52 protein-coding genes (2 of these 52 cut by a window edge) are annotated in these 56,819 nt (G+C 71.8%); 21 read left to right on the forward strand and 31 right to left on the reverse strand.

Going from position 1 to position 56,819, the window contains the following annotated elements:
- The 7 genes from ACIBZJ_RS03375 to ACIBZJ_RS03405 form a co-directional block, all read right to left on the reverse strand.
- Positions 1-1,355, reverse strand: the 5' portion of a protein-coding gene (locus ACIBZJ_RS03375) for an AMP-binding protein (protein WP_395924974.1). Its footprint begins 187 nt before the window's first position; only the first 1,355 of its 1,542 coding nucleotides appear in the window; its start codon is at positions 1,353-1,355; the stop codon falls past the left edge of the window.
- Positions 1,356-1,383: 28 nt separating this feature from the next.
- Positions 1,384-2,244: a mycofactocin-coupled SDR family oxidoreductase gene (locus ACIBZJ_RS03380; protein ID WP_395924975.1), complete on the reverse strand. Its 861-nt coding sequence runs from the start codon at positions 2,242-2,244 to the stop codon at positions 1,384-1,386.
- Between the two features lie 5 nt (positions 2,245-2,249).
- Positions 2,250-4,847 (reverse strand): ATP-binding cassette domain-containing protein, encoded by a 2,598-nt coding sequence (locus tag ACIBZJ_RS03385; protein ID WP_395924976.1) that lies wholly within the window; start codon positions 4,845-4,847, stop codon positions 2,250-2,252.
- Positions 4,848-4,890: 43 nt separating this feature from the next.
- Entirely contained in the window at positions 4,891-6,180 is a 1,290-nt protein-coding gene (locus ACIBZJ_RS03390) for a substrate-binding domain-containing protein (RefSeq protein WP_395924977.1), read from the reverse strand.
- An 86-nt stretch (positions 6,181-6,266) separates the two neighbouring features.
- Entirely contained in the window at positions 6,267-7,283 is a 1,017-nt protein-coding gene (locus tag ACIBZJ_RS03395; protein ID WP_395924978.1) for an ABC transporter permease, read from the reverse strand.
- A 28-nt stretch (positions 7,284-7,311) separates the two neighbouring features.
- The gene (locus ACIBZJ_RS03400) at positions 7,312-8,268 is read right to left on the reverse strand and encodes an alpha/beta hydrolase (protein ID WP_395924979.1); all 957 of its coding nucleotides are present in this window, start codon (positions 8,266-8,268) and stop codon (positions 7,312-7,314) included.
- 369 nt (positions 8,269-8,637) lie between these two features.
- Complete coding sequence (locus tag ACIBZJ_RS03405) at positions 8,638-8,937, reverse strand: helix-turn-helix domain-containing protein (RefSeq protein ID WP_395924980.1); 300 nt, start codon at positions 8,935-8,937, stop codon at positions 8,638-8,640.
- Positions 8,938-9,782: 845 nt separating this feature from the next.
- On the opposite strand from ACIBZJ_RS03405, the gene ACIBZJ_RS03410 reads away from it, so the two are divergent.
- Positions 9,783-10,319 (forward strand): RICIN domain-containing protein, encoded by a 537-nt coding sequence (locus tag ACIBZJ_RS03410; protein ID WP_395924981.1) that lies wholly within the window; start codon positions 9,783-9,785, stop codon positions 10,317-10,319.
- Here the strand turns inward: ACIBZJ_RS03410 and ACIBZJ_RS03415 are convergent, their stop codons facing one another.
- Entirely contained in the window at positions 10,320-11,309 is a 990-nt protein-coding gene (locus ACIBZJ_RS03415) for an LLM class flavin-dependent oxidoreductase (protein WP_395924983.1), read from the reverse strand.
- A gap of 99 nt (positions 11,310-11,408) precedes the next feature.
- On the opposite strand from ACIBZJ_RS03415, the gene ACIBZJ_RS03420 reads away from it, so the two are divergent.
- The 5 genes from ACIBZJ_RS03420 to ACIBZJ_RS03440 are packed head-to-tail and all read left to right on the forward strand — an operon-like array spanning position 11,409 to position 17,696.
- Positions 11,409-13,310, forward strand: a complete 1,902-nt coding sequence (locus ACIBZJ_RS03420) for an acetoacetate--CoA ligase (protein ID WP_395924985.1) — start codon at positions 11,409-11,411, stop codon at positions 13,308-13,310.
- A 30-nt stretch (positions 13,311-13,340) separates the two neighbouring features.
- Entirely contained in the window at positions 13,341-14,033 is a 693-nt protein-coding gene (locus ACIBZJ_RS03425; RefSeq protein WP_395924987.1) for an LLM class flavin-dependent oxidoreductase, read from the forward strand.
- Positions 14,034-14,086: 53 nt separating this feature from the next.
- Positions 14,087-14,755: a response regulator transcription factor gene (locus ACIBZJ_RS03430; RefSeq protein WP_395924989.1), complete on the forward strand. Its 669-nt coding sequence runs from the start codon at positions 14,087-14,089 to the stop codon at positions 14,753-14,755.
- Entirely contained in the window at positions 14,752-16,323 is a 1,572-nt protein-coding gene (locus tag ACIBZJ_RS03435) for an ATP-binding protein (protein ID WP_395924991.1), read from the forward strand. Before ACIBZJ_RS03430 ends, ACIBZJ_RS03435 begins: the two co-directional genes overlap by 4 nt.
- A 53-nt stretch (positions 16,324-16,376) precedes the next feature.
- A complete protein-coding gene (locus tag ACIBZJ_RS03440) occupies positions 16,377-17,696 on the forward strand; it encodes a PQQ-binding-like beta-propeller repeat protein (protein ID WP_395924993.1) in 1,320 nt (439 codons plus the stop codon).
- A 148-nt stretch (positions 17,697-17,844) separates the two neighbouring features.
- Here ACIBZJ_RS03440 and ACIBZJ_RS03445 read toward each other — a convergent pair whose 3' ends face one another.
- A complete protein-coding gene (locus ACIBZJ_RS03445) occupies positions 17,845-18,222 on the reverse strand; it encodes a hypothetical protein (RefSeq protein WP_395924995.1) in 378 nt (125 codons plus the stop codon).
- Between the two features lie 104 nt (positions 18,223-18,326).
- Between ACIBZJ_RS03445 and ACIBZJ_RS03450 the strand changes: the two genes are divergently transcribed.
- Entirely contained in the window at positions 18,327-18,953 is a 627-nt protein-coding gene (locus tag ACIBZJ_RS03450; protein ID WP_395924997.1) for a TetR/AcrR family transcriptional regulator, read from the forward strand.
- Between the two features lie 19 nt (positions 18,954-18,972).
- Here ACIBZJ_RS03450 and ACIBZJ_RS03455 read toward each other — a convergent pair whose 3' ends face one another.
- Together ACIBZJ_RS03455 and ACIBZJ_RS03460 are read right to left on the reverse strand one after the other, a co-directional pair.
- On the reverse strand, positions 18,973-20,571 hold the full coding sequence (locus tag ACIBZJ_RS03455; protein WP_395924999.1) for a phosphatidylserine/phosphatidylglycerophosphate/cardiolipin synthase family protein: 1,599 nt from the start codon (positions 20,569-20,571) through the stop codon (positions 18,973-18,975).
- 25 nt (positions 20,572-20,596) lie between these two features.
- On the reverse strand, positions 20,597-20,992 hold the full coding sequence (locus tag ACIBZJ_RS03460) for a hypothetical protein (RefSeq protein WP_395925001.1): 396 nt from the start codon (positions 20,990-20,992) through the stop codon (positions 20,597-20,599).
- Positions 20,993-21,028: 36 nt separating this feature from the next.
- Here ACIBZJ_RS03460 and ACIBZJ_RS03465 point away from each other — a divergent pair, with 36 nt between their 5' ends.
- Positions 21,029-21,439, forward strand: coding sequence for a YchJ family protein (locus ACIBZJ_RS03465; RefSeq protein WP_395925998.1), 411 nt, complete (start codon positions 21,029-21,031; stop codon positions 21,437-21,439).
- Here the strand turns inward: ACIBZJ_RS03465 and ACIBZJ_RS03470 are convergent.
- Genes ACIBZJ_RS03470 through ACIBZJ_RS03480 form a run of 3 tightly spaced genes read right to left on the reverse strand, consistent with a single transcriptional unit; the run spans position 21,378 to position 23,595 of the window.
- Complete coding sequence (locus tag ACIBZJ_RS03470; protein WP_395925003.1) at positions 21,378-22,487, reverse strand: hypothetical protein; 1,110 nt, start codon at positions 22,485-22,487, stop codon at positions 21,378-21,380. The genes ACIBZJ_RS03465 and ACIBZJ_RS03470 overlap by 62 nt on opposite strands.
- Positions 22,484-22,840: a PadR family transcriptional regulator gene (locus tag ACIBZJ_RS03475; protein ID WP_395925005.1), complete on the reverse strand. Its 357-nt coding sequence runs from the start codon at positions 22,838-22,840 to the stop codon at positions 22,484-22,486. Before ACIBZJ_RS03475 ends, ACIBZJ_RS03470 begins: the two co-directional genes overlap by 4 nt.
- A gap of 32 nt (positions 22,841-22,872) precedes the next feature.
- Positions 22,873-23,595, reverse strand: coding sequence for a DUF2306 domain-containing protein (locus ACIBZJ_RS03480; RefSeq protein WP_395925007.1), 723 nt, complete (start codon positions 23,593-23,595; stop codon positions 22,873-22,875).
- A 108-nt stretch (positions 23,596-23,703) separates the two neighbouring features.
- On the opposite strand from ACIBZJ_RS03480, the gene ACIBZJ_RS03485 reads away from it, so the two are divergent.
- From ACIBZJ_RS03485 to ACIBZJ_RS03520, 8 genes are all read left to right on the forward strand, one after another.
- On the forward strand, positions 23,704-24,882 hold the full coding sequence (locus tag ACIBZJ_RS03485; protein WP_395925009.1) for a sensor histidine kinase: 1,179 nt from the start codon (positions 23,704-23,706) through the stop codon (positions 24,880-24,882).
- The gene (locus ACIBZJ_RS03490) at positions 24,879-25,541 is read left to right on the forward strand and encodes a response regulator (protein ID WP_395925011.1); all 663 of its coding nucleotides are present in this window, start codon (positions 24,879-24,881) and stop codon (positions 25,539-25,541) included. Before ACIBZJ_RS03485 ends, ACIBZJ_RS03490 begins: the two co-directional genes overlap by 4 nt.
- Positions 25,542-25,674: 133 nt before the next feature.
- The gene (locus ACIBZJ_RS03495; protein WP_395925013.1) at positions 25,675-26,925 is read left to right on the forward strand and encodes an ROK family protein; all 1,251 of its coding nucleotides are present in this window, start codon (positions 25,675-25,677) and stop codon (positions 26,923-26,925) included.
- Positions 26,926-26,950: 25 nt separating this feature from the next.
- On the forward strand, positions 26,951-28,276 hold the full coding sequence (locus tag ACIBZJ_RS03500; protein ID WP_395925015.1) for an ABC transporter substrate-binding protein: 1,326 nt from the start codon (positions 26,951-26,953) through the stop codon (positions 28,274-28,276).
- A complete protein-coding gene (locus tag ACIBZJ_RS03505) occupies positions 28,273-29,250 on the forward strand; it encodes a carbohydrate ABC transporter permease (protein ID WP_395925017.1) in 978 nt (325 codons plus the stop codon). Before ACIBZJ_RS03500 ends, ACIBZJ_RS03505 begins: the two co-directional genes overlap by 4 nt.
- Complete coding sequence (locus ACIBZJ_RS03510) at positions 29,250-30,083, forward strand: carbohydrate ABC transporter permease (RefSeq protein ID WP_395925019.1); 834 nt, start codon at positions 29,250-29,252, stop codon at positions 30,081-30,083. Before ACIBZJ_RS03505 ends, ACIBZJ_RS03510 begins: the two co-directional genes overlap by 1 nt.
- The gene (locus ACIBZJ_RS03515; RefSeq protein ID WP_395925021.1) at positions 30,080-31,318 is read left to right on the forward strand and encodes a 6-phospho-beta-glucosidase; all 1,239 of its coding nucleotides are present in this window, start codon (positions 30,080-30,082) and stop codon (positions 31,316-31,318) included. Before ACIBZJ_RS03510 ends, ACIBZJ_RS03515 begins: the two co-directional genes overlap by 4 nt.
- Positions 31,315-32,310: an N-acetylglucosamine kinase gene (locus ACIBZJ_RS03520; RefSeq protein WP_395925024.1), complete on the forward strand. Its 996-nt coding sequence runs from the start codon at positions 31,315-31,317 to the stop codon at positions 32,308-32,310. The genes ACIBZJ_RS03515 and ACIBZJ_RS03520 overlap by 4 nt, the downstream gene beginning before the upstream one ends.
- Positions 32,311-32,344: 34 nt before the next feature.
- Here the strand turns inward: ACIBZJ_RS03520 and ACIBZJ_RS03525 are convergent, their stop codons facing one another.
- The gene (locus ACIBZJ_RS03525) at positions 32,345-34,129 is read right to left on the reverse strand and encodes a flavin-containing monooxygenase (protein ID WP_395925026.1); all 1,785 of its coding nucleotides are present in this window, start codon (positions 34,127-34,129) and stop codon (positions 32,345-32,347) included.
- 68 nt (positions 34,130-34,197) lie between these two features.
- Here ACIBZJ_RS03525 and ACIBZJ_RS03530 point away from each other — a divergent pair, with 68 nt between their 5' ends.
- Positions 34,198-34,857, forward strand: coding sequence for a phosphatase PAP2 family protein (locus tag ACIBZJ_RS03530; protein WP_395925028.1), 660 nt, complete (start codon positions 34,198-34,200; stop codon positions 34,855-34,857).
- On the opposite strand, the gene ACIBZJ_RS03535 is transcribed toward ACIBZJ_RS03530, so the two are convergent.
- Positions 34,817-35,353: a hypothetical protein gene (locus ACIBZJ_RS03535; RefSeq protein ID WP_395925030.1), complete on the reverse strand. Its 537-nt coding sequence runs from the start codon at positions 35,351-35,353 to the stop codon at positions 34,817-34,819. The two genes, ACIBZJ_RS03530 and ACIBZJ_RS03535, sit on opposite strands and share 41 nt — an antisense overlap.
- A gap of 121 nt (positions 35,354-35,474) precedes the next feature.
- Complete coding sequence (locus ACIBZJ_RS03540; protein ID WP_395925032.1) at positions 35,475-37,115, reverse strand: CocE/NonD family hydrolase; 1,641 nt, start codon at positions 37,113-37,115, stop codon at positions 35,475-35,477.
- Positions 37,116-37,135: 20 nt separating this feature from the next.
- Here ACIBZJ_RS03540 and ACIBZJ_RS03545 point away from each other — a divergent pair, with 20 nt between their 5' ends.
- The gene (locus tag ACIBZJ_RS03545; RefSeq protein ID WP_395925034.1) at positions 37,136-38,566 is read left to right on the forward strand and encodes a Gfo/Idh/MocA family oxidoreductase; all 1,431 of its coding nucleotides are present in this window, start codon (positions 37,136-37,138) and stop codon (positions 38,564-38,566) included.
- Positions 38,563-39,138, forward strand: coding sequence for a heme-degrading domain-containing protein (locus ACIBZJ_RS03550; protein WP_395925036.1), 576 nt, complete (start codon positions 38,563-38,565; stop codon positions 39,136-39,138). Before ACIBZJ_RS03545 ends, ACIBZJ_RS03550 begins: the two co-directional genes overlap by 4 nt.
- Here ACIBZJ_RS03550 and ACIBZJ_RS03555 read toward each other — a convergent pair.
- Entirely contained in the window at positions 39,100-40,635 is a 1,536-nt protein-coding gene (locus ACIBZJ_RS03555; RefSeq protein ID WP_395925038.1) for a B12-binding domain-containing radical SAM protein, read from the reverse strand. The genes ACIBZJ_RS03550 and ACIBZJ_RS03555 overlap by 39 nt on opposite strands.
- An 87-nt stretch (positions 40,636-40,722) precedes the next feature.
- Between ACIBZJ_RS03555 and ACIBZJ_RS03560 the strand changes: the two genes are divergently transcribed.
- Positions 40,723-41,490 (forward strand): glucose 1-dehydrogenase, encoded by a 768-nt coding sequence (locus tag ACIBZJ_RS03560; protein ID WP_395925040.1) that lies wholly within the window; start codon positions 40,723-40,725, stop codon positions 41,488-41,490.
- A gap of 156 nt (positions 41,491-41,646) precedes the next feature.
- Here the strand turns inward: ACIBZJ_RS03560 and ACIBZJ_RS03565 are convergent, their stop codons facing one another.
- The 4 genes from ACIBZJ_RS03565 to ACIBZJ_RS03580 form a co-directional block, all read right to left on the reverse strand.
- Positions 41,647-42,663: a molybdopterin-dependent oxidoreductase gene (locus ACIBZJ_RS03565; RefSeq protein ID WP_395925042.1), complete on the reverse strand. Its 1,017-nt coding sequence runs from the start codon at positions 42,661-42,663 to the stop codon at positions 41,647-41,649.
- A 33-nt stretch (positions 42,664-42,696) separates the two neighbouring features.
- On the reverse strand, positions 42,697-43,536 hold the full coding sequence (locus tag ACIBZJ_RS03570; RefSeq protein WP_395925044.1) for a carbohydrate ABC transporter permease: 840 nt from the start codon (positions 43,534-43,536) through the stop codon (positions 42,697-42,699).
- Positions 43,529-44,497 carry a carbohydrate ABC transporter permease gene (locus ACIBZJ_RS03575; RefSeq protein WP_395925046.1) on the reverse strand — a complete coding sequence of 323 codons (969 nt, stop codon included), beginning with the start codon at positions 44,495-44,497 and terminating at the stop codon, positions 43,529-43,531. The genes ACIBZJ_RS03570 and ACIBZJ_RS03575 overlap by 8 nt, the downstream gene beginning before the upstream one ends.
- Positions 44,498-44,575: 78 nt before the next feature.
- Entirely contained in the window at positions 44,576-45,826 is a 1,251-nt protein-coding gene (locus tag ACIBZJ_RS03580) for an ABC transporter substrate-binding protein (RefSeq protein ID WP_395926001.1), read from the reverse strand.
- A 546-nt stretch (positions 45,827-46,372) separates the two neighbouring features.
- Between ACIBZJ_RS03580 and ACIBZJ_RS03585 the strand changes: the two genes are divergently transcribed.
- On the forward strand, positions 46,373-48,472 hold the full coding sequence (locus tag ACIBZJ_RS03585) for a DEAD/DEAH box helicase (protein ID WP_395925048.1): 2,100 nt from the start codon (positions 46,373-46,375) through the stop codon (positions 48,470-48,472).
- Here ACIBZJ_RS03585 and ACIBZJ_RS03590 read toward each other — a convergent pair.
- The 9 genes from ACIBZJ_RS03590 to ACIBZJ_RS03630 form a co-directional block, all read right to left on the reverse strand.
- On the reverse strand, positions 48,469-49,482 hold the full coding sequence (locus ACIBZJ_RS03590) for a P1 family peptidase (protein WP_395926003.1): 1,014 nt from the start codon (positions 49,480-49,482) through the stop codon (positions 48,469-48,471). The two genes, ACIBZJ_RS03585 and ACIBZJ_RS03590, sit on opposite strands and share 4 nt — an antisense overlap.
- 89 nt (positions 49,483-49,571) lie before the next feature.
- Positions 49,572-50,747 carry a M20 family metallopeptidase gene (locus ACIBZJ_RS03595; protein ID WP_395925050.1) on the reverse strand — a complete coding sequence of 392 codons (1,176 nt, stop codon included), beginning with the start codon at positions 50,745-50,747 and terminating at the stop codon, positions 49,572-49,574.
- A gap of 19 nt (positions 50,748-50,766) precedes the next feature.
- Positions 50,767-51,498 carry an SDR family NAD(P)-dependent oxidoreductase gene (locus ACIBZJ_RS03600; protein WP_395925052.1) on the reverse strand — a complete coding sequence of 244 codons (732 nt, stop codon included), beginning with the start codon at positions 51,496-51,498 and terminating at the stop codon, positions 50,767-50,769.
- Positions 51,495-52,922: an aldehyde dehydrogenase family protein gene (locus tag ACIBZJ_RS03605; protein WP_395925054.1), complete on the reverse strand. Its 1,428-nt coding sequence runs from the start codon at positions 52,920-52,922 to the stop codon at positions 51,495-51,497. Before ACIBZJ_RS03605 ends, ACIBZJ_RS03600 begins: the two co-directional genes overlap by 4 nt.
- Positions 52,922-53,773 carry an ABC transporter ATP-binding protein gene (locus ACIBZJ_RS03610; RefSeq protein WP_395926005.1) on the reverse strand — a complete coding sequence of 284 codons (852 nt, stop codon included), beginning with the start codon at positions 53,771-53,773 and terminating at the stop codon, positions 52,922-52,924. The genes ACIBZJ_RS03605 and ACIBZJ_RS03610 overlap by 1 nt, the downstream gene beginning before the upstream one ends.
- Positions 53,774-53,775: 2 nt before the next feature.
- Positions 53,776-54,735, reverse strand: a complete 960-nt coding sequence (locus ACIBZJ_RS03615) for an ABC transporter ATP-binding protein (protein WP_395925056.1) — start codon at positions 54,733-54,735, stop codon at positions 53,776-53,778.
- Positions 54,732-55,529 (reverse strand): ABC transporter permease, encoded by a 798-nt coding sequence (locus tag ACIBZJ_RS03620; protein WP_395926007.1) that lies wholly within the window; start codon positions 55,527-55,529, stop codon positions 54,732-54,734. The genes ACIBZJ_RS03615 and ACIBZJ_RS03620 overlap by 4 nt, the downstream gene beginning before the upstream one ends.
- A gap of 62 nt (positions 55,530-55,591) precedes the next feature.
- The gene (locus ACIBZJ_RS03625; protein ID WP_395925058.1) at positions 55,592-56,539 is read right to left on the reverse strand and encodes an ABC transporter permease; all 948 of its coding nucleotides are present in this window, start codon (positions 56,537-56,539) and stop codon (positions 55,592-55,594) included.
- On the reverse strand, positions 56,536-56,819 hold the 3' portion of the coding sequence (locus ACIBZJ_RS03630; RefSeq protein ID WP_395925060.1) for an ABC transporter substrate-binding protein. 1,240 nt of this gene lie beyond the right edge of the window; only the last 284 of its 1,524 coding nucleotides appear in the window; its start codon lies off the right edge, out of view; it ends in the stop codon at positions 56,536-56,538. Before ACIBZJ_RS03630 ends, ACIBZJ_RS03625 begins: the two co-directional genes overlap by 4 nt.

Raw genomic sequence — 56,819 nt, forward strand, 5'->3', positions numbered from 1 at the left:
CCCTTCGCGACGACGAACGCGCAGGCCCGTTCGCCCAGCACGTCGTCGGGCACGCCGACCACCGCGACGTCGCTCACCGCCGGGTGGTCGAGCAGGTAGTCCTCGATCTCCTTGACGCCGATGTTCTCGCCGCCCCGGACGATGATGTCCTTGGCCCGGCCGGAGATCGTCACCGCACCGTCCGCGCCGAGCGTGGCCAGGTCGCCGGTGCGGAACCAGCCGTCGGGGGTGATCGCGCCGGCCGTGTGCGCCGGGTCCAGGTAGCCGAGGAACAGCTCCGGTCCGCGCACCTCCAAGCCGCCGAGGTCGTCGACCCGGGCCTGCGACGAACCGGTGAGCCGCCCGTCGGTCTCGAACCGCACGTGTTCCGGATCGTCCGGCCCGCCGCAGGTGACGGTCGGCATCTCGGTCAGCCCGTAGGCCCGGGTGACGACCGCGTCCAGCACGGACGTCGCCCGCCGCACCAGCGCGGACGGGATGTCGGCGCCGCCGCAGGCGAAGCTCGCCAGCGCCGACGTGGTGCCGCGCCGCTCGTACTCGTCGGTCAGGCCGCGCAGGAACGGCGTCGCGCCGACGCAGAACGTGCAGCCGTGCCGTTCGATCAGGTCGGCCCCGGCCGCCGCGTCCCACTCGGCCTGCAGCACGACCGACCCGTCGATCAGCAGCGGCATCATGACGCCGTAGACCAGGCCGGTGACGTGCCCGACCGGCGACGGCATGTACACGGCGTCACCGGCCAGCGCGAACAGCCGGGCGATCGACCAGGCGTCGGCCAGCAGCGTCCGGTGGCTGTGCAGGACGCCCTTGGGAGTGCCGGTGGTGCCCGAGGTGAACATCAGCACGCACACGTCGTCCAGCCCGGCGTCCAGCTCGGGTTCCTCGTCGACCGGAGGCGTGGTGACGGATCCCCGGACGGTGAGGACCGGGACGTCGGAGGAGGCCCTCCGGACCAGGGCCGGGTGGTCGGTCCCCCGGTAGGACTCCGGGACCACGAACGCTGCCACCTCGACGGCCGCGACGATCCTGGTCAGCTCGGCCGAGCGGTAGTTCACCGGCACCGGGCAGAGCACCGCGCCCATCCCCCACACGGCGTGGGCCAGCGCGACCGCCTCCCACCAGTTCGGCAGCTGGACGCACACCACGTCACCGCGGCGCACGCCGGCGTGGCGCAGGCGGGCCTGCTCGGCCGCGACGACGGCCAGCAGACCGGCGCCGTCCAGCGTGTGTTCACCGTCGATCACCTGCACGCGGCCGGGATCGACGGCCGCGAGTGCGGCGAGCACAGCCGGTGTGGACGCCGGGATCGTCTCGGCTTCCGGGAACCGGACCGGTGAAACCCAGGTGGGCGTGATCATCGGCGTCCTCCTCTCGGGCGATCGGGGGTCAGAGCGAGCGAACCGGGTTGGGGTTCGAGCCCGGCAGCACCGCGTGGCCGCCGTCGACCGGCAGCGCGACGCCGGTGATGTCGCGGGCGTCGTCGGAGGCGAGGAACACCACCGAGCGGCTGATCGAGCTCGGGGACAGCAGGCCGCGACCGGCCAGGCTCGACCAGTGGTAGGCGTTGTCCGCGCGCTCCTGCGGCGTGCCGCCTTCGTGACCGGCGATGAAGTCGTACGACCCCGGCCAGTCGTTCATCTTCGTGTCGACGATGCCGGGGCAGACCGCGTTGCAGCGGATGTTGAACTCGCCCAGCTCGACCGCGGCGTTGCGCATCAGGCCCAGCACGCCGTGCTTGGCCGCGACGTAGTGGGTCATGCCCGCGCCGGCCTCGAAGCCGTTGACCGAGGAGGTCAGCACGATCGCACCGCTCTTCTGGGCGATCATCTGGGGCACCACGGCCTTCACCGTGCGCCAGGCCCCGGTCAGGTTGACCGCGAGCATCTCCTCCCACTGGGCGTCGGTGATCTCCCAGAGCTTGCCCAGCGCCCAGATGCCGGCGTTCGCGGCCAGGATGTCGATCCGGCCGAACTCGGCGACGCCCCGGGCCACGGCGTCGTCCAGGCCGGCGCTGTCGCGGACGTCGCACTCGATGGCCAGCACCCGGCGGTCCAGCGCCTCGACGTCCTTGGCGGTGGCCGCCAGCTCGTCCGGGGTGCCGAGCGGGTAGGGAGCGGTGTCGATGTCGGCGCAGACGTCCAGCGCGATGACGTCGGCTCCGGCCTCGGCCAGCGCGAGCGCGTGCGAGCGGCCCTGGCCGCGGGCGGCACCGGTGACGAGGGCGACTTTGCCGGTGAGGTCAGCCATTTTTCCTACTTTCCGGATCGGAGGAACTTCGGGGACGGCAGCAGCGCGGAGAGCCGGGACGACCCGACGATCAGCGCGAGCACCGTGAGGACGCCGACCGCGATGAGGTAGCCACCGGTCGGGAGGTTGACGAACGGGATGAAGTCCTGGACCTCGGCGACGAACAGTGCCCCGAGCACGCAGCCGATGGCCGAGCCGCGGCCCCCGGCGAGCAGCGCGCCGCCGATCACCGGCACCGCGATCGAGAGCAGCGTGTAGCCGGAGCCGGAGTTCGGGTCACCGACGCCGGTCTGCGAGGCCAGCGCGACCGAGCCGAGGCCGGCGATCGCGCCGCCGACGACGTACATCGTGGCGCGGAACCGGCCGGACCGGACGCCGAGCTGCGAGGCCCGCACCGCCGAGTAGCCGACCGCCCGCGACCGCAGGCCACCCCGGGTGGAGTTGACGTAGACGTCGATCACGACCGCCAGCACCACGACCACCAGGAACATGATCGGGATGTAGGCGACGCCCTGGTCGAAGACCGTGGCCAGGTCGACGTTGATCAGCCCGCCGGGCTCCGGCCGCAGCATCCGGCCGACGCCGAGGAACACGCCGAGCGTCGCGATCGTGGCGATCACCGCGGTGATGCGCAGTGCGACGACGAGGATCGCGTTGATCGCGCCCAAGGCCGCGCCGGCGACGATCGCGACGACGAACAGCAGCCCGGGCGACGTGTGGGGCAGGAACGAGAGCAGCACGACGATCAGCCCCATCATCGAGCCGATCGACGCGTCGATCTCCCCCACCAGCAGCACCGGTAACTGGGCCAGCGCGGCGAGCGCGAGCGGAATGCACAGCGTCAGGACCGCGGTCATGTTGCCGACGGTGCCGAACTGCGGATCCTTCGCCGTCCCGTAGATCCAGACCGCGACCAGCAGGACCGCGAGCAGCACGAACGTCGCCGGGGTGAACGTCAGCTGGCGGCGGGGCCGGGGACCGCGACGGCGGCGAATCTCCTCGACCGGCTCGGCCTCGGCCTGGGCCTGCGCCTCTTCCCGGGCTTCCTCTTCGTCCTTCGCGGTGGTGAACGCGTGGACGATCGCCTCTTCGGTCACTTCCTCGTCGGCGAGCTCGGCGACCCGGCGGCCCCGGGCCATCACGATCACCCGGTCGGCCAGCAGCCGCAGCTCGCTGGCGTCGCTCGAGGTGAACACGACCGACGTGCCGCGGTCGGCGACCTCGACCAGCGAGCGGTAGATGTCGAACCGGGACCGGACGTCGACGCCCTCGGTCGGTTCCTCGATCAGCAGCACCTTGGGGTCGCGGGCCACGGCCCGGCCGATCGCGACCTTCTGCTGGTTGCCGCCGGACAGCGTGGCCACCGGCTGTTCGATCGAGCCGCGAGCCAGGCCGTAGCGGTCGGCGAGCTCGGTCGCCCGTGCGGTCTCGCGGCGCCGGCCGATCCAGCTCCACCAGTGGCCCGAGCTCGCGGATCCGGCCAGCGTGTAGTTCTCCCGGATCGAGAGCAGGCTCGAGAGCGACTCCTCGCGACGGTCGGAGGAGACGAACACCGCCTCGACGCCGACCGCGGCCTCGGCCTTGCGCAGCGGCGTCCCGTCGATCGTCACGTCTCCGCCGGTGAGGCCGTCGCCGGCCAGCGCGCGGATCAGTTCGGCCTGGCCGTTGCCGGCCGCGCCGCCGATGCCGACGATCTCGCCGCGGCGGACCGTGAGGTCGACCGGTCCGCAGGCGTCCGCACGGACCTTCACCGCGTCGAGCAGCACCGGCCGGTCGCCGCCCTGGGCGCTGACCCGCCGGGTGAACGCGGTGACCTCGCGCCCGGCCATCTGCCGGACCAGTTCCTCGGTGGTGGCGCCGGCGGTGGGCGGCTCGGCGACCAGGACGCCGTCCCGCAGGACCGTGATGTCGCTGGTCACCGCCAGTACTTCGTGCAGGCGGTGGGTCACGAAGATGACGCAGGCCCCGTCGGCCGCCGCCTCGCGCATCCGGCCGAGGACGAACTCGACGCCCCGCTCGTCCAGCGAGGACGTCGACTCGTCGAACAGGATGACGTCGGGCTTGCGGGCGAGCACGGCGGCGATCTCGACGAGCCGCTTCTCGTTGTTGGGCAGGTCGCCGGTGCGGGTGTGCACGTCGACGTCGGCCAGCCGGGCCTCGTCGAGCAGCGTGCGGTGCCAGGCTTTGTCGCCGTCCGGGCGCCGGTCGGTCTCGACGATCAGGTCGAGGTTCTGGGCGACGGTCAGCTCGTCGATGAGCGAGCCGTCCTGGTAGACGCAGGCGATCCGGACGTCGGGGCGGACCGTGCGCCCGGTTCCGGACGTGTCGGCGACCGTGGTGCCGTCGAACGTCACCCGGCCCTCGTCGGCCCGGTGGATGCCCGCGACGATCTTGACGAACGTCGACTTGCCGGAGCCGTTCTCGCCGATCAGGCCGTGCACGGTGCCGCGGCGGAACGTGGTGGACATACCGCTCAGCGCCACCGTCGATCCGAAGATCTTGGTGAGCCCGTCGGCGGTCAGGCCTTCGGAGGGCGAGGGTGAGGTCACCGGATCGCCGGTGAGTGTGGACTGACTACCTTCGGACGGCCCGGTGGACCTCATCCCTCGCTCCTCCTCTGCACTGTGGGTGGGTGGACGTCGCGGCTCAGCCGGCGCTGAGGACCTGGGTGAGCAGCGCGTCCGGCATCAGCGTCGGGCCGGGGGCGTTCGCCGGCTGGTCGGCGAGGTAGTCGCCCTTCTTGGCCGGCACGAACGGCAGCGGGAACGCGAGGACCGGCTTGACGTCCTTGCCCTGCAGGTGGTTCATCACCGCGGCGAGCGCGATCGCGCCCTCGAAGTTGATGCTGCTGGAGTAGGCCAGCTGCCACTCCTGCGGAGTGCCCTGGTCCTTCTCCCACATCTGCAGGAGCGAGTTGTCCGACGTCCAGGTCACCTGGGCCGGGATCTTGACCTTGGCCTTCTGGTAGGTCTGGACGATGTTGACGGTCTGCTTCGCGTAGTCGTAGAGCACCGCGTCGACCTGCTTGCCGGTCGAGATCAGGGCCGTGGTGGCCGAGACCGCGCCGCCCTCGGTCCAGCTGGTGTTCGACTTGTTGACGACCTTGACCGCCGGCGCGTTCTTCGCGAACCACGACTCGGCGCACTTCTGCCAGCCGGCGCCCTGCGGGTTACCGGGGGTGCCGGTGAAGAACGCGACGTTGCCCTTGTTGCCGAGCATCTTCGCGGTGGTTTCCGCCATCTGGTTGCCGTCGTCGCAGAAGTCCGAGGCGACCTGGGTCACGACCGCTTCGGTGGCGTCCGGGCCGGGCACACCGCCGTAGGCGGCGACCGGGATGCCCTTGGCCGTGGCCTGCTGGTAGGACGCCGTCATGGCCGGGCCGAAGTCGTCGTAGGTGACGATCGCGGTGACCTTGCGGGTGATCAGCGTCTGCAGGTTGGCCTGCATCGTCTGCAGGTTGCCGTCGGCCTGCAGGTAGATGACCGTGCCGATGTTCGGGTACGACGTGGCCTGCAGCGTGATCTGCGCGCGGGTGATGTGCCGCCAGAGGTCGGAGCCGGCGCCGTCGAGGATCGCCAGCGTCTGGTTGCCCTTGCCGATCTTGCAGGTCGGTTGGTCGAAGCAGGCGGCCGCGGCCTTGATCTGCGCGTCCGAGTACTCCCGGCCGGCTTCCTCGAGCCCCTGGACGATCGTGGGGTCGAGCTGGTCGGCGGTCACCGTGTCGGTGAGGAACGCCTTCTTCAGGATCGCGGTCCGCTCCGCGTCGGTGGTGGTGAGCGGCGTCGAGGCGAACTTCGACGCGTCCCCGCCACTACTGCTGGTCGTGCTGGACGAGGACGACGTGCAGCCGGACAGTGCGGCGGCGGCGACGACCGCCGTGCCGGTGATCGCTACCAACGCCTTCAATCGGCGGCGGGAGATCAGGAACGGGACCACGGTGACCCTCTTCTCTCATCGAAGTGACGTACGTGCTTCGCCGACGAGGTGGGGCGTCGGCCGTGGCGTGCGGGTGGTGGGTGCGGTTACGGGGTGGGGGCGGCGCGGCGCCGGCGCAGCGCGCGGACGGCTCCGAGGCCGGTGGCGAGCATCGCCAGGACCAGCACGGCACCCTGGATCACGCCCTGGGTACCGGCCGCGGCGCCGGTGGCGGCGACGTCCTGGTTGATGAACGACAGGAACACGGCGCCGGCCAGCGTCGCGCCGGGGTGGAGGCGTCCGCCGGACAGCGCGGCGCCGCCGAGGACCACCACGACGATCGTGGAGAGCTGGTAGACGTCGCCCAGCGACAGCGTCGGGGTGCCGATGCTGCCGACGAGCAGGACGCCGCCGATGCTGTACAGCAGCGACGCCACGACGTAGGTGGCCGCCCGGTACCGGCGTACGCCGACGCCCTGGTACCGGCTGGCCCGCGGGCTGGTGCTGGCGGCGGTGAGCCGCCGTCCGACCGCGGTGTAGCTGAGGATCACGCTGGTGAGCAGCACCAGGACCACCGACGCGAGCAGGATGTAGCTGATCCCGCGCCCGAACGTGGCCCCGGTGACGTCCTTCCAGCCGTTCGGTACCGCGAGGCGGTTGGCGCCGCCCGAGTACCAGATGCTCGCGAGCCCGGCCATGACCTGGCCGGTCGCGAGCGTCGAGACGAGCGGCGACAGACCGAGGTACTCGATCAGGAATCCGTTGACGACCCCGCAGAGCAGACCGGCCGCCAGCGAGTAGACCAGCGCGCGGCCGATCGACCCGTCGGCCTCCCCGGCCTGCTGGACGAAGATCACGCCCACGACCGTGACGACCGACGAGACGCTCAGGTCGATGCCGCCGGTGCCGATGACCAGCGACTGTCCCAGTGAGGCGATGACCAGCACACCGAGCAGCGGCGTCATCGTGGCCAGCCCGCCGAACGCGATGCTGCTGGGCCAGATGATCACGCTGACGACGAGCATCAGCAGGGCCACCACCCACGGCACCGCGACCGGTCCGCCGCGCCAGCGCAGGTCCGTCCACTTCGACCCGGCCGGCCGCTCCACCGTCTGACTAGTCATCGCCGCTCTCCCTCCGGTGAACCGCGGATCAGCTCTTGTACTTGCTGATCTGGTTCTCGACGGTCGGGAGCTCACGCAGGTGGCGGTCGAACCAGGAACCGGCGGCCGCTGCGGCGTAGTCCAGCGCGGTGACGTTGCTGTACAGCGTCATGTGGTCGGTGGCGGGGAGGACGACGAGCTCCTTCTTCGAGCTCGGGATCGCCTTGAACGCGGCGATCTCCTGGTCCCACATCGTGATGTCGTCGGCGTCGGCGACGATCATCATCACCGGCTTGTCGATCAGCCGCGGCGCGAACGTCGAGGCGTCGTACTCCATCAGCATCTCGAGCGACGCGACCGTGTTGCGGTGCTCGTGCCGGGGCGCCTGGGTGGCCTTGAGCTCGTTGAACACGGCCAGCACGTCGTTGTCGGGCCAGACCGAGAACGAGTCGTCGGGGTTGGCCGGCACGCCGGACATGGCCATGTAGCCGTACTCGCCGGTCTCGGTGCGCTTGGCCCGGTCTTCGGCGACGAACGCGTTGAGTTTGCGGAACCGGTCGGTCCCGTGCATCCGCCACATCGTCTCGTGACCGTCGATGACCGGGACGTTCGAGACGACGGCCTTCACCCGCGGGTCGGTGGCGCCGACGATCAGCACGTGGCCGCCGCTGTACGAGATGCCCCAGATGCCGATCCGGTCGGCGTCGAGCTCGGGCTGGTTGGACGCGAACGTGATCGCGTTCTTGTAGTCCTCGATCTGGTCCCACGGGTCGATGTGCTGGCGGGGCTCACCGGCGCTGGCGCCCATCCGGCGGTAGTCGAAGATCAGCGCCGCGAACCCCCGCTGAACGAACTCGGCGGCGTACTGCGGCTGCCGTAATTCCTTCACGTAGCACCAGCCGCCGGCCATCACGACGACTGGGAACGGGCCTTCGCCCTCGGGCAGGAGCAGGTCGCCGCGGACGGTTTCCCCGCCGCTGATGAACTCGATCTCACGCTGCGCCACAGCGGACCTCCAGTCAGTGGATGCGCGAAACAGACGTCCGGGAACGCGGATGTCTCGACGCCTCGGTACGGACCGCAGCGGGACGACGAATACGTGAAGCCGCTTCGGTGGGCGAAAAAGTAGCCTGGCTCACACGGGGTGTCAATCGCTGCTTCACAGTGAATCCCCGGTACCGGCATCCTTATCCGGTGAAAGCGCGCCATCCGCGCGTATGCCGAGGAGTGCCTACGGGTCGGCGCGAATCGACCAGCCACTCAGCGTGTAGGTGGACAGTGCCAACTACGTGCGGATTTACCGTGCGGAAACACGGCTGAAGCTTGATTTCCCTGGACGGACCGGGTCTTTTCGGGCGATCGTTGTGAGTCAGGATTAGTGATCTGAAGTCGAGCGCAGCCCGCGGCGGATCCTCGAGGCCGTGGACTGGGAGACGCCTAATTCGGCGGCGAGGGCGCGGGTGGAGAGGTCGGCGCGGTGGGAACCTGCTTCGACCTGGGCGTTCGTGATCGTGCGGGGGCCGCCGGGGCGAGGGAGGTCGGCGAGGGCGGCCAGCCGGCCGGCCGTGAAGCGGGCCCGCCAGCGGCCAACCAGCTGGGGCGTGACCCCGAGCTCGTCGGCGACCTGCCGGTTCGTCGCCCCGACGAGGCCGGCAACGGCGGCGGTCCGGCCCACGCCGCTGGGGCCGCCGCCGCCGGAACCGGCAGAACCCCCGGCACCGGCAGAACCACCAGAAGCGGCCACACCGCCGGAAGCCGCAGCACCACCGGAAGCCGCAGCACCACCGGAAGCCGCAGCACCACCGGAAGCCGCAGCACCGCCAGAAGGACCAGGAGCGGCATGACCCGCAGGACCTGCGGGAACGGCCGGGCCGCCAGAAGCCGCAGGACCGGCAGCGCCGCCGGGAGCAGGACCGGCAGGAGCCGCAGGAGCGGCCGAGCCGCCAGGACCGGCAGAACCATCGGGAGCAGGACCACCGGAGGCGGCGGGAGCCGCAGAACCGGGGGGAGCTGCGGGAGCCGCAGAACCGCCAGAACCGGCGGGAGTGGCGGGAACGCCAGAACCGGCAGGAGCGGCAGGAGCGGCAGGAGCGGCGCAGGCGAGCACGATTCGGCACCGTAAGGCGAGGCCCTGCGGAGTCGAGCGACGTCGCACCAAGCCTTCGAGCGCGGCCCGCTCGGCCGGGGTCAGCACGAGCGGAACCGTCGGGCGTCCGGTGCGAGCCATGCCCCGACGCTAGTCCTTCCTCCTGACTCACGAATCGGTTCAGACGAAACTACCGGGTGTGTACTCGCACTGTGCACTTCTGGTTTACATGCTATCAATCCAATCACTCAGCGCCATACCGAACTGACCCAAAGTAGTGGCACTCGGCGGCAAAAATACTTCGCGTCCACCGGGGCTTTCGTCCGCACGTCGACCGATCCCGGCCGCGCTCTCGTCACCGCGATCAGCGGCGTCACACGCCTCGGCACACGGAGCCGCCGCAGGCTGACCGCACCCCTCCGAGAGGCATACATATGACGACGCTGCTCGCACGCCTCACCGCCACGGTGGCGGTCCTGGTGGCCGCCGCGGTGACGCTGACCGCGACGCCGGCCCAGGCCGCCACACTGCCCGAATTCAGCACGTTCTACCTGATCAACAACGTGACCCACCAGTGCGCCGCTCGCCACCCCGGCGCCGGAGCACCCCGCCTCGAAATGCACGGGTGCACGTACACCCCCAACGAGGTGTTCCAGGTGCAGTCCGTCCGGGACGGCTTCTCCTGGCTCGTCTACGAGCCGAACGGCTACTGCCTGGCCTACGACGCTGACGCGTTCGGCGCCTTTGCCCTGCACGTCTGCAAGGACATCGTCTTCCGGGGATTCTCGTTCCCCGACGGGAACCTCAGCTGGCGGGTCGAGCCGGCCGGGCCCGGTCTCTACCAGATCTTCAACGCGGGCGGCCCCAAGCTCTCGCTGTACACGCCCGCCCTCACCGCCTTGCTGATGCAGTACCCGAACGTCAACGACCCGAACGCGGTCTGGCAGCTGCTACCGACGGACGCGATCTGATCAGGCCGCGTTGACCTTCGGCATGATCTCCTCGGTCAGCCGCTTGAGATCGTCCAGCGTCTTCGACGTCGGCACGTCCCGGAACGGAGGCCAGAGCAGCGGCATCGTCATGCCCGCGTCCCGGTAGCGCTTCAGCCTGTCCTCGATCTGCTGGGCGTTCCCGGCCAGCAGATTCGTGCCCTTGCCGGCCGGGCTCTGGTCCATCGGCTCGTCGGTGATGACGAACCAGATCATCGAGCACACGTCGAACCCCTCGGGCAGGCCCCGGCCCAGCTCCCCCAGCTCACGCTCGATCTCCCCCCGCCAGCGGGTGATCTCCTCGGGCGTGTCCTGGATACCGATCCAGCCGGCCAGGCCGTACTTCGCGATCCGCTTGGCCGCCCGCTGCGCGTCTTTCAGCCCGGAGAAGTAGATCGGCGGGCCGGGCTGCTGGATCGGCTTGTGGCCGAAGCCGGAGAGCGGGAAGTCCGCGAACTCGCCGTGGTACTCGAACAGCTCGTTCTGCCAGATGCCCTGCATGATCTCGATCGTCTCGCGCACGTGGCCGTGCCGGCGCGGGAACAGATGGGGCACCGAAGCCGCCGCGAACTCCTCGGGCATCCATCCCGAGCCGACCCCGACGTTGAGCCGGCCGTTCGACAGGTGGTCCTGGGTGGCGAGCTCGGCCGCGAGCACGCCCGGAGCGCGATACGGCGTGTCGATGATGCTCATGCCGATCCGGACCTTCTCGGTCTTCGCGGCCAGCCACGGGATCAGCGTCATGCCCTGGAACCACTTGCCGCGCGAGACGACCGGCATGCCCTTCGGGAACTCGGTCATCATGCCGAACGGGAACTGGAGCTCGGCCCGGTCCGAGGCCTCCGGGACGACGATCCGGTCGAGCGTCCACACGGAATCGAAGTCGAGGTCCTCGGCGAGCGCCGTCAGATCCTCGAGCTCCTTGACGGTCACGTTGTCGCGGAAGTTCGGAAGATACAGAGCGAGCTTCATGCGCTTACGGTGCTAGCTCTTCCTCAACCCGTTCACACCTGAATCTCAACGGATGCTCAACCCTCGCCCGGGCCGGGACCCCGGCCGTAGGTTGGGGCCATGAGGTCAGAGCGCATCGACGCCTCCGCGCTCCGCGCCTACCTCGATTGGCTGGAGCGGCGCGAGGGCCGCCCGTTCGCCGACCACGACGCGCTCTGGGCCTGGTCGGTGGAGGACCTCGACCGGTTCTGGCTCTCGATCGTCGACTACTACGCCGTCGCGTTCTCGGAGCCCTGGACCCAGGTGCGCACCGCCGACCCGATGCCGCACACCCGCTGGTTCACCGGGGCCCGCCTCAACTGGGCCGAACACGCGCTGCGACGGGGGGCCGACGAGAGTCCCGCGCTGCTCTGCGTCCGCGAAGGAAGTCCGGACGCGCGGGAGATCACCTACGCGAGCCTGCGGCGGTCGGTGGCGGCGGCGGCCGGCTGGCTGCGCCGCAACGGCGTGCGCCCGGGCGACCGGGTCTGTGCCTACCTGCCGAACACCGAGCACGCGGTGATCGCCTGCCTCGCCACCGCGGCGGTGGGCGCGACCTGGTCGTGCTGTACTCCGGACTTCGGTGCCGAAGGCACGATCGGACGCCTCGCGCAGCTCGAACCGAGCGTGCTGATCGCGGCGGACGGCTACCACTGGAACACGAAGGAGATCGACCGCACCGAGGTCGTCGCGCAACTGCGGGAGAACCTCCCGACCGTGCGGCAGTTCGTGAACGTCCCGTACCTGAACCGTCCGCACCCCGAGGGCGCGACACCGTGGGACGAACTCCTCGCCGAGGACGCGCCGCCGGAGTTCGCGCCGGTCGAGTTCTCCCATCCGCTCTGGGTGCTGTTCACGTCCGGCACCACCGGGTTGCCGAAGGGCCTCGTGCACGGCCACGGCGGAATCACGCTCGAAGGCCTGAAGTGGGCCGGGCTGTACTGCGGGCTGCGCCCCGGCGAGCGGATGTTCACCTACACCTCGACCGGCTGGGCGCTCTGGAACATGCAGCTCGGCGCGCTGACCCAGGGCGCCGCGATCGTGCTGTACGAGGGCAGTCCGGCCGGGGTGATCTGGGAGGTGGCGGACCGCACCCGGGCCGACGTGATGATGCTCGGCGCCGCCGTGATCGGCGCTTCCGTCCCACCGCGGGAGAAGCTGAGCCGGCTCCGCCACCTGCTCGTCAGCGGCTCGGCGCTGCCGCCGGCCGGCTACGACTGGGTGGCCGAGCACGTCGGCCCGGACGTGCGGGTCGATTCGACCAGCGGCGGCACGGACGTCTCCGGCGCGTTCGTCGGCTCCAACGAGTACGCCCCGGTCCGGCCGGGCCGGATCGGCGGACGCCTCGCCGGAGTCGACTGCGCCGCCTGGGACGACGACGGGGTTCCCGTCGTCGAGAGCGTCGGTGATCTGGTCGTGCTCCAGCCGATGCCGTCGATGCCGGTGCACCTGTGGAACGATCCGGACGGGCGGCGCTACACCGAGTCGTACTTCGAGACCTGGCCCGGCGTCTGGCGGCACGGCGATTGGGTGACGCTGCACGCCGACGGCAGCCTCACGATCCACGGCCGGTCGGACTCGACGCTCAACCGGCACGGCGTACGCCTGGGCAGCGGCGACTTCTACGACGTCCTCGAGACGATGCCGGAGATCGCGGAGACGCTGGTGATCGGCGTCGAGCAACCCGACGACGGGTACTGGCTGGGCCTGTTCGTGGTGCCGGCGCCCGGCTTCGGGCTGGACGACGCACTGAAGCGGAAGATCGTCTCCACGCTGCGCACCCGGCTGACCGCCCGGCACGTCCCGGACGAGATCGTCGAGGCGCCGGCCGTGCCGCACACGCTGACCGGCAAACGGCTCGAGGTCCCGATCAAGAAACTGCTGCGCGGCACCCCGCTGGAGAAGGCGGCGAACCCCGCGTCGGTCGATGACCCCGGGGTCCTGCGCTGGTACGCACGCTTCGCGTCGGATCGGCTGGGCTGACCGGTGCGGCTGGGTGCCACGCTGGTTCACTTGTCGGACGCTCCGCCGCCCGCCACCGCGCGCTGGGCCCGGCGGCTGGTGGACGCCGGTTTCGAAAGCTTGTGGACGCCCGAGATCATCGGGCGCGGGACGCTGGTGCCGGATCCGTTCGTGACGCTCGCCGTGGCGGCGACCGCGACCGAGGGCGTCGAACTCGCCACCGCGACCGTGCAGGTCCCGCTGCACCACCCGGCGGAGCTGGCGCACCGGGTCCTGTCGCTGCTGGCGGTGTGCGGAGACCGGCTGTCCCTGGGCCTCAGCCCGGGGTCGACGGCGACCGACTTCGGCCTGCTGGATCGCGACTATTCCACCCGCTTCGCTACTTTCCGGGAGAACGTTCCCCGGCTTCGCGCGCTGATCGAGGGCGGCTCCCTCGGCCCGCCGGTCTCCGCGCCGCCGCTGCTGCTGGGCTCGTGGGGCGCGAACGTCGACCGGGCGGCGCGGGAGTTCGACGGCTGGCTCGCGTCCGCGTACCGGCGGACGACCGACCAGCTCCTCGAGGCGCACGAGCGGTACCGGGCGGCCGGTGGGCGGCGGGCGATCGTGTGCGCGCTCCCGGTGACCGACCTCGGGTCCACCGCGGTGGCCCTCCGTCGCTACGCCGAGGCCGGTTTCGACGACGCGGTGGTGCTGATCGAGCCCGGCGGACCGGAGCCTGCTGAGGTCAGAGCGCTTTTCCCGTAGGTGGGTTACGGTCGGCGGACGCGGCAATGAGGCCGCATCGGGTGGGAGCGGCCATGGCACCGGGGACCTTGCTCGTGGTGGACGACGACAGCCGCGTCCGTACCGTGGTCTCCTGGCAGCTCGAGTCCGAGGGCTACGACGTGCGCGTGGCCGCCGACGGCAACACCGCCTGGCGCAGCATCGTCGACGAGCGGCCCGATCTCGTCGTCCTCGATCTGTCGTTACCCGGGCTGGCCGGGCTGGACCTGCTCCGCCGGCTCCGGGAGAGCGGTGACCGGACGCCGGTCGTCGTCCTGTCGGGCCGCAGCGGTGAGGGCGACCGGATCCTCGGGCTCGACCTCGGCGCCGACGACTACCTGGTGAAGCCGTTCTCCCCCGGTGAGCTGGCGGCGCGGGTCCGGTCGGTGCTGCGGCGCACCGGCGGGATCCCACCGGTCGCGGTGGCACGGTCGGGGCTGCGGATCGACCCGGCCAGCCGCGAGGTGGAGCTCGACGGAGAGCCGGTGCCGCTCACCGCCCGCGAGTTCGACCTGCTCGCGTTCCTCGCCGGACACCCCCGGCACGTGTTCACGAGGGCGCAGCTGCTCGAGCAGGTGTGGTCCAGCTCGACCGGCTGGCAGAGCGAGGCCACGGTGACCGAGCACGTCCACCGCTTACGGCACAAGCTCGGCCACCGCTTCCTGGTCACGGTTCGCGGCGTGGGCTACCGGCTCGAACCATGACGTCGCTCGACCACGCGGACGCGGTCGGCCTGCTGGCCCGGCAGACCGAGATCCTCGAGCAGATCGCGGCCGGGGGTGCGCTGAGCGGTGTGCTCACCGGGATCGCGACCACGTTCGAGGACCTCGTGCCGGGCTGCTGCTGCTCGGTGCTGCTGCTGGACGGCGGCACGCTCCGCCACGGCGCGGCTCCGTCGCTGCCGGCCGCGTACTCGTCGGCGATCGACGGCCTCTCGATCGGTGAGTACGCCGGTTCCTGCGGAACCGCCGCCTACACCGGACGGCCGGTCGTCGCGGTCGACGTCCGCCTCGACGTGCGCTGGGAGAGCTACCGCTCGCTGGCCGACCAGTTCGGCCTGCGGGCCTGCTGGTCGACGCCGATCAGCGGACGCGACGGCATCACCGGCACGTTCGCGGTCTATCACCCCAGCCCGCACCGCCCGACGCCGCGCGAGACGCATCTCGTCGAACGTCTGACGCACCTGGCGTCGGTCGCGATCGACCACGACCGGCTGCTGGGCGCGCTGACCGAGAGCGAGGAGCGGTTCCGGCGGGCGTTCGAGGACAACGCGGTCGGCATGGCGCTGGCGACGCGGGACGGTCGCGTCACGCGGGTGAACCGGGCGATGCGCGCGCTGCTGGGCCGGTCGCTGATCGGCGCCGGTCTCGACGAGCTGTTCACCCGCCGCGGTGGCACCGACCGGCAGGACCAGTACGAGGCCACGGCACGGGCCGCGGACGGCCGGATCCTCGATCTCGCGATCGCGGTCTCCCCGATCCAGGATCACGCGCTGTCGGTGAACGTCCTCGACGTCACCGGCAAACGCGCCGCCGAACGGGAACGCCGCCGGCGGGTGGAGGCCGAGCTGGCCCAGCACGCCGCGGAGGCCGCCAACCGGGCCAAGACCGACTTCGTGTCCGCGCTCGGCCACGAGCTGCGCACGCCGCTGCAGGCGATCACCGGGTTCACCGAACTGCTCGGCACGCTCGACCTGGACCGCGACCGGCGGACGGCCGCGCTGGACCACATCTCCGCGGCCGCCGGGCACATCCTCGCGATGGTCAACGACGTGCTCGACGTCGCCCGGATCGAGGCGAACGTGCTACCGCTCACCGTCACCGCCGTGCCGCTGGAGCCGGTGGTGGCAGACGTGCTGGCCATGCTCGAACCGCTCGCCGCGGCCGAGCGGGTCGGCCTCCGCGTCTCCGCCGGTGCGCCCGCCGATCTGCTCGGGGACAAGCGGCGGATCCGGCAGGTGCTGCTCAACCTGGCCGCGAACGCGGTCCGCTACAACCGGGCGGACGGCACCGTCGTCCTCGGCTGGACCGTCCACGACGGACAGGCCCGGATCACGGTGCGCGACACCGGGCCGGGCATGGCGGACGAATACCTGGACCGGTTGTTCGTCCCGTTCGACCGGCTCGGTGCGGACTCCGAAGAGGGCGTCGGTCTCGGGCTGCCGCTCGCGCGGGGGCTGACCGAGGCGATGGGGGGCAGCCTCGACGTGTACAGCGAACTCGGGCAGGGCACTACGGTCACTGTCCGACTGCCGTTGGCGCAGCCGCGGTAGCCGCGCGCCGACGCAGTTCCCGAGCCAGTCGCTGAGTCACCAGGGAGTACCCGTTGCTTCGCCGCTACGCCGCCATTGGCGCGGTCTCCCTGCTCGTGCTCGCCGGCTGCAGCGACGGGGGTGAGTCCGAACCCCGGCGCTCCCCGGCACCGTCCACACCGAAGTCGGCCGCCCCGAGCCCGTCGCCGCGGGCCGCCTTCGATCCCCCGACGCGCTTCGGTCCGCAGGGCGCCGCGCTGCCGGCCGAGGCGAGCGAGAACACGATCGGCGGGGGCGACGCCCCGGTGCGGCCGCTTCCGGTCACGCTGCACCGCACCACCGCGTTCATCGCGTCGACGACGGCGTTGCTGGCCGTCGACACGATCACCGGCCGCACGCTGGCGACGATCGCGCCGACGGCCGGCACGACCCAGGCCCCCACCGGCACGACCCCGGGCGGCACCGACCCCGCCCGGACCGACGCCGCCCGGGCGCCGCTCGTCTGGACGGACAACGGGCGTGCCACCGTGCTGGCCACGTTCGTCGTCGACCGGCCGGCCAAGGGAACGCAGAAGGCCGGGCGCGCGATCGAGATCGTGGCGGTCGACGCCGAGACCGTCAAGTCGCTGTGGACCGCGCAGGTGGAGGCACCCGCCGGGCTCGACCAGGGCTACGCCGGGCTGGCCGCCGACCCGATCGGCGTCGACGCCGGCACGCTGGCCGTCGGCGTCACGTACCAGACCGCTCAGGGCGTGGTCGCCGTCGACCTGGCGACCAAGCAGGCCCGCTGGTCGCGTGCCGACTTCCGGCCCGGCGTGGTGACCTCGGGCGTCGTCGTCGGTGCGACCGGTGACCCGCTCTCCGACCCCTCGTCGGTGCTGGCCCTGGATCTCGCCGACGGCAAGCAGAAGTGGTCGGCGCTGCCCGGCTCCCAGCAGCTGATCGTGTCGTCCGTGGGACCGGCCCTGCTGATCGCCACCGGCAAGAACTACGGCAGCGGCGACACCCTGGTGGCCTCTCTCGACGTCGCCACCGGGAAGGTCAGGGACCGGTCCGCGGCCGACTACAGCAGCGTGCGGTGCCAGTTCGACGGCAAGGACGTGACCGTCTGCGGGCGGTCCGGGTGGGCGGTGGGACTCGACTCCACCACCGGGAAGACGCTGTGGGAACTGCCGGACCGGGCCGGCACCCGGGTGGCGCCGCGGATCGCCGCGGCCTGGCACGGCGCGGTCTACGGCACCACCGACAACGGCCCGGTCGTGCTGGACGCCCGCTCCGGGAAGGACCGTGAGATCGCCCCCGGCCTGGCGCCGCTCGTCGTCAACGAGTACGTCGGGATCGGACTGCCGCCGAACGGCGGCGAGGGCGTCCGCGCCTACCCGGCCGCCCAGTAGCGACGGGGAATGAACGCCCTCACAACGGGTAGTCCGCTGATGACAGGCCGCAACCGGGGCGTCCCAGTCGGACGTGAGGCGGCGCCCCGCAGCGGCGGGGCGCCCTGCGAGAGGAGCACACCATGTCGCAGTCACCCCCACCGATCGGTCACCCCGAGGTCGTGGACGTCACGGACGTCCCGGCCGGCGAGTCCACTGAGGTCACCGGCGCCCGGACGGGCCGGCGCAAGGGCCGGGCGGGCGTCGCCGGCCTGGCCGGAGCCGCGGCCGTCGCCGCGGTGACCGCGGTGGTCCGGCGGAAGCGCCGAAAGGCTACCCCGCCGCCGCGCTGGTACCGCCGCTGACCGGAGCGGCCGGCCCACGGAAACAGGGCGACCAGCGCTCCGAATGCGAAGCCCTCGGCGCTCACCAGGCCGTGCCCGTTGGCCTGGAGGAACCAGAGCGCCAGCCCGGCGACCGGAACCGCCAGCGCGAGCAGGCGCAGCCGGATCGCCGGGGCGACGCCGCGCGGCGGGTGGAGCAGCACGTCATCGGGCCCTCTTTTCGAACACTGTTTGAATCGTGCCGGCCGAGCGTAGCAACCGGCGTCCCCCTTTTCAAACGGTGTTTGAAATCGGCTACGCTGACGGCGTGAAGCTGAGCCGGGAGCTGATCGTCGACGCCGGGATGCGGGCGTTCGCCGAGCGCGGGTACGCCGGGATGTCCATGCGGCAGATCGCCGACGCCCTGGACGTCCACGCCGGATCGCTCTACTACCACGTCAAGAACAAGGAACAGTTGCTGGCGATGCTGGCCGACCGGGTGGCCGGCGAGGCCTACGACGCCGGAGCGGCGGCGCTGGCCTCGCTCCCGCCAGAGGCGTCCTGGGAGGAGCGGGTCGGAGCGCAACTCGCGGCGCTGCGGACGAGCCTGCGGGCGCGGGCCGGGGCCCCGGCGCTGCTGGCCGCCAGCCCGGCGCTGCTCACCCCGGCCGCGCTCGCGCTGATGGAACGGCTGCAGCAGACCCTCGACGCAGCCGGGGTTCCGGCGGCGGACCGCGGGGTGGCCGCCGACACGCTGCTGAGTTACGTCACGGGGTTCGTGCTCCAGGAACAGAGCGATACGGCGTCCCCGCCCGACGCCCGGGCCGCGGCCGGCCTCGCGGCGGCGTATCCGCTGACCGTGGCCGGCAGTGGCTCCGATCCGGACACGATGTTCCGGAGCAGCGTCCGGGTGCTCTGCGCGGGCATCGCGACGCTGATCGGGCCGGCGAGGTAGACCGCCGGGCGGCCGATGGTCAGTGGCGGGACCAGCGGGAGTAGCGGGCCGGCAGCAGGACGTGTTCGACCGGGGCGAAGCCGGCCGGTGCGCCGGTCGTACGCCAGGTGCCGGGCGGCCGGTCGGCCGGAAGCCACTCGGAGCGCCAGATGCCCAGCGCGGTGTCGAGCTCGGCGAGGTGGCGCTGCAGGTCGTCGGTGACCGGCGTGCGCAGGTGCTCGGCCCACAGGTGCACGCGCAGGTCCGTCACCGCGGGCCCGGTCGTGACCAGCGCGCAGGTCAACTCGCTGTCGGTGCCGACCATGGACCGGCTGAAGAAGTTGGCGGAACCGATGCTGGCGAAGACGTCGTCGATCAGCATCAGCTTGGTGTGCACGGTCAGGTCACGGACGCGGTACATGACGACGTTCTGCCGCGCGGACTCGGGAAGCCGGTTGATGACCTGGCGGCGCAGGTCGCGGGTGATCACCGGCCGGACGGTGCTGTCGCCCCCGTCGGCCGGGTCCCGGCGCCCGGACCCGACCAGGATCACTTTCACCCCGCGGCCGGCGGCGGCGCGCAGTTCGCCGAACAGCTCGTAGTGGCGGTTGCCGCCGGGCGATTCATGGAAGTATTGATCTTCCAGGTAGATGTACCGCCGGGCCGCCTTGATCGCGGTGATGAGCGTTTCGTAGACCTCGTAGGTGCCGGTCCGCACCACTGCGGGCGTGCGCATCCGCACCCATCCCTCGCGGCGGTACACCCGCCACGGGCGGTAGGAGCGCAGTACGCGTAACGCGACGCCGGGCGTCGGCTGCGGGGACTGCTCGGGAACCGGCGGCACGGTGCGGGGCGCGTCGGCCGGGTTGAGCACGGTGGCACCGCCCCGCGGGTAGGTGAACCAGCGGCCGGGAAGAAATCGCGGTGGCAGCTTGGCCGCGTTCTCCCACCGGGCCCGGAAGACCTCCCCGACCCGCGCGGCGGCCGGTCCGGTCAGCCGCGCGGCCGCGTCGTGCCATCCCCACCGGTGCGGCCCGAGCCGGAGCCGGTCGTGGGGCTTGGCGTCCCAGCGGCTGGGTATCAGGTCGAGGCCGCCGACGAACGCGGTCACGGCCCCGCCGATGCTGAACACCACCAGCTTCTGGTGGTTGGAACCCAGCACCGGCCCGGACCAGTCCAGCAGGACGCGGTTACGCAGCGGCGGTTCGGCGACGTCCCGGGTGGTGGGCTGCCAGCCACGCATCGCGCGCGCGGCGACCACGTTGGCCCGGAACGGCCCGAACGGCAGCCACGGCACACCCCCGGAGTACTCGGCCGCGCTGAGCACCACCCGGACGTCGGCCCCGTCGACCGCCTTCTCGGCCAGCGCGTCGGTGAACGGACGATGGTCGGGGTCGGTGCCCGCCCGGCCGGTCAGATCCAGGGCCGGGTCGGCCGAGTAGCTGGCGATGTAGACTGCGTCGCCGGGCCCGACCCGGTCGAGCAGCTCGGCCAGCTCGCGGAAGTAGGTGATGCCGTCGACGATCGGCTGCCAATCGGAATCTTCCAGGAGCGTCGGGCAGGCCTCGGTCGACGGCGGGAAGAACCGCGCCACCAGCGCCTCCACCGAGGCTTGCGCGTCGTCGACGTCCGAGGTCACGCGGGAATACTAACGAAGGGACGTTTCACGGTTCATCGACGATTTCGCCACCCAGCTCGTCCCGGAAGGTCTCGCAGTCCCGCGGCTGGTCGCAACCGACCACCCAGTTGTGGCCGACCAGCCGCCGCCCGCCGTAGAGGTGGTGCAGCTTGCTGACGTCGACCATCGCGTCGTTGTGGTCCCGGTAGGTGGAGAGCGTGAGCTTCCCGCCGTCGCAGGTGCCGCGTTCGCGCGCCACGTCGCCGTCGCCGACGATCGTCGGGGAGCAGCCGAGGTCCGCGGCCAGCTGTACGACGGTGTCGTAGGTCCGATTCCGGTGCGGCCAGTGGAGCACGAGCAACGTCCCGGCGACGCCGCCGAGCACGCCGCACAGCGCCGAGGCGACGACGACCCCTAACCAGAACCTGCGGCCCGATGGCATGGGACGACACGGTATACGCTCGGCGCGGCCCAGGTGCTGTGCTCGTGGAGGTGTGTCGTCGACCGGTGTCCGTGCGGCTCCCGCCGGGAGTACGGCGAGTGCTGCGAGCCGTTTCACCTCGGCGGCGCGGCCCCGACCGCCGAGGCGCTCATGCGCTCCCGCTACAGCGCGTTCGCCCGCGGCCTCGCGCCGTACCTGCACCGGACCTGGCACCCCTCGACGCGTCCCGATCGCGTCGACCTGGACGCCGGGACGACGTGGCGCGCGCTGCAGATCGTCGACACCGTGGACGGCGGCCCGGACGACGCGACCGGCGTGGTGGAATTCCGTGCGATCGCGCGGACGGCCGACGGCGAGCGCCGGGTGCAGCACGAGCGCAGCTCGTTCACCCGGGTCGACGGTCGATGGCACTATCTGGACGGCGGGACCGGTCCGCTGGTGCGCTAGCGCGGTGTCGCCCGCTGACGGCGACCGCGAGCCCGAGCACGCCGAGCGTGACGCCCGCCGACACCAGGCTGACCGCGGACCGCTCGAGGAAGTACGGCGCGACGCCGACCTGGTAGCCGTAGATCCCGTCCCCGGGGTGGTAGCCGGCCAGATCGGCCACGACGTGGATCATCAGATCGACCAGCAGCAGCGTCAGCGGCGGCAGCACCGCCAGCAGGACCCAGCGCCACCGCGCGTCCCGGCGGAACACCAGGGCGGCGGCCACCCCGGCGGCGGAGAGCACGAGCAGCGGTGCCGCCACGTCGACGAACAGGCGCGGCGCCAGATACGCGTAGGTCCAGTAACCCTCGAATTGGCTCCGTACCACCGGGGCGGTGACCACGGTGGCGAGCAGCGGCAGCCACCGCACCACCCGGCCCGGCCGGCCCGGCACGGCCAGTGCGAGCACGCCGAGCGCCGCGTGCGGCACGAGCGCGACCAGCGAGGGCACGTAGCTGTCGGACCACGGCTCGGCACCGACGGCACCGCACACCACGATCCCGATCGGTTTCGCCACCACGACGATCCCGAGCGCGGACGCGATCAGCCGGCGGCACCAGCGGCCCGACCCGGCGGCGAACGCGGCGGTCGCGGCCAGCCAGACGATCCAGGCGAACGCGGCCGGGGTGTGCACCGGCCCGTACGGATGACCACCGGAGTAGTTGATGGTCTGGGGCGCGAGTTCGATCACCATTAGCCAGCCCGCGGCCAGCACCGATCCGGCGGCCAGCGCCAGCACCGCCGCGAGCTGGACGCCGCCCGGCAACCCGGACGCTCCGCGCGCCCGCAGGTGCTGCCGGAGACCACCGGCCAGCACGTCGGCGGCGTCGCGGGGGGTGGGCCGGTGCCGGCCGGTGCCGGTCGTGTCGAGGTAGGTGTCGACGAGTTCGTCGCCGCGCGCAGCCCGGTAGGCCGCGGGATACGCCCGCAGGAGCCGCCGGTACCGCCGCTCCAACCGCCCGCTCGCGCCGTGCTCCTGCTCGCTCGCGCCGTGGTCCGGCCCGCTCATGCGATGCCCCCCGCCGCGGCCGGGCGCGCTTTCCATCCGGACGCGCGCAGGCGGGCCGCGGCGGCGTCGAGGTTCCGGCGCATGCGTTCGGTTTCGGCTCCGAGCGCGTCCAGCCCCTCGTCGGTGAGGCGGTAGTAGTGGCGGAGCCGCCCGTCGACGACCTCGTCGCGATCGGGGGCGACCAGGCCGTCGTCGGTGAGCCGGTCGAGGGCACCGTAGAGCGTGCCCGGGCGCAGCGTGATGCGCCCGCCGGACAGCTCGGCGACCTCGGTGATCAGCCCGTACCCGTGCAGCGGTTGCCGGGCCAGCGCGGTGAGGATCAGGAACGTCGGTTCCCGCAGCGGCGTCGTCATGGCGCCAATGTATCGGTAACCAAGATATACCGCTACCGAGGCCTTTCAACGGCGCCGGACGGCCGGAGCGTCCGGCTCCGGCCACCCGGGCCCGGACGCCGGCGCAGGTACCACTCGGCCAGCAGCAGGTTCGGCACCCAGGCGAGGAACGGCATGAGCGGATACGCGCGGTCGAACGCCAGGGTCTCGTCCACCCCGGCCGCGACCTGCGCGGGGATCAGCACGGCGAGCCAGAGCCGCAGCGTGACCGCGGCATAGGTGAGCGCGAACGTCCGGATCGCCCACCGCCGGTGGGTGACGAAATCTCGCCGGCGGGCCGCGGCCCGCGCCGCCACCGCGCAGCCGGTCCAGACGACGGCGAGCAAGCCGAATCCCACGACGCCGATCGCGCCGGCGACGTTCGTGGTCGCGAGCACGGCACCGGCCGGTCCGGCGACCAGGATCGCCCCGATCGTGATCCGGCCGGCCCAGCGGTGCAGACGCGGCACCCGGGCCCGGATCCGGCTGGAGAGCTGGATCGGCGAGAGCAGCAGCGCCAGGCCACCGAACGTGATGTGCAGGTGGAACGCGACCTGCACCAGGTGCGGCCGGTCGACGTAGTTCGCCGCGATCGTGCCGTTGGACGCCATCTCCTCGAGCGAGAGGACGAAGTACGGCAGCGGGGCGATGATCGCGATGGCGACCGCGCTCAGCGCGATCCAACCGCGGGTGACGCCGCGGGCGAGGCGGCGGGGCCGGTCCGATCGGAGGGTCATGCGACCAGGCTCCGATCCGGAGGTCGTGCGCGGCGAGCCCCTGCGGCGTGATCGCGGATCACCCGCGAGGGTGATCCGTCGTACCGCGATCACCGGCGAGAATGGGCTGTGCGCTCCTTCCGGCCACGTCGTCCGAACGTCCAGGCTCTCGACCTGTGGCTCGCGGCCGGGCTTGCGGTGGCCTCGGTCGTCGGCACCCTGCTGGTCCCGACCGCATGGCCCTACCGCCCGGCCGACGGGCTCGCGGTCGCGCTGGTGGTCGTCGCCGCGCTCAGCCTGGTGTGGCGATCGGCTCCGGTGGGGGTCGCGATCTCGTCGCTGTGCCTGGCCGTGAACGCGATGTTCGGGTTCACCGTCCAGATCGTTCAGTGGTGCCCGTGGATCGCGCTGTTCAGCTGTTTCGCCGTCGGCGGGCTCCGGCTGCGTGCGGTGGGCGTGACCTCCTGCGCCGTCGCCGTCGGCAGCTACCTGGTCTTCGACCGCGGTCCGGTCGACGCCGCCGACCTGACCAGCATCGCGATGTGCTTCCTGATCGCGACGATCGGCGGCGAGGCGGCGCGGTCGCGACGGGCGGCGGCCGCGGCCGAGCGCTCCCGCAGCGAACTCCTCGCCCGCGAACAGGTCGAGCTGGGCCGCCGGATCCAGCTCGAGGAACGCGGACGGCTGGCCCGGGAACTGCACGACGCGCTCGGTCACAGCGTCAACGTCATGACGCTGCAGGCCGGGGTCGCCCGGAAGGTGTTCGGCACCAACCCGGAGTTCGCCCGCGAGGCGTTGACCAGTATCGAGACGACCGGCCGGGAGGCGCTCGGCGAACTCGACCAGGTGCTGGAGGTGCTGCGCCCGGGAGAACCCGCCGAACCAGCCGAACCGCCCGAACCCGCCGAACCCGCCGACCTCGCCGAACCCGCCGACCTCGCCGAACCCGCCGACCTCGCCGAACTGGCCGAGCGGATCCAGGCGACCGGCCGGCGCGTGACGCTCGACGTCGAGCCGGTCAACCTCTCCCCCAGCGGGCACCGCGCCCTCTACCGGATCGTCCAGGAAGCGCTGACGAACGCGGTCCGGCACAGCCGGTCGGGCCGGATCCGGGTCACCGTCGGGCGGGCCGGGCCGGAGGCCAGGATCGAGGTGTTCAACGAGGGTTCCGGCTTCCCGCCTGCGGCGCCGGGCCGCGGGCTGGCCGGGATGCGCGAACGCGCCCGCCTGGAGGGCGGCTCGTTCCGAGCCGGTCCGGTCGAGGGCGGGTTCCGCGTGGTGGCGACGCTACCCGGGCGGACGCCGTGAGCCCGGGCGTGTCGGTCCTGCTCGCCGACGACGACGCGGTGGTACGCGGCGGCCTACGGGCCCTGCTCGACGCCGAACCGGGTATCACGGTCGCGGGCGAGGCGGCGACCGGCACCGAGGCCGTGCGGGAGGCTCGCCGGTCCGCACCCGACGTCGTGCTGATGGACGTGCGCATGCCCGGGCGGGACGGCGTCTGGGCGACCGGCGAGATCGTGCGCTGGCCCGAGCCGCGCCCGCGCGTGCTGATCCTGACGACGTTCGACCTCGACGACATCGTGGAGGAGGCACTCGCGGCCGGCGCCGACGGGTTCCTGCTCAAGCGGTCGACGCCCGAGCAACTGGTCGACGGCATCCGGGTGGTCGGCGCCGGTGACGCGCTGGTGGCTCCGCAGGTCACCCGGCGTCTGCTGGCGACGCTGGCCCGCCGTCGTCCGCCCGACCGGGACCGGCTGGCGCTGCCGGATCCGCTGACCGAGCGGGAAGCCCAGGTGCTGCGTGCGCTGGCCGAGGGGCTGTCCAACGCGGAGATCGCCGGCGTGTTCCACCTCTCGATCGAGACCGTGCGCACCCACCTGAAGCGGATCCTCACCAAGCTGAGCGTCCGCGACCGGACCCAGGCCGTCGTCTGGGCCTACCGGACCGGGTTCCTCGAGCGTTGAAACCCGGCCGCCCGGCCGGGGCGAACTAGCCCGCAGCCCTTGACGGCACCCCCGTCGGTGGTTAGTTTCCTCGAATCGATAAGAAAGTTTCCTATCGATTCATCCGAGCCGCGGAACGGGAGGGCGACACCAGGTGTCCGGAAGCCCCAGCGCCCTGCGCTTTCTCAACGACCGCGCCGCACTCGAGGCGCTCCTGCAGCACGAGGCGATCACCCGCGCGCAGCTCGAGGCCCTGGTCGGCCTGTCGAAGCCGGCCACGGCCCAGTTGCTGAGCCGCCTGGAGAAGGCCGGCCTGGTCGAGCGCCTGGGCCGGCGCGAGGTCGGGCCCGGCCCCCGCGCCCAGCTCTGGGGCCTGAAGGCCGACGCGGGGTTCGCCGCCGGCGTCGACGTCACCCGTCAGGGCATCGACGTCGAGATCGCCGACCTGCGCGGCAACACCGTCGCCCAGCACCTGGCCCCGGCCCCGGCCGGCACGACGTCCAGCGCGGCGACCGCGCCCGGCCCCACGCCCGGCTCCGGGCCCGGCCCCACGCCCGGCTCCGGGCCTGGGCCGACGCCCGGCTCCGGGCCCGGGGCCGCGCTCGGGGCGGCGCTCGCCGAGGCCTGCGCCCAGGCCGGGATCAGCGTCGACCGCCTGGCCCACGTCGCCATCGGCACTCCCGGATCGGTCGATGCGGTCAGCGGCCGGCTCCGGTACGCGTCGGACGTGCCGGCCTGGACGAACGTGAACGTTCTGCAGGCGATCGGCGCCGTCCTCGACGTCCCGTTCACGATCGAGAACGACGTCAACCTCGTCGCGCTCAACGAGATGGCTCGGGGCAGCGCCCAGGACGTGCGGGACTTCGTCCTGCTCTGGATCTCGGAGCGCAGCGTCGGCTCGTCGGTGGTGGTGCACGGCGGGCTGGTCCGCGGAGCCACCCTCGGCGCCGGTGAGCTCGGCTTCACGCCGGTTCCCGATCTGGCCCGCGAGCCGCTGCCCGGCGTCCACCGCTTCGGTGACCTGCTGGCCAATTCCGCCCTGCTGACGCTGGCCGGATCCCACGGACTGCAGGCCGTGGGAGCGGTCGACGCGGTCCGGCAAAGTCTCGGGCGCGACGGCGGGTTCCTCACCGACCTGGCCCGCCGGATCGCGGCCGGTCTGGCCGCCGTGGTCAGCATCCTCGACCCGGAACTGATCGTGCTGGGCGGCGCGGTGTGCAGCACCGGCGGTCCGGCGCTGCGCGCGGCGATCAGCGACGCGCTGGCCGAATTCGTCGAGCCCCGGGTCCGCATTCTTCCCGGCCGCCCCGATTCCGACTCGGTCCGCGCCGGCGCGGTCCAGGCCGCTCTGGTGCACGCCCGCGAGCACTACTTTTCCGCCGGCTCCTCACTCGGCGATTCCTGACTTACCGAACCCCCCGGAGAACCAGATGAAGAGATCTGTCCGAGCGATCACCGCCGCCGTGGCCGCGGTACTCGCGATCAGCGCCTGTTCCGGAACCGGCGGAGACAAACCCGGGGTCGGGGACGCCCCCGGCTCCGACGACAAGGTGACGCTCACGGTCTGGAGCGGATTCGCCGACCAGGAACTGGCCGCGCTCGACTCCGCACTGAACGGATTCCACCAGCAGCACCCGAACATCACGATCAAGAGCGAGGGCAGCCAGGACGACGACAAGATCTCGCAGGCCGTCCGGGGTGGCACCGCGCCCGACGTCGCGATCTCCAGCAACGCCAACGCGCTCGGCCAGTACTGCAAGACCGGCGCGTTCCAGGACCTCAAGGGCTACCTGGACCGGGACAAGGTCGACCTGAGCGTCTTCCCCCAGGCCGTGCGCGACTACACCGAGTACGACCAGGTGCGCTGCGCGATGCCGCTGCTGTCCGACGCCTACGGCCTCTACTACAACAAGAAGCTGTTCGCCGAAGCCGGCCTCACCGCACCGCCCAAGACGATGACCGAGCTCGCTGCCGCCGCCAAGAAGCTGACCAAGTTCAGCCCCGACGGGTCGATCGCGGTGGCGGGATTCGTGCCGACGCTCGGCTTCTACAACAACCGGGTCGACGTCTGGGCGCCGCAGTTCGGGGCCGAATGGCAGGACTCCGACGGCAAGTCGAGCCTCTCGTCGAGCCCCGGGTGGACGAACCTGTTCCAATGGCAGAAGCAGCTGACCGACTTCTACACCGCGAAGAAGCTGACGGCGTTCACCGCCGCCGCGGGGCAGAAGTACTCGCCGGACAACGCGTTCCAGACCGGCAAGATCGCGATGATGTTCGACGGTGAGTTCCGCACCGGGTTCGTCGACTCGCAGGCCCCCGACCTCTCGTACGGCACCGCGCCGCTCCCGGTGGCCGACGACCGCGCCGACACCTACGGCAGCAGCGACGTCGGCGGCAACATCGTCGGCATTCCGAAGGGCGCCAAGAACGCCGGCGCGGCCTGGGAACTGATCAAGTACCTGACGACCGAGACCAAGCCGCTCGTCTCGCTGGCCAACGGACTGAAGAACCTGCCGACGACCACCGAGGCGCTCAAGTCGCCGGATCTGAAGTTCACCGGCAACCTCGCGCCGTTCCTCGACATCTACACGAACCCGCACTCCAGTTCGCTGCCGACCACACCCAACGGGGGCGCCTACCTGAAGACGACCCTGGACTTCGCGGTGAAATGGCAGACCGGCGGCGTCACCGACCTGAAGAAGGGTCTGAAGGACGCCGACAAGCAGATCGACGACGACCTCGCTTTGCAGAAATGACGGTACTGACCCGAGCAGCGGCGGCGCCGGTCACGGCGCCGCCCCGCCGCCGAAGCACGCACCGCCGGCTCGTGGTCCTGGCGTTCATGTCGCCGTGGCTCGTCGGGTTCAGCGTCTTCTTCGTCTACCCGCTGCTCTCGACGCTCTACTACAGCCTGACCAGCTTCGATCTGATCAACAACCCGGTGTTCGTCGGCGCGCGCAACTACGTGTTCCTGTTCACCAAGGATCCGCTGGTCCGGATCTCCGCGCGCAACACCGCGTATCTGGTGGTCGCCATCACCGTGGGCCGGGTGGGCTACGGGCTGCTGACCGCGCTGGTGCTGAGCAAGCTCAAGAGCCGGGCCGGCGGCGTCTTCCGGACGCTGTTCTACCTTCCGTCGCTGGCTCCGCCGGTGGCCGCGGCGCTGGCGTTCGTCTTCGTGTTCAACCCCGGCACCGGGCCGGTGAACAAGCTGCTGAGCCTCGTCGGCATCAAGGGACCGCTCTGGTTCAACGACCCGTCGTGGGCCAAGCCGTCGCTGACCGTGCTGGCGCTGTGGGCCTCGGGCGAGGTCATGGTGATCCTGCTGGCCGCGTTGCTGGACGTGCCCACCGACTACTACGAGGCCGCGTCCCTCGACGGTGCCGGCCCGATCAAGAAGTTCTGGCACATCACGCTGCCGTCGATCTCGCCGGTGCTGCTGTTCGCGATCATCAACTCGATCATCGTCGGGCTGCAGTACTTCACCGAGGCCACGGTGGCCGGCGCGGTGGCGTCCGGATCGTCGGACGCCGTCGGCAACGTCGCCTCGCTCGGTTACCCCGACAACTCGACGCTGACGTTCCCGATGTGGCTGTACGAGCGGGGATTCCACTCCTACAACATGGGCTACGCCTCCGCGATGGCCACCGTGCTCTTCGGTGTGTCGGTGATCTTCACCGTGGTGCTCGTCCAGCGGCTGCGGGCGACGGCCGGCGGGCAGGAGGACTGATGAGCGCACGAGTGAGTTCGGCCCTGGCCTGGTGCGGGCTGCACGCGGTGGCACTGGCGATGGCCGTCGGCTTCCTGGCGCCGCTGCTGTTCCTGCTCCTGACGTCGGTGATGACCGACCAGCAGGCGCTGACCAGCGACCTGTGGCCGCACGAGTGGCAGTGGAGCAACTTCGTCACGGTGTTCCGGAAGGCCCCGCTGGTCGGCTACTTCGCCCACAGCCTGCTGTACTCGGTCACCGCGACCGCCGCGATGCTGATCTCCAGCATCCCGGTGGCCTACGCGCTGGCCAAACTGCGGTGGCGGGGCCGGACCTGGGCGTTCTACCTGGTCATCGTGGCCATGCTGCTGCCGCCGCAGGTCATCGCCGTGCCGATGTACGTGATGTGGGCCAAGCTGGGGCTGACCGGATCGCTCTGGCCGCTGATCCTGCCCAACCTGTTCGGCGACGCGTTCAGCATCTTCCTGCTGCGTCAGTTCCTGGTCGCGATACCGCAGTCGTACATCGACTCCGCGCGCATCGACGGCGCCTCGGAGCTCGGCGTGCTGCTGCGGATCGTGGTGCCGATGGCCCGGCCGGGCATCGCCGCCGCCGGGCTGTTCATGTTCCTCAAGACCTGGAACGACTATTTCGGCCCGCTGCTCTACACCGGCGAGAACCGCGCCAACTGGACGCTGTCGCTCGGGCTGGCCGCGTTCCGCAGCACCCACCAGGTCCAGTGGAACCTGACGATGGCCGCCACCGTGCTGGTGATGCTGCCGGTCCTCGTCCTGTTCTTCTTCGCCCAGAAGTCGTTCATCGAAGGGATCAAATTGTCCGGGGTCAAAGGATGAAGCTCACCGTTGTCGGCGGCGGGTCGACGTACACGCCGGAGCTCATCGACGGGCTGCTGACCTCGCCGTTCCCGATCGACGAGATCACGCTCGTCGATCCGGACCCGGACCGCCTCGACGTGGTGGCCGGGTTCGCGCGCCGGATGGTGGCCGCGGCGGGCCAGAACGCCGTCATCAGCGCCACCGACGACCTCGACAAGGGCGTGGACGGCGCCGGGGCGGTGCTCGTCCAGCTACGGGTGGGAGGCCAGCGGACCCGCCTCTCGGACGAGACGTTCCCGCACGCCTGCGGCTGCCTCGGCCAGGAGACCACCGGTGCCGGCGGGTTCGCCAAGGCCCTGCGCACGGTCCCGGTGGTGCTCGACATCGCTTCGCGGGTCGACCCGGACACCTGGATCGTCGACTTCACGAACCCGGTCGGCATCGTCACCCGAAGCCTGCTCGACGCCGGGCACAAGGCCGTCGGGCTGTGCAACGTGGCGATCAACTTCCAGCGCAACTTCGCCGGCCTGCTCGACGTCGACCCGGACCGCGTCGGCCTGCGTCACGTCGGGCTGAACCACCTGAGCTGGGAAACGGCGGTGTACCTGGACGGCGACGACGTGCTGCCGTCGCTGATCGCCGACCGCGCCGAGGAACTCGGCGAGGCGTTCCGCCTGACGCCCGAGCACCTCCGGCTGCAGGCCGCGGTGCCGTCCTACTACCTGCGTTACTACTACGCGCACGACGTCGTCTTCGCCGAACAGCAGACCGAACGCCCACGGGCGGCGGTGGTCAGCGACGTCGAGCAGGAACTGCTCGCGCTCTACCGGGACGAGTCGGTGGTGACCAAGCCGGCCGCCCTGCAGAACCGCGGCGGGCGGCACTACTCGCTGGCCGCGATCAATCTGGTCTCGTCGCTGCTGCAAGACACCGGTGACGTCCAGGTCGTGAACGTCCGCAACCGGGGGACGTTGCCGTTCCTTCCCGACGAAGCGGTCATCGAGGCCGCGTCGACGATCAACGCCTCCGGACCGGTGCCCCGGCCGATCGGCCCGGTCGACCCCTCGCTCCGGGGTCTGATCGCGCACACCGCCGCCTACGAGGAGCTGGCCGTCGACGCGGCGCTGCACGGCGGACGCGACCGGGTGGTCAAGGCGCTGCTGGCGCATCCGCTGGTCGGCCAGTACGCGCTGGCCGAGGGCCTGGCCGACCGGCTGCTGGCCGAGAACGCCCGCTTCCTGGCCTGGGCGTGAGCCCGGACGCGACGACCCCGAGCGGGGTGCTGCTGGCCATCGACGGGGGGAACAGCAAGACCGACGTCGCGGTGCTCGACCGGGCCGGCCGCCTGCTGGCCCGCCGGCGCGGGCCGGGGTACTCCCCGCACGTCCTCGGCGTGCCCGGCTCGGTGGCCGCGATCGAGACGCTGGCCCGGGAGGCGCTGCGGAGCGCGGGACTCGACCTCGGGCCCGTCGCGGTCGCCCACACGGCCGCCTACCTGGCCGGCGTGGATCTGACCCGGGAACGGCGGGAGATGCTCGCCGCCGTGACCTCGCGCGGATGGTCGCGCTCGGCCGTGGTCGACAACGACACGTTCGCCGTGCTGCGGCTGGGCACGGCCGGCGGCGAGGGCGTCGCGGTGGTGTGCGGCGCCGGGATCAACTGCGTCGGGGTGTCGGGCTCCCAGGTCGTGCGGTTCCCGTCGCTGGGCACCGTGTCCGGCGACTGGGGTGGCGGTCTGCAACTGGGGGCCGAGGTCATGTCGGCCGCCGCGCGGGCCGAGGACGGGCGGGGTCCGGCCACCGTGCTGGCGGCGGCGGTGATCGCGCACTTCGGCGTCGCCTCCGTGCTGGAAGCGATCGAGGCGTTCCACTTCGGAGACTTCTCGCCGGAACGTTTCGGCGAGCTGTGCCCGGTGGCGTTCCGGCTCGCCGAGGAGGGTGATGCCGTCGCCGGTGGCCTCGTCGACCGGCTCGCCGGAGAGATCGCCGATTTCGTGGGGGCGTCGTTGCGTCGGCTGGACCTGCGCGGCCGCGACGTTCCGGTGGTTCTCGGCGGTGGCATCCTCGCCGGCGGCGACCGGCGCCTGCTGGGCGGCGTGTTCGACCGGGTGCTCCCCGAGTTCCCCCGCGCCCGGTTCGTGCACGCCGACGAGCCGCCGGTGATCGGGTCGGCGCTGCTGGGGCTGGATCATCTCGGGATCACCGGCGACACGGCGGTGCGCGCGGCGTTCCGGGTGGCCGCCTGAAGGCCACCGGTGTTGGACGCCGCCGCGACGGGCCTCAGGACGTGTGGTGCACCTCCTGCAGAGCGTGAACGGGCGTCGGAATGCCCTCCAGCCGGGCCTTGAGCTGCAGAGCCAGGTAGAGCGAGTAGTAGCGCGACTGGTGCAGGTTGCCGCCGTGGAACCACAGCCCCTCCTGCTGGGTGGGCTTCCACATGTTGCGCTCCTCGCCCTCCCACGGGCCCGGGTCCTTGGCGGTGTCGGAGCCCAGCCCCCATACCTTGCCGACCTTGTCGGCCATCGGCTGCCCGACGATGTCCGCGGCCAGTCCGTTCATCGAGCCGTAGCCGGTGGCGTAGACGACGACGTCGGCCGGCAGTTCCTGCCCGGTGTCGAGCTTCACCGAGTGTTCGGTCAGCTCGACGACCTGGCCTTGAGCCACGGGGACCTCGCCGTCGGCCACCAGGTCGGCCGCGCCGACGTCGATGTAGTAGCCCGAGCCGCGGCGCAGGTACTTCAGGAACAGCCCGGACCCGTCGTCGCCCCAGTCGTGGCGGAAGCCGGACTTCTCCAGGCGGGCGTAGAACTCCTTGTCGTGCTCGGCGATGGCCTCGTAGACCGGGATCTGGACCGTCGGCAGGAACCGGTACGGCAGCGAGGCGAAGATCGTGTCGGCCTTGTGCGTGGTGACGCCCGCGGCGACGGCCCGCTCGGAGTAGAGGTCGCCGAGCGCGAGGTTCATCAGCGAGTCCGACCGCACGATGTGCGTCGAGCTGCGCTGCACCATCGTGACGTCCGCCCCGGCCTCCCACAGCGCGCCGCAGATGTCGAACGCCGAGTTGTTCGACCCGATGACGACGACCTTCGAGTTCCGGTACGCGTCCGGCCCCGGGTGGGCCGAGCTGTGGTGCTGCTCCCCGGCGAACACGTCCTGCCCCGGGATGACCGGCACGTTGGGCTTTCCGGAAACGCCGAGGGCGAAGACGAGCTGCTTGGGCCGCAACACCCGCTCCTCCCCCGCCCGGTCCACGGTGACCGTCCATTCCTTCCGGACGTCGTCCCAGCTCGCGGTTTTCGCGGTGCTGGAACCCCAGTAGTTGACCTCCATGACCCGGGTGTACATCTCGAGCCAGTCGCCGATCTTGTCCTTCGGGGCGAACACCGGCCAGTTCTCCGGGAACGGCAGATAGGGCAAGTGGTCGTACCAGACCGGGTCGTGCAGGCAGAGCGACTTGTACCGGCTGCGCCACTGGTCACCGGGCCGCTCGTGCCGGTCGAGAACCACGTGGTCGACGCCGAGCCGGCGCAGCCGCGCGCCCAGCGCGATGCCACCCTGGCCGCCGCCGATGACCACGACGTACGGGTGGGGATCCTCGAGCTCGGCCGCGCGCCGCTCGGTCCAGGTGACCCGGTCCTTCCGGGCACCGTGCTCCACGCCCTTGGGCCGGGTCTCTTCGTGGCCTTTCAGCTCGTCGAGCGTGGTGAGGAGCGTGAACGCGCCCTCGGCGGTGAGCCGCAGCAGGCCGGAGCCCCGCCCGGCCGCGGTCTCGAACGTGAAGTACGCGGTCGTGACGCCGTCGGCCTCTTCCGGCTCCTCTCCGTCGGCGACGCGGAAGTTCGACGCGTCAGCGGTGGTTGCGGCGACCAGGTCGCGCACCCCGTCACGGTTCTCGACCGTGGTGATGTTCCAGGTGAACGCGACCAGGTCGCGCCAGAAGCTGCCCGGCGCGAACAGCTGCGCCGCGCGGTCCGGGTCTCGCGCGGCGAGAGCGGCTTCGAAGTCGTTGAGCCAGTTGGTGACAGTGTCGGACGCCGTGGGAGACATGAGACTCCTTTGGTTCATGTACTCGTCTGCCCGTCCACGTTCGTCGCTTGACGCGAATTGGTCAACGCTCGGGGTAGCGTCGGGCGATGCAGCGGGCGGCGCGCGGCCGGTGGGTGAACGGGCTCCTGGTCGCGGGTTTCGTCGCGCTCACCGCGGCCCTGGTCTGGTGGCCGCCGGTGCTGGACGTCGATCGCGCGGTGCGCGACTGGGGCGACGCGCACCGGCCGCCGTGGCTGCACACGATCCTGGTGGGGTTCGACCTGCTCGGCCAGCGCGGCCTGGCCCTGCCGCTGGTGCTCGTCGTCGCGGTCGTGGTGGCGGTCCGGCGTCGCTCGGTGCGCCCGCTCGTGCTGGCCGTGGGCGCCGCCGCCGTCAGCAGCGCGCTCGTCGAGGCCCTGAAGCGCTGGACGTCACGCGGGGCGCCGCACCACGGCTCGATCCTGATGTTCAGCGGCGACCCCGCGGTGGAGTATCCCTCCGGGCACGTCAGCAACGGTCTCGTCTACTACGCGGTGCTGGCGATCCTGTTGTCGGGCATCCTGAGCCCGGCCGGACGACAGCTCGTGCGCTGGCTCCCCGGCGTGCTGGTGTTCGTCGGAACCACGTATCTGGGCTGGCACTGGCTCACCGACAGCGTCGGCGGCTACCTGCTCGGGCTGCTCCTGGTCCGGCTGATCCCCGACGATCCGCTCGGCACCGGACGGGTCAGCACGGCGTCGTCCGCTGCGTCGCCGAATCGGCGATGAACCAGGCGCCCTGGATCTGTTTGGCCTCGGCCGTCTGCACGTACCGCCGGAGTTCGCCCCGCCGGGTGAGCGTCTTCTTCGACCTCTGGTCCACCGGCGGCGACTGCGACATGTCCAGGCAGACCCGCAGCGCGGCCGTGGGCGGCCGGCTGTGCAGGTCGACCGAGGTGACCTCGACGCTCCAGGCCGGCCGATCGCGATAGACGACCTTCCGGGCGCGCAGATCGTCGAGCGTCTGGATGATGCTGCTCAGCTCGGGTTCGCTCAGGTACTTCGCGAAGTCGCTCCGGCGGTAGGTCCCGGACGTCGCGGCGTCGGCGAACACGCGGTAGAAGGAGTCGTAGGTGTCTTTGACCGCGGTGCGGGCGGCGTCCTCGTCGGCCTTCGTGGACGTCGTCGACGTCCGCGTGGAGGCGGCGTCCGGCCGGCGGTCGCAGGCGACCGCCGAGCCGGTGAGGACCATCGTCAACAGCGCGGCGCAGCATCGGCGGGTCATCGTCACGTCCGTACCCCGTTCGACGTGAGAGGAGATCAGCGGACCGTAGTGTTAGTCATACGTACCGTGTCCACGCCGAGTTCAGGGTCTGACCGCAGTTATCCGCGAAGCACCGCGAGATTCATCCGCGAAGCACCGCGAGCGTGATCCGGGAGCCGGCCGGGAAGACCTCGAAGCCGCAGGAGCGACCGCCGGTCGCGACGCCGAACGGCTCCGGCGTACCCGGGTTGCGGGCGTACCGCGGGAACGCGCCCCCACTGACCTGCACCCGCAGGCGATGCCCGGCGCGGAACCGGTAGGCGGTGGGGAACAGCTCCACCGCCACGGCCCGCACGCCCTCGTCGTCCGCCTCGGGGTTGTCCGGAGCACGCGGGTCCAGCCGCCGGATGCCGTCCACGACGTTGCGCGAGACGCCCTTCTCGTCGACGTCGCAGAGCCGCACGAACACGTCCGCATAAGGCAGTTCGGTCCGAACGTGCACGGTCGCGGAGACCGGACCGACGACGTCCACCGCCGACCGCAGGACCGGACCGGTGTAGGTCAGCACGTCGCTGCGGCCTTCGACCGCGGTGTTGTCGGCCTGCTTGCCGGGGGGCTGCAGCAACGGCCCGCCGACGGCCGGGGTCGGGTCGGCCGGGTCGTAGGTGAACCGGCGCGGCTCGGCTCCCCCGGCCTCCGGCTCGTCGCCGAGCCGGCCGCCGCGTCGCAGGTGCAGCACCTGCTCGCCGGCCGCGGCCGGCGGCCAGGACTCGAACCCCAGCCACCGATCGGCCTGCTGCAGGTAGACGCGGACCGGCGCACCGGTCGGCGCCGATCCGCCGTTGAGGTGATGGTCGAGCCAGGCGACGTCGGTGCGCAGGATCGCCCGCAGCTCGCCGATCTCCCCGTGCAGCCAGGGGCCGACGATGAGCCGCGCGGGGTTTCCGGCCTCGCGCAGCGCGGTGTAGTCGGCCAGGTTGCCGCCGAGGAACAGGTCCCACCAGCCGGTGACCATGTTGGCCGGCGGCATCCGGTCGTAGCCGGCATCGTGGTCGGCCTGCGACCAGAACGTGTCGCCCGGCTCGGAGTGGGCGATCCAGTCGCGCCAGAACGGCACCGGGGCGTCGGCGACGGCCACGTCGGCGGCCTGCAGGGGCAGCTGGTCGAGCGTCCGGCGGACGCGCGCCTTCACGACCGGGCTCGGCAGGCTGCCGCGCTCCTGCCGGCCGATCTGCGCCGACCAGCTCAGCGCGGTCTGGATCTGCGGGACGCCGTGGTCGTAGAAGAGCCGGTTGGTGACGTTGGCCGAGGTGATGTGCGGTGAGACGCAGACCAGCGGCGGGTCGGCGTAGGGAGCGACGGCCCACTGGGTGTGCCCGAAGTAGCTGCCGCCGGTCATCGCGACCCGGCCGTCGCACCAAGGTTGCTCGCGGAGCCAGGCCAGCGTGGCCAGGCCGTCGTCCTTTTCGGCCGTGAACGGCCGGAACTGGCCGCCGGAGCCGAACGTTCCGCGGGTGGCCTGGGCGAAGACCTGGAAACCCTGGCGGGCCAGCGGCGCCGCGAACACCTGCCCGAACAGGCCGCCGCGGCCGTAGGGCAGCCGGATCAGCACCACCGGCCGCGGGCGTTGCGCTCCGGTGGGGAGGTAGTGGTCGCCCAGGAGCGCCACACCGTCGGGCATGGGCACCGGCACGTCCCTCCGGACCTCGTAGGGCACGGATCTGCGGGGAAGCCCCAGCGCGACGTCCGCCAGCAGACCGGTCAACTGGGTAAGCATCGCCATGCCGGCACCATAATCGGACGGTGCATGCGTTGCTTCGGTACTTCCTCGACGCGGCCGACGGGCGGTTCCCGGACGTGGACGGAGCGGTGACGACCGTGCCGGCGCTGGCCCGGGGCGCGGAGTGCGCGGTGGCGTTCACCGGCCACGCGGTGGTGGCGACCGCGCTGAGCGCCGGGCGGCTCGCGCTGGAGCGGCCGGACGGTTTCGGCGGGGCGATGGCGCCGGACTTCTTGCGGTTCCTGGCCGGCCCGGCCGGTCACGTCGGCGACCTCGACGTGACGATGGCCGGTCGCGGCGCCGGTGGTCCCGCAGCCCTGCCGGTGGTGACCGACGCCGACGTCGCTCCGGGCGTTCCTGGCCGCCGGATTCGTTCCGCTCGGCAGCGAGGTGCTGATCCATCCGCGGCGGCGACTGGTTTGATCGTCACCATGCAGACGCCAGTGCGATTCGGTCTCGTCGGGTACGGCTTCGGCGGACGCTACTTCCATGCCCCGCTGCTCCGGGCGGCGCGGGAGTGCGAGCTGGTCGGCGTCCGGACGTCGGCGCCCGAACGCCGGGCGCTCGTCGAGCGGGAACTCCCCGGCACCCCGACGGTCGCGAGCCTGACCGACCTGGTGGAGCTCGGGGCCGAGGCGGTCGCGATCTCGACGCCGGCCGGCACCCACACCGCGCTGACCGAGGAGGCGCTGCGGCTGGGGCTCGCCGTCGTCTGCGACAAGCCGTTCGCGCTCGACGCCGACGCCGCCCGCGCCACGGTCGAGCTCAGCAGGCAGCTCGGGCTGGTGCTCAGCCCGTACCAGAACCGGCGCGAAGACTCGGACTTCCGCACGGTCCGGGCCTTGGTCGACGACGGCACGCTCGGCACCGTCACCCGTCTGGAGTCCCGCTTCGAGCGCTATGCGCCGGAGGACGGACCCGGATCCGCCGGAGGCGGGACGCTGCTGGACTTCGGCAGCCACCTGGTGGATCAGGCGCTGTTCCTGCTCGGGCCGGTGCGTGGTGTCTACGCGGAACTGCGGGAGCGCGAATCGGGGCTGGACGACGACGTGTTCGTCGCCTTGACGCACGTGTCGGGGGCACGGTCGCACCTATGGGGCAGCTGGGGTCAGTTCGCGCCCGGGCCGCGGTGGCGGGTGACCGGGTCGGCGGCTACCTACGTGGTGGCCGCAGGCGACGGCCAGGAGGAGCAGCTGATCGCGGGGGCCCCCGCGGAGGTGTGGGGGGTGGAGCAGGCGGAGAGGTTCGGTCGTGTGTACGCGGGCGGCTCGTCGTCGGTCCGCCCGACCGAGCGTGGTCGCTGGGACACGTTCTATCCGCGGTTCGCGGCCGCCGTCCGTGGCGAGGGGCCGCCGCCGGTCGAGGCGGCCGACGCGATCGCGACCGCGGTGGTGCTGGACGCGGCCCGGGCCAGCGTCCGTACCGGGACGGTCGTCGAGGTGAGCGCCCGATGAGCGAGCGGAGCAGGCGCGAGCGGAGCGACCCGGCGCCGGGTGAAGGGGCGCTCGGTGAAGGGGCGGCGGGTGAGGGGGCGCGGGGTGAGCTGGCGGCGCTCCTGGCGGAGGAGCAGCGGTTGGTGTTTCCGCGATTCGACGAACGGGTCGCATGGGAGCTCGGGAGTGCGCTGCGCTCGGCCGCGGACGCCGCGAGCCTGCCGGTGGCGATCGCGATCCGGCGCGGACGGCAGCAGCTGTTCCACACCGCGCTGCCCGGAGCGTCGGCCGACAACGACGGTTGGCTCGAGCGCAAGGCCGCGGTGGTGGAACGGTACGGCCACTCGTCGTACTACGTCGGTTGCCTGTTCCGGGCCGGCGGCGGCGATTTCGACACCGACTCCCGGCTCGACACCGGCGCGTACGCCGCCCACGGCGGGGCGTTCCCGCTGATCGTCGCCGGAAGCGGATGCATCGGCTCGATCGCGGTCTCGGGGCTTCCCCAGGTCGACGACCACCAGTTCGTGGTCGCTCACGTGGCTCGGTTCCTCGGGCTAGCGGGTGCCGAAGCTCGAGAGGGCGGTTTCCAGTAGGGGCAGCGCGTGCAGGACCTGGCGCGTCCTGATCAACGCGTCCCAGACCGGCTCGAACTTCTTCCACCCACCCGCGTAGGCCAGGTGACGCAGCCGATCCCCCAGCGCGTCTTTGGTCGCCGCACTCCGCCACAGCGCACCCCACCGGTAGAAGTCCCGGTAGGCCCGCCAGTAGCCGGCCTCCAGCTGCCCGGCCGTCATCCCGCGCGGCCGGTACACGACGTGACGGGTGTCGTAGCGCTCCCAGTCGCGGTGCACGAGGCGGTCCTCGGCGTCGATTCTCGTGAAGAGACCCGTCCCGGGGTACGGCGTCATGATGTGGAACGTCGCCGTCTCGATGCCCTGCTCGATCGCCCAGGCCACGGTCCGGTCGAAGACGTCGGGGCCGTCCTCGTCCATGCCGAAGACGAAACTGGCATTGACCATCACCCCGCAGTCGTGCAACCGGCGCACCACGTCCTCGTAACTGCGGCCGACGTTCTGCCGCTTCCGCTGCCCGGGCAGGTTCGCCGCGTTGATCGTCTCGAAGCCGACGAACAGGCTCCGTAGCCCGGCGTCGACCGCGGACTCCAGCAGGTCGGGGGCGAGCACCGAGTCGACCGTGCCGGCTGCCTGCCACACCCGGCCCTGGCCGCGCATTCCGGCGAACAGCTCCTGGGCGAAGCGCCGGTTGCCGAACAGGTGGTCGTCGAGGAAGTACAGGTGCCGGCCGGGTAGCCGGTCGATCTCGGCGAGCGCGTCGTCGACCCGTTGGACGTAGAACGACTTGCCACCGTCGAAGAACGCGTCCTTGTAGCAGAAGTCGCAATGGTGGGGGCAGCCGCGCGAGACGACGATCGAGTTCGGGACCAGGTACCGCTCGCGCCGGATCAGGTCCCGCCGGATCGGCGGCAGCCGCTCGAGGGTCCGGCTCGTCGAGGTGTAGCGAATCGCCGACGATCGCCTCCGCAGACCGGCCGGACGCAGGTCGGCCGGACGCAGGCCGGCCGGACGCAGGCCGGCCGGACGCGGGCCGGCCGGACGCGGGCCGGCCGGACGCGGGCCGGCCGGACGCGGGCCGGCCGGACGCGGGCCAGCCGGTCGCATGCCGGAGGGGCGCAGGCCGGAGGGGCGTAGGTCGGCGAGGAAGGCGGGCCAGGTGTCTTCTCCGGGGCCGAGGAAGATCGCGTCGGCGTGGGCGGCCGCCTCGTCGGGCAGCGAGGTGACGTGCAGGCCGCCCAGCGCCACGAACACACCGCGTTCGCGGAACCAGTCGGCGAGCTCGTACGACCGGCGCGCCGACGTGACGTACACCTGGATGACGACGAGGTCGGGGAGATCGGAGTCCTCCGGCCGGAACCGCTCCACGTGTTCGTCGACGATGCGCACCTCGTCGTCGTCGGGAAGGTAGGCGGCCAGCGTCGCCAGCCCCAGCGGCGGGAACAGCGAGTATTTGATCGGGCGGAACGCCGGACTCGTCGCCTCGGTCAGTGCCGGAAGAATCAGCAGCACCCTCATACCCGAGACGCTAAGTGGCCGGTGGGTGGATCCGGTGCGCGCGCTGTGTTCGTTGTGTGGAGACGGCGATCTGGGAAGATCGGTCGCATGACGGTTCTGGACACTTTCGCGCTGCCCGGCAAGGTCGCGGTCGTCACCGGCGGCAACCGCGGACTGGGCCGGGCGTTCGCGCACGCGCTCGGCGAGGCCGGAGCCGCGGTCGCGATCCTGGCCCGGGACGCCACGGCCAGCGCCGAGGTGGTCGCCGAGCTCGAGGCCAAGGGAATCCGGGCCGCCGCGTTCACCGCCGACGTCGCCGACCGCGCGGCCGTGTTCGCCGCCGCCGACGAGATCACGGCGGCGTTCGGGCCGGTCGACGTGCTGGTCAACAACGCCGGGACGTGCGTCCACCGCCCGGCGCTGGAGGTCAGCGAGCACGACTGGCACGAGGTGATCTCGGTGAACCTCACCGGCGTCTGGTACGGCTGCCAGGCCTTCGGGGCGGGCATGGTGCGCGCCGGCGGCGGCACGATCGTCAACGTCGGTTCGATGTCCGGCGAGATCGTGAACCGGCCCCAGTGGCAGCCGGCCTACAACGCCTCCAAGGCCGGCGTGCACCATCTGACGAAGTCGTTGGCGGCCGAGTGGGCGCCGCACAACGTCCGCGTCAACGCCGTGGCACCGGGGTACGTGCGCACCGACATGACGCCGATCGACCGGCCGGAGTTCGCCGCCCACTGGATCGGCGACGCCCCGATGCAGCGAGCCGCCGAACCGGCCGAGATCGCCCCGGCCGTGGTGTTCCTGGCCAGCCCGGCGTCGTCGTTCATGACCGGCTCGATCCTCGTGGTCGACGGCGGCTACACGACGTTCTGAGCCTCACCCGGACGCGCGCGAAGCCCGGACGCGCGCGAAGCGCCGGACGCGCGCGAAGAATGGTGCGCGGGGCCGGCACGATCGGGGCGTGCCGATCAGGATCCTCCTCGCCGGCGGACGGGCCGCCGGGCACGGAGGACGACGGCAGCGTCGTTCTCAGCTCAGCGGGAACACCGACTGCGCCCAGGGCGGGCGGCTCGACGGCTGGATCGAGGCCACCCACTTGACCCACCAGAACCCGCGGCGTCCCGGCGCCACGATCCGGGCCGGGAAGCCGTGGCCGGGGCTCAGCGCCCGGCCACCGACGGCGGTCACCAGCCAGACGTCGTCCAGCGTGCCGGCACCGAACCAGCGGGCGTAGCCGGTCACGGCGCGGACCTCGACGCTGCGCCCGGGCTCGACGCCCGCCCCGTCGAGCAACACGCTCAGCCGCACACCGTCCCACTCCTGGCTGCTGTACCACCCGCTGGTGCAGTCCAGGATCGCGGTGAACCGCTCGTGCGGCAGGGCCAGGATCCGGTCCAGGTCGAACGCCGTCTCCCCGACCCGCAGGCTCCACTGCCCGGCCTCGACGCGCTGGATGCCGTCGTTGATCCACGACGTGACCTCGAGGGCGGGCTTGGGCACCGAGCCGGTGAAGCGCCGTCCGGTGGCCGCCCAGGTGTCCCAGGCCGTCGTGGCCACGGCCGCACCGGCGCCGAGAACCGCCAGCCGCAGGAGCGCCCGGCGGTCGGCGTCGGTGCGGCGCGGACGCACCCAGTGGCCGAAGAAGTGCGCGACCACCGCCAGGACCGCGCCGACCGCGGCACCCACGTGGATCTGCATCAACGTCAGCGGGCCGACGTCCTCGACCCGGCCGGTCGAGTGCACCAGGCCGCTGCCGATCGTCACCAGCACGAGGAACAGCAGCGCCAGGGAGAGTGCCTTGGCCGGCCGCCGTTGCCGCGGGTTACCGAGGCCCCGGCGGATCACCACGTACTTCCACGGCGCCAGCAGCAGGACGGCGAGCGCACCGGCCGCGTGCAGCTGGATGAGATCGAGCGGCCAGTTCACCCCGATGGTGTTGGCCCCGAGCCCGGTGAGCACTCCGGCAACGAGGAGCAGGCCGAGGACGAGGTCCACCCGCCGCCCGCCCTGTCTGGCCCGGAAACGCACCCGGAAACGCGCCCGCATGCACCGCACGCTAGCCGGTGGGGCCAGAACGACTCACTTGACCGCCCCGGCCGTCAGCCCGGCCACGAAGTACTTCTGCAGGAACAGGAACGCGGCCACGACCGGGACGCTGACGACCAGCGACGCCGCCATGATCTGGTTCCAGTAGACGTCGTACTGCGTCGAATAGCCGGCCAGGCCCACCGCGACCGTCCGGGTCGTCTCGTCGGTCATGACCGAGGCGAACAGGACCTCACCCCACGCGGTCATGAACGCGTAGACCGTGACCGCGAGAATGCCCGGCACGGCGGTCGGGATCAGGACCCGGAACAGAATGCGCATCGGCCCGGCGCCGTCGACGGACGCCGCCTCGTCCAGCTCGCGAGGGATCGCGTCGAAATAGCCGACGAGCATCCAGATCGAGAACGGCAGCGAGAACGTGAGGTACGTGAGGACCAGGCCGGTCCGGCTCGCGTAGAGCTCGATCCCGGTAGCCCGGCCCACGTTGACGTAGATCAGGAAGAGCGGCAGCAGGAACAGGATGCCCGGGAACATCTGGGTCGAGAGCGCGCTGGCGAGGAACAGCCCGCGGCCGCGGAACCGCCAGCGGCTCGTGGCGTAGGCCGCCAGGATCGCGATCGCGACCGACAGCACGGCCGCGGCGGTCGAGACGATCAGGCTGTTCACCAGGTATCGACCGAGCGGCACGGTCTCCCACATGTCGACGAACGCGTCGAGCGACACCCGTTTCGGGAGCCACGAGAACGAGTCCCGGACGTCGCTCAGCGGTTTGATCGCGGTCGACAGCATGACGTAGAGCGGGACGAGCACGAACAGCGTCAGCAGGGTCAGGACGATCCGCCGCGACCAGCGCTCGGCGACGGTCTCACGCATCGGTCCTCGCCTTCCTCGTCAGGAACAGGTAGGTCCCCGAGACCACGCTCAGGAACAGCAGCAGCGCGACCGACATCGCCGAGCCGAGCCCGAAGTTCCAGGTCACGAACGAGCTGTCGTAGATGTGGATCGAGATCAGGTCGGCCTGATCGGGGGCCGCTTTGCCGAACAGGACGTACGGGGTGTTGAAGTCGTTGAACGTCCAGAGGAAGAGCACGAGCAGCAGTACCTGGTTGACCGGACCGAGCATCGGCAGCGTCACCGCGCGCAGCCGGCGCCAGAAGCCCGCGCCGTCCATGTACGCGGCCTCGTAGAGGTCCTGCGGGATGCTCTGCAGCCCGGCCATCAGGCAGAGGAACGCGAACGGCCAGTGCTTCCACACCATGACGATCACCAGCGACCAGAAGCTGTTGCCGCCGATCAGCCAGAACGGCCGGTCGTCGACGAGATGCAGCTGGTCGACGAGCACGTGGTTCAGTGCGCCGGTGTCGCGCTGCAACAGGAAGCTCCAGATGATCACCGCGGCGTACACCGGCAGCGCGTACGGCGTCAGGAACAGCGTCCGGAGCAGCGCGCGGCCGCGGAACGGGCGCTGCAGGAGAACCGCGGCGGTCAGGCCGAGTCCGTAGGACAGCCCGACCACCAGGATCGTGCAGGCCGTCGTCACCCAGAACGAGTGCACCAGCTCTTTGCCGGTGGCGCTGTCGAAGTCGAGGGCGACCTTGTAGTTGTCGAGGCCGATGAACGGCGCGCCCGACCAGTCCCGGATGTGGAACTGGGTCAGTTCGCGCAGGCTCATCCAGATGCCGGTGAGCATCGGGATGACGTGCACGGCCAGTTCCAGCACGATCGCCGGAATCAGCAGCAGGTAGGGAAGTGAGGGGGTCCGGCGCCGCCGGCGGCGCGGTGGTGTGCCGGGGTCGGGGGGCGCCTCGTCGGGCGCCGAGATCGTCGTCGTCATTGCTGAGGGGTCCCGTCTGGTGTCGGTCCGGCCCACGACGGTCCGGGACGCGCGTCCCGGACCGTCGTCCGCGGCGTCTTACTTGACCTGTTCCTCGGCTGTTTTCAGCTTGTCCTGGATCTCGCCGACCGAGGGTGACTTGCCCTTGGCGGCCGCGGCGAAGAGGTCGTTCATCACGCCGCCCACCAACGTCTCGTACTGGCTCTCCTCGGGCACCTGCGGCAGCGGGGCGGCCGTGCCGGCGAGCGTCTCCGCGATCACCTTCTGCTCGGGCCCGGCGAACGCCGGGTCGCCGGACAGGCTCGTGACCGACGGCAGCGAGCCGTAGGCCTTGTTGAGCACGGTCTGCTCCTCGTCGCCGGTCATGAACTTCACGAAGTCCAGCGCACCCTCCTGGTTCTTGGAGTGCTTGAAGATCGCGATGTTGATGCCGGCGACCATGCTGTTGACCTTCCTGCCCCCGGGGGGCGGGGTGGCCGGGAACGGAACCGGGGCGACGCCCCACTGCTCGGCCTTCATGCCGTGGAGGGCCAGCTGCGTCCCCGCGGCCTGCCAGAGCAGCATCGCGACCTTGCCGGCGGCGAAGTCGGAGACCGACTCGTTCTGCGCGTACTCGGCGTTGCCCGGGTTCGTGATCTTGTCGGCGGCCAGGAAGTCGACGTACCGCTTGATCGCCGTCGCGTTCTGCGGGGTGTCGAACGTCGGCTTGCCGGACTTGTCGAACCACTCGCCGCCGTACTGCTGCGAGAGCGTGAACGCGTGGTGCGAATGCGCGGAGATGTGGGCACCCTCCTGCGCCAGGCCCCACTTGCCGCCCTTGCTCAGTTTCTTGCCGTCGGCGACGAATTCTTCCCAGGTCGTCGGTGGCTTCGTGAGGCCGGCCTCGGCGAACATCTTCTTGTTGTAGTAGAGCGCGTAGGCGAGGCTGTAGATCGGCACCGCCGTGGGGGGCTTGCCCTCGGCGCCGGTGGCGGCCAGCGCGGACGGGACGAACCTGCTCCTGCCCCCGATCTTGTCGATCGTCGCGTCGTCGAACGGCACGAACGCGTCGGTCGCCTGCAGCGACGCCGACCACGTGTTACCGATGTTGACGACGTCCGGGCCCTGGCCGCTGGTCGCTGCGGCGAGCAGGCGGTTGAGCAGGTCCGACCACGGGACGACCTCGACTTTGACCTTGATGCCGGTCTGCTTCTCGAACTTCGCCAGTTCGGGTTTCAGGATCTCGGCGTCTTTCTCCAGGCTGATGCTCTGGTTGCTGGCCCAGTAGGTGAGCGTCTTGGCGTCGTCACCGGAACCACCGGAGCCGCAGGCGGCCAGAATGGACGCCATCAACGCCCCGGCGGTCACCGCGGCGATTCGTCGTGTGAACACACGCTGTCCTTTCCAGAGACGCGGGCCGGTCCGGCCGCGATCCAGGGATCCGCTGCGCGCGGAACCGCGGCCAGGAGACCCGCAGGGGTGGGGAGCGGCGGGGTCCAGAGCGTACGGATATTTCAACTTTGTCACCGGCTTGTGGCGGATCGGCGCGATGAACGGCCGATTGTGAGCGCCGAATGGAAGCGCTTTCCTGTGAACGGTCGTGAGGCCCGGGCGACTCCCCCGAGGACCGCCGGCCGTCAGTCGTGGCCATCGTGTTGCGGGTGAATCGCACCAAGCACCTAGGATGGGGAGGCCAGGCGCGGTGCTGGACTCCTGGGTGACGGCGATCAGCACGTCTCGTCCCGTCACCGTGGGGTACCCAGGGGAACATTGCGCTCTCGCAGGCGTTGACATCAGCGAGGCACGCCCGCCGGCTCGCGTACTCGCTGGACGCCGGCGCCGGGAGGACGCCCTCCGAGGCTCCTACCGACGTGCCCGCATCAGAAGGAGAGTTGTATGGCTCGACCAGGCCAGCGCCGATCGGGTGCTCGCCGTCCCGCCCCGCGCAACCAGCGGAGCCGCACTCGCGGCGACGTCATCGCGCTGCTCGCGGGCACCGCACGCGAGATCGAGGCGGCCGCCCAGCGCGGACGCGTGACGCCTGCCGTCCGCACGAAGTTCCACGCCGTCGCCCTGCTGCTGCGGGAGGAACGCGCCCGCCTGCGCGCGGGCGACGCCGGTAAGGCCGGTACCGAGAGTCACCGGACCGAGCAGCTCAAGCGCCTGGACGGTATCGCGCAGATCCTCGCCACGACCGCGGTCCGCGACGTCGAGTTGATGGCGCTGCTCGCCGAGGACACCGTGGTCGCCGACTCCGTCCGGTCACTCAAACGCGAGATGCTCCTCTCCGCCGGGATCGAGCCCGCCCCCGAGGAGGCGCCGCCGCCCGCCGAGACCCCGGCCGCTCCCGAGCGGCGCGTGGTGCCGCAGTCGGTGGCCACCCGGCAGCTGGCCACTCCGTTCCTGGCCCCGGACTACTCCGGCTTCGCACAGCGCTCCACCGCCCGCCCGCGCCGCCTGGCCAGCTGGGAACTGCTCGGCCCGCTGCTCAGCTCGTTCGAGCGCGCCGGGAGCGGCGATCCCGCGTGCATGGAACTGCCGCCGCCGGAAGCGATGACAGCGCGCTACCCGAAGCTCATGGCCCACCAGGCCCAGCTGGTCGCCGCGGCCGCCGCCGGTCACCGGACCTTCCTGCTCGCGGACGAACCGGGCCTGGGCAAGACGGCCCAGGCGCTGCTCGCCGCGGAGGCCGCCGGTGCGTACCCGCTGCTCGCGGTCGTGCCGAACGTCGTCAAGACGAACTGGGCCCGTGAGGCCGGCCTCTGGACGCCGCACCGCGCCGTCACGATCGTGCAGGGCAACGGCGACACCGTCGACGGCTACGCCGACATCGTCGTCGTCAACTACGAGGTGCTCGACCGCCACGTCGGCTGGCTCGGCGACTTCGGTTTCCGGGGCATGGTCGTCGACGAGGCGCACTTCATCAAGAACAAGACCTCGCAGCGCTCGCAGCACGTCCTCGAGCTCGCCGAACGCATCCGGTCGCGTACCGGGCAGCCGCTGCTGATGGCCCTGACCGGTACGCCGCTGATCAACGACATCGACGACTTCCGGGCGATCTGGCAGTTCCTCGGCTGGATCGACGACACGAAGCCGCTCGGCGAGCTGATGCACGCGCTGGAGGAGACCGATCTGACGCCCGCGGACCCGGGCTTCTATCCCGCGGCCCGCCGGTGCGTCATCGACCGTGGCATCGTCCGGCGCCGCAAGGTCGACGTCGCCGCCGACATCCCCGACCGCCGCATCGCCGACCTGCCGGTCGAGCTCGACGGTTCGGCCGGCCGGTCGATCCGCGCCGCCGAGCGGAGCCTGACCCGCCGTCTGGTCGAGCAGTACACCCTCGCGGGCGGTTCGACCGACCGCGTGGACCAGGTGCTCGTGCGCCGCATCGCCCGGGCCGAGCTCAAGGACTCCACGACGACGTCCGGCGAGAACGTGTTCAGCATGATGCGGCGCATCGGGCAGGCGAAGGCCGGCCCCGCCGCCGACTACGCCGCCCAGCTGGCCCGCAGCGCCGGCAAGGTCGTCTTCTTCGCCAAGCACGTCGACGTGATGGACGAGGCCGAGGAGATCTTCGCCAAGCAGGGCGTGGGGTTCGCGTCGATCCGCGGCGACCAGACCCCCAAGACGCGGCAGCGCAACATCGACGCGTTCGTCAACGACCCCGACGTGGCGATCGCGGTGTGTTCGCTGACCGCGGCCGGGGTCGGGCTCAACCTGCAGGTCGCGTCGAACGTCGTGCTCGCGGAGCTGTCCTGGACCGACGCCGAGCAGACCCAGGCCATCGACCGCAGCCACCGCATCGGCCAGACCGAGCCGGTCACCGCGTGGCGCATCATCGCGGCCCAGACCGTCGACGCGCGGATCGCCGAACTGATCGACACCAAGGCCGGGCTCGCCGCCCGGGCGCTGGACGGCTCGGACTCCGAGATCGTCCCGTCGGCCGACGTGCAGCTGGAGGCGCTGGTCGCGCTCCTGACGGAAGCCCTGGGCTAACGGACGGCGCTGGGGAAGACGTCGGCGTAGCCGGGCCACGAGCCGCCGCTGGTGGTGACGGAGCCGGCGGCCAGCAGCGCCCGGACCACCGCCCGCGAGACGCAGCGGGCCGCGGCGTCCAGAAGTTCGTAGTGCAGAGTGAGGTCCGGCGCAGGACGGGTCGCGGTGGACGCGCCGAACAGCGTGTCGCCGTCGAAAAGCGTGTGCGCCGGGTCGATCGCGCGGGCCAGCCCGTCCTGCCCGACCCCGGCGAGCTTGGTGCACTGCGCCTTGGTCAGCGTCAGATCGGTGGCGACCAGGCCGAGCGTGGTGTTCTGCACGACGGTCGGGGGGAGGACGCCGGGCGCGTCCCAGGCCCGGGCCTCGGCCGGATCCGGCCGGCGCAGCCGGACGTCACCCGGCGCCAGCAGACGCGCGGCCAGCGGTTCGCCGGTTTCCGGGTCCACGCAGGTGCCGTGCGCGTTGAGCACCACCAGCGCGGCCACGATGGCACCGCTGGAGAGGACGGCGCTGGCCGAGCCGATGCCGCCCTTCAAACCGCCCGCGACCGTGCCGGTGCCGGCGCCGAGCGCGCCCAGCGGCACGGCGGTGCCGGGCTCGGCGGCCAGGGCGGCCCGGGCCGCGGCCGCTCCCTCGGCGAGGCCCGGGCGGCGGGTGAAGTCGCCACCGCGGCCCAGGTCGAAGACGACGGCCGACGGCACGATCGGCACGACCTCGCCCGGCGCGGTGCCGACCGTCAGCCCGATGCCCCGCTCACCGAGCACGTCGGCGACACCGGACGCCGCCGCGAGCCCGTAGGCGCTGCCGCCGGAGAACACGACCGCGTGCACGCGGTCGACCGAGGCCCGCGGATCGAGCAGGTCGGTCTCCCGCGTACCCGGCCCGCCGCCGCGGACGTCGACCCCGGCCACCATGCCGCCCTCGGGGGCGAGCACCACGGTGGTGCCGCTCAGCCAGCCGGCGCCGATCCGGGTCTCGTGCCCGACGCGCAGCCCGGCGACGTCGCCCAGCGAGTTGGTCGGCCCGGACCCGCGGTGCCCGTAGCGAGCGCCCGGCGACGGCCCGGCCGCCGCGGCCGTCCCGGGTACGGACTCCGTGCTCACGCGCCGGTCAGGAAGCGCCTGGCCGCCTCGACGTAAACGTTCATGCTGGTCACGATCTCATCCACCGCGACGAACTCGTCGGCCTGGTGGGCGATCCACTTCCCGCCCGGCCCGTAGACGACCGACAGGATCGACGCGTCCCGGAACAGGATCGTGCCGTCGGTCGTCCCCGGGACGCCGCCGAGGAGTCCGGGCTCGCCGGTGACGGCCTCGTGCGCGCCCAGCACGGCCGCCGCGATCGGCGAGTCGGCCGGGATCTCCACCGGCGGCCGGTCGTCCACCACCTCCACCGACGCCGTGACGCCGTAGGGCTCGGCCGCCGCGCACGCCAGCGCGCGCACCCGGGCGATCACCTCGGCGTGGTCGACGCCGGGCACCGAGCGGACGTCGAGGTGGACGAACGCCTCCGCAGGGATCACGTTGCCCTGTTCCCCGCGCCCGGCCTGGACGACGGTGGGCGTCAGGTAGACCCGGCCCAGGTGCTCGTGCTCGCCGAACCGCTCGTCGAGTTCGCGCTCGTAACCGGCCACGGCCGCCAGCAGCGGCGCCAGCGGCAGGATCGGGTTACGGCCCTGGTGCGGCATCGCGCCGTGGGCCATCGCGCCTCCCAGCTCGACCCGCAGCCGGATCGCGCCCTTCGCGCAGGTGCAGATCTCGCCCGCCTCCGGCTCGCAGATGATCGCCGCGTCCACCTCGGCGGCCAGCGGGCTGCGGGCGAAGTGCTTCGCGCCGAGCATCATGCCCTCCTCGTCCACCAGCGCGGCGACGACGATCCGGCCCGGGAACGGACCGGCGAGCTGGAGCCGGCGGGTCGCGTGGATCATCGCCGCGACACCGGACTTCATGTCGGCCGAACCGCGCCCCCAGAGCACGCCGTCGACGATGTCCCCGCTGTACGGGTCGACGCTCCAGGTGTCGCGCGCGCCCTCGGTCACGACGTCGGTGTGCCCCTCGAACAGCAGCGTCGGGCCGGGGCCGCCGCCGCCGTCCACGACCGCGATCACGTTGGGCCGCCCCGGCGCGACCTCCTCGACCTGCACCGGCCACCCGAACGACCGCATGAGCTCCTCGACGACCGCCGCGGCGGGCGCCTCCGCGGTACCGGCCTCGGGATCGTTGACCGTGCGCAGCCGGACGAGCTGCTGGGTGAGGAGGACGACCTCGTGCGTCATGGCGCGGCCTTTCTCGGAACTAGTTGGGCGGGTCGTACCGGCCGTCCTGGGCGGTCCAGCCGCCGTCGACGGTGAGTACCGAACCGGTGACGTACGTGCTGGCCCGTCCGGCCAGGTACACCACCGCGCCGGCCAGCTCGTCCGGGGTGGACCAGCGGCCCAGCGCCGTCTTCGCCGCGTAGGCGCCGGCCCAGTCCGGGTCGGCGCGCAACTGATCGGTGAGCGGCGTCGCGACGACGCCCGGCCGGATCGCGTTGACCCGCACGCCGGCCGGTCCGAACTCCGAGGCCGCCGTGCGGACCAGCGACTCCAGGCCCGACTTGGTGGCCGCGTACACGCCCTGGCCCGGCTCGACGGTGGCGGCCCTGATCGAGGAGAAGCAGACGATGCTGCCGCCGCCCGCGGCCGCCATCGCCGCTCCGAAGTGACGGATCAGCTGGAAGGACGCGCGCAGGTTCAGGCCGATCACCCGCTCGAACTCCGCGTCGGTGTAGTCGGCCAGCCGTTTCCGGACGTTGGTCGCCGGCGTGAACACCAGTACGTCGAACGGACGCCGGGCCAGCGCGACGATGGCGTCGGCGTCCAGCACGTCCAGTTCCTCGATCCCGTCGGAGGAGTTCTGATCGGCGCGGGTGACCGACGCTCCGTGGGCCTCCAGTGCCTCGGCGGCTTCGAACCCGATGCCGCTGGCCGCACCGACGACCACCGCCCGGACCCCGTCCAGCCGGAACAGGCCCGCATAGCCGGTCACGGCCGGATCACCGCCATCCGGGTCACGGTCAGCTCCTCGATCGCGTAGCGCGGCCCCTCCCGTCCGATCCCGGAGTCCTTGACGCCTCCGTACGGCATCGGGTCGCTGCGGAACCCGGGCAGGTCGTTCACGACCACCCCACCCACCTCCAGCCGGTGCAACGCGGCGAACGCGTGCGCCAGCGAGCGGGTCCAGATGCTCGCGTGCAACCCGTAACGCGAGCGGTTGGCCACCTCGATCGCGGTGTCCACGTCGGGTACCGACCGCACGCACACGACCGGCCCGAAGATCTCCTCGTCCCACGCGTCGACGCCGTCGGGCACGTCCGACAGCACGGTCGGCCCGGTGCCGTCACCGGTGAGGAGCGAGGCCCCGCCCGCCACCGCGGCGTCGACCCAGGCCGCCACCCGCGCGGTGGCTCCAGCGTCGATCAGCGGGGCGACGTCCGTGCCGGGCAACCGCGGATCGCCGACCACCAGCGCCTCCACCCGCGGGGCCAGCAGCGCGAGGAACCGGTCCCGGACCGACTCGACCACCAGCACCCGCTGGACGGAGATGCAGGCCTGCCCGGACGCGTAGAACCCGCCCCGGGCCACGGCCGCGGCGGCGGCCGGCAGGTCGGCGTCCTCGGCGACGATCAGCGCGGTGGTGTTTCCCAGCTCCAGCAGCGTCTTGCGGGGCGCGACGGCCCGGGCGATCCGATGCCCGACCGGCGCCGAGCCGGTGAACGAGACGGCCGCCACCCGGGGATCGGTGGTGAGCGCCGCCCCGACGTCGGCCCCGCCGGTGACCAGCTGGACGGCCGCGGCCGGAACGCCGTGCTCCTCCCCCACCTCGCGCAGCAGGTGGACGAGCCAGAGCGTGGCCAGCGGCGTCTGCGGAGCCGGCTTGACGATGATCGGGCAGCCGGCCGCCAGCGCCGGGCCGATCTTGTGGGTCGCCAGCAGCAGCGGGTAGTTGAACCCGGCGATGCCGACGACCACGCCGATCGGCACCCGCAGGTAGAAGCCGACCATCCCGTCGCCTGCGGGCAGGCCGTCCAGCGGCACGGTCTCGCCGTGGATCCGGGCCGCCTCCTCGGCCGACGTGACGAGCGTCAGCAGGGTCCTGGCCACCTCGGTACGGCAGTCGTTGAGCGGCTTGCCGGTCTCCAGCACCAGTAACCGCTCGAACTCCGGCGCCAGAGCGGTCAGCCGGGCGTGCACGCCGAGCAGCACGTCGTGCCGGACGCGCGTGGGCAGGGCGGCCACCGCCGGGGCCACTTCGGCGGCCGCGTCCAGTGCGGCGCGGGCCGCGTCGACGTCGCCCACCGGCGCTTGTGTCACCGTGCTGCCGTCGTACGGGAAACGGACCGGAGACGTCTCGGCGACCGGGCGCCAGGCCTCGCCGATCGGCAGCCCGGGCGGGACGGGATAGTCGTCCATCACCCCTCCTGTACTTCCCCGGCGCCGGCCGGAGCACTGCCGGCGGCGGTGACCTCGCCGGCCAGACGCTCGGCGTCGACGCCGGCCAGCGCACGCTCGATCGTCGGGATCGCCGCGACGAGCCGGCGGGTGTAGGGCTGCGCCCGGTCGGAGTAGACCTGGTCGGTCGTGCCCACCTCGACCAGTTCTCCGTCGTGCAGCACGGCGACCCGGTCGCACACCCGGCGCACGACCGAGAGGTCGTGGGAGACGAAGACCATCGTCAGCGCGAACTCGTCGACCAGGTCGGCGAGCAGGTTGAGGATCTGCGCCCGCACCGAGACGTCCAGTGCGCTGACCGGCTCGTCGGCGATCAGCACCGAGGGCTGCGGAGCGAGCGCGCGGGCGATCGAGATCCGCTGCCGCTGCCCGCCGGAGAACTGGTGCGGATAGCGGCCGGCCGCGCCGGCCTCCAGCCCGACCGCCGCCAGCAGCTCGCGGACCCGGCCGGCCGGGTCCGGATGCCGGGTGCCGACCAGCGGCTCGCTGACGATCTGACGGACGTTCATCCGGGGGTCCAGTGAGCTCATCGGATCCTGGAACACGACCTGCAACTGCTCGCGCAGGAACCGCAGTTGCCGTTCGCTCCGGCCCGACACCGCCCGGCCGTCGAACCGGACCGCCCCGGACGTCGGCTGGTCGAGCCCGGCGAGCAGCCGGATCAGCGTCGACTTGCCGGAGCCGGACTCGCCGACGATGCCGAACCGCTCGCCGCGCCGCACCGTGAAGCTCACCCCGCGCAGGGCGTGCACCCTGCGCCCGCCGAACCGGCCCCCGCCGTAGACCCGGTGCACGTCCTCGATCTCGAGCAACGTCACGGTGCACTCACCGGATGCCAGCAGGCGTATCCCCCGCCGGGAGCGGGCGTCCACTCCGGAACGCCGGCACAGACGTCGGTCGCGGCCGCGCACCGGTTGCGGAACACGCAGCCGGCCGGGAAGCGGCCGGCGCCGGGCACGCTGCCGGGGATCGTCGGCAGCCGGCCCGTGCCGTCGTCGGCGGTCAGATCGGACGCCGCCAGCAGGCCGGCGGTGTAGCGGTGCCGAGGACGCCGGAACACCTCCGTCACTGTGCCGCTCTCCACGATCCGGCCGCCGTACATCACCAGGACCCGCTCGCAGATCGTCGCCACCACGGCCAGGTCGTGGGTGATGAACAGCAGCGCGCTGCCGTCCTCGGCCACCGCCTGTTCGATCAGGGCCAGCATCTGCGCCTGCACGGTGACGTCCAGTGCGGTGGTCGGCTCGTCGCAGAGGATCACCGCCGGCCGGTTGGCCAGCGCGATCGCCAGCACCACGCGTTGCCGCTGGCCGCCGGAGAGCTGATGCGGATACGCCCGGGCGGTCCGCGGAGGATCCGGCAGGCGCACCCGCCCCAGCAGCTCGACGGCGTGCGCGCGCGCTTCCGCCCGGCTCATCCGGGAGTGGATCCGCAGCACCTCGGCCACCTGGTGGCCGACCCGCTGGGTGGGGTTGAGCGACGTCATCGGCTCCTGGAAGACCATCGTCAGCTGCTTGCCCCGGACGCGGCCCAGCTCCCGCTCGCCGGCACCGATCAGCTCGTGCTCGACCCCGGCCAGCCGGATCGATCCCCGGGCCCGGACGCCGTCCGGCAGCAGGCCCAGCACGCTCAGCGCGGTCAGCGACTTGCCCGAGCCGGACTCGCCGATCAGCCCGACGCGTTCGCCAGGGCCGAGAGTGAACGAGATGTCCCGGATCAGCGGCGTGCTCCCGGCACCGACCGACAGCCCGTCGACCGTCAAGACGGCACTCATCGGTTCTGCTCCAGACGGGGGTCGAACCGGTCGCGCAGACCGTCGCCGAGCAGGTTGAAGCCGAGCACGGCGAGCGCGATCGCCGCGGCCGGCCACAGCGAGAGCAACGGGTCACTGAAGATCAGGGTCTGCGCGTCCTGCAGCATGCGGCCCCACGAGGGGGTCGGCGGCGGGGTGCCGAAGCCCAGGTACGACAAGCCGGACTCGGCCAGCACCGCGATTCCGTAGGAGACCGACGCCTGCACGATCAGCACGCCGGCGATGTTCGGCAGCACGTGCCGGACCGCGATCGCCGGCCCCCGCCGCCCGGCGACCCGGGCCGCGAGCACGTACTCGCTCGCCATCACCTGCAGGGTTCCGGCCCGGGCCAGCCGGGCGAACGCCGGTGCGGTGGCGATGCCGATCGCCAGCATCGCGGTGAGCGTGCTGGCGCCGTAGACCGCGCCGAACATGACGGCCAGCAGCAGAGCCGGAAACGCGAGCAACAGGTCGATGAACCGGCGGACCAGCTCGGAGGTGATCCGCCCGGTCATCGCGGCCGCGATGCCCAGCGGCGTGCCGACGACCGCACCGACGCCCACCGCGATCACCCCGACGAAGAGCGTGGTGCGGGCGCCGACGAGCAACTGGCTGAACACGTCCCGGCCGAGCGTGTCGGTGCCCAGCCAGTGCGCGCCGCTGGGCCCCTGCAGCCGCACGGCAGCGTCGACGTCCGTGGGGTCGAACGGCGTCCAGACGAACGAGACGAGCGCCGCGAGCAGTACCAGCCCGACCAGAACCGCACCGGCGATCATCGTCAGGGAGAAGCGCCGGGGCGTCGACAGGCCGGCCGCGGGGAGCCCGGACTGGGCGATGCTCATGCCGACCTCCGCAGCCGGGGGTCGATCGCCAGGTACGCCAGGTCGACCACGTAGTTGATCACCAGGACGGCTCCCACCAGCACCATCACGATGCCCTGGACGAGCAGCAGGTCCCGGTTGGAGACCGACGTCAACAGCAGGCTGCCCAGCCCGGGGATGACGAACACCTTCTCGATGACGATCGCGTCGATCAGCAGCGCCGCCAGTTGCAGGCCGAGGACGGTGACCACCGGGATGGCGGCGTTGCGCAGCCCGTGGCGCAGAAACGCCCGGCCCGGTGAGAGGCCCTTGGCCCGTGCCGTCCGGAGGTAGTCCTCCCGCAGGACGTCCAGCGTGGCCGATCGGACGTACCGGCTGAGCAGCGCCGCCTGGATCAGGCCGAGCGACAGCACCGGCAGCGCGACCTGTTTGAGGAACGGCCCCGGACCGGCCGTCGGCGGCACCCAGCCGCCGGAGGGCACCCAGTGCAGGCGGACGGCGAACACGTCGATGAGCAGGATCGCCAGGATGAAGCTGGGCACGGCCATGCCCAGCTGGCTGACGCCGGCCAGCGCGGCGCCGTCGGCCCGGCGGGAGCGGACCGCGGCCAGGATGCCCAGCGGCACCGCGAGCACGACCGCGACGATCAGGGCGAGCACCACCAGCCAGAGCGTCACCTGGATCTTGGCCGTGATCTGCGGGCCGACCGCGGCGTTGGTCAGGTACGAGGTGCCGAACGAGCCCCGCACCAGCCCGCCGGCCCAGGACAGGTACTGCGCCACGAGCGGCCGGTCGGTGCCGAACTGGTGACGCAGCTCCTCGACCTGAGCCGGGTTGGCGTTCACCCCGAGCTTCACCGTGGCCGGGTCGCCCGGGAGCACGGCCATGATCAGGAAGACCGCGATCGAGGCGACCAGCAGGCTGGCCACCAGGATCCCGGTCCTGGTGGCCAGACGGCCGATCACGAGCCGCTGCCCCAGCTCACGCCGGTGACGTCGAAGGACTCGGACAGGCCGTTCACCGGCACACCGCTCAGGCCCTTGCGCAGGACCTCGATGTTCGGCAGGAGGAACAACCAATCGCTGACGGCGTCGTCGGAGAGGGTCTTGGCCACCTTCTCGTAGTCGGTGATCTGCTGCTGGGGCGTGCCGGCGTCAGCGGAGGCCAGGAGCTGGGTGACGGCCGGGTTGTCGTAACCCCAGTAGTAGGACTTGTCGCCGTAGGTGGCGATGTCCCGGGCCTCGA

The sequence above is a fragment of the Cryptosporangium sp. NPDC051539 genome (assembly GCF_044454545.1).
GTDB lineage: Bacteria > Actinomycetota > Actinomycetes > Mycobacteriales > Cryptosporangiaceae > Cryptosporangium.

Coding starts and splice junctions, on each gene's coding strand:
- ACIBZJ_RS03385 (WP_395924976.1), bottom strand. CDS start 4,847: ATGAGGTCCACCGGGCCGTCCGAAGGTAGTCAGTCCACACTCACCGGC.
- ACIBZJ_RS03540 (WP_395925032.1), bottom strand. CDS start 37,115: ATGGCGATGCTTACCCAGTTGACCGGTCTGCTGGCGGACGTCGCGCTG.
- ACIBZJ_RS03380 (WP_395924975.1), bottom strand. CDS start 2,244: ATGGCTGACCTCACCGGCAAAGTCGCCCTCGTCACCGGTGCCGCCCGC.
- ACIBZJ_RS03595 (WP_395925050.1), bottom strand. CDS start 50,747: ATGACGCACGAGGTCGTCCTCCTCACCCAGCAGCTCGTCCGGCTGCGC.
- ACIBZJ_RS03575 (WP_395925046.1), bottom strand. CDS start 44,497: ATGACGACGACGATCTCGGCGCCCGACGAGGCGCCCCCCGACCCCGGC.
- ACIBZJ_RS03585 (WP_395925048.1), top strand. CDS start 46,373: ATGGCTCGACCAGGCCAGCGCCGATCGGGTGCTCGCCGTCCCGCCCCG.
- ACIBZJ_RS03460 (WP_395925001.1), bottom strand. CDS start 20,992: ATGCCATCGGGCCGCAGGTTCTGGTTAGGGGTCGTCGTCGCCTCGGCG.
- ACIBZJ_RS03480 (WP_395925007.1), bottom strand. CDS start 23,595: ATGACCCTCCGATCGGACCGGCCCCGCCGCCTCGCCCGCGGCGTCACC.
- ACIBZJ_RS03510 (WP_395925019.1), top strand. CDS start 29,250: ATGAGCGCACGAGTGAGTTCGGCCCTGGCCTGGTGCGGGCTGCACGCG.
- ACIBZJ_RS03555 (WP_395925038.1), bottom strand. CDS start 40,635: ATGAGGGTGCTGCTGATTCTTCCGGCACTGACCGAGGCGACGAGTCCG.
- ACIBZJ_RS03565 (WP_395925042.1), bottom strand. CDS start 42,663: ATGCGGGCGCGTTTCCGGGTGCGTTTCCGGGCCAGACAGGGCGGGCGG.
- ACIBZJ_RS03470 (WP_395925003.1), bottom strand. CDS start 22,487: ATGAGCGGGCCGGACCACGGCGCGAGCGAGCAGGAGCACGGCGCGAGC.
- ACIBZJ_RS03505 (WP_395925017.1), top strand. CDS start 28,273: ATGACGGTACTGACCCGAGCAGCGGCGGCGCCGGTCACGGCGCCGCCC.
- ACIBZJ_RS03500 (WP_395925015.1), top strand. CDS start 26,951: ATGAAGAGATCTGTCCGAGCGATCACCGCCGCCGTGGCCGCGGTACTC.
- ACIBZJ_RS03550 (WP_395925036.1), top strand. CDS start 38,563: ATGAGCGAGCGGAGCAGGCGCGAGCGGAGCGACCCGGCGCCGGGTGAA.
- ACIBZJ_RS03410 (WP_395924981.1), top strand. CDS start 9,783: ATGACGACGCTGCTCGCACGCCTCACCGCCACGGTGGCGGTCCTGGTG.
- ACIBZJ_RS03530 (WP_395925028.1), top strand. CDS start 34,198: ATGCAGCGGGCGGCGCGCGGCCGGTGGGTGAACGGGCTCCTGGTCGCG.
- ACIBZJ_RS03415 (WP_395924983.1), bottom strand. CDS start 11,309: ATGAAGCTCGCTCTGTATCTTCCGAACTTCCGCGACAACGTGACCGTC.
- ACIBZJ_RS03525 (WP_395925026.1), bottom strand. CDS start 34,129: ATGAACCAAAGGAGTCTCATGTCTCCCACGGCGTCCGACACTGTCACC.
- ACIBZJ_RS03430 (WP_395924989.1), top strand. CDS start 14,087: ATGGCACCGGGGACCTTGCTCGTGGTGGACGACGACAGCCGCGTCCGT.
- ACIBZJ_RS03435 (WP_395924991.1), top strand. CDS start 14,752: ATGACGTCGCTCGACCACGCGGACGCGGTCGGCCTGCTGGCCCGGCAG.
- ACIBZJ_RS03515 (WP_395925021.1), top strand. CDS start 30,080: ATGAAGCTCACCGTTGTCGGCGGCGGGTCGACGTACACGCCGGAGCTC.
- ACIBZJ_RS03580 (WP_395926001.1), bottom strand. CDS start 45,826: ATGGCGTCCATTCTGGCCGCCTGCGGCTCCGGTGGTTCCGGTGACGAC.
- ACIBZJ_RS03535 (WP_395925030.1), bottom strand. CDS start 35,353: ATGACCCGCCGATGCTGCGCCGCGCTGTTGACGATGGTCCTCACCGGC.
- ACIBZJ_RS03395 (WP_395924978.1), bottom strand. CDS start 7,283: ATGACTAGTCAGACGGTGGAGCGGCCGGCCGGGTCGAAGTGGACGGAC.
- ACIBZJ_RS03420 (WP_395924985.1), top strand. CDS start 11,409: ATGAGGTCAGAGCGCATCGACGCCTCCGCGCTCCGCGCCTACCTCGAT.
- ACIBZJ_RS03560 (WP_395925040.1), top strand. CDS start 40,723: ATGACGGTTCTGGACACTTTCGCGCTGCCCGGCAAGGTCGCGGTCGTC.
- ACIBZJ_RS03605 (WP_395925054.1), bottom strand. CDS start 52,922: ATGGACGACTATCCCGTCCCGCCCGGGCTGCCGATCGGCGAGGCCTGG.
- ACIBZJ_RS03620 (WP_395926007.1), bottom strand. CDS start 55,529: ATGATCGCCGGTGCGGTTCTGGTCGGGCTGGTACTGCTCGCGGCGCTC.
- ACIBZJ_RS03615 (WP_395925056.1), bottom strand. CDS start 54,735: ATGAGTGCCGTCTTGACGGTCGACGGGCTGTCGGTCGGTGCCGGGAGC.
- ACIBZJ_RS03570 (WP_395925044.1), bottom strand. CDS start 43,536: ATGCGTGAGACCGTCGCCGAGCGCTGGTCGCGGCGGATCGTCCTGACC.
- ACIBZJ_RS03475 (WP_395925005.1), bottom strand. CDS start 22,840: ATGACGACGCCGCTGCGGGAACCGACGTTCCTGATCCTCACCGCGCTG.